The organism is Vibrio sp. 10N.222.49.C12 (assembly GCF_041475025.1).
GTDB lineage: Bacteria > Pseudomonadota > Gammaproteobacteria > Enterobacterales > Vibrionaceae > Vibrio > Vibrio crassostreae_C.
The window spans coordinates 11,961-69,631 of the sequence record NZ_JBFRVF010000019.1; the positions used below are offsets into that span (position 1 = coordinate 11,961).

Annotated in this window: 55 protein-coding genes and 2 tRNA genes (1 of these 57 only partly in view); 39 read left to right on the forward strand and 18 right to left on the reverse strand. The window is 44.6% G+C overall.

Translation table 11 applies throughout. From position 1 onward, the window contains the following. Positions 1-22: 22 nt before the first annotated feature. Positions 23-1,756, reverse strand: coding sequence for an arginine--tRNA ligase (argS, locus tag AB4583_RS05790; RefSeq protein WP_017070297.1), 1,734 nt, complete (start codon positions 1,754-1,756; stop codon positions 23-25). A gap of 347 nt (positions 1,757-2,103) precedes the next feature. Between argS and AB4583_RS05795 the strand changes: the two genes are divergently transcribed. Further along, positions 2,104-2,700 carry a VOC family protein gene (locus AB4583_RS05795; RefSeq protein ID WP_017070298.1) on the forward strand — a complete coding sequence of 199 codons (597 nt, stop codon included), beginning with the start codon at positions 2,104-2,106 and terminating at the stop codon, positions 2,698-2,700. Positions 2,701-3,015: 315 nt separating this feature from the next. Here the strand turns inward: AB4583_RS05795 and purU are convergent, their stop codons facing one another. Continuing rightward, entirely contained in the window at positions 3,016-3,849 is an 834-nt protein-coding gene (gene purU / locus AB4583_RS05800; RefSeq protein ID WP_029235131.1) for a formyltetrahydrofolate deformylase, read from the reverse strand. Positions 3,850-4,150: 301 nt separating this feature from the next. Here purU and AB4583_RS05805 point away from each other — a divergent pair, with 301 nt between their 5' ends. From AB4583_RS05805 to rnd, 8 genes are all read left to right on the forward strand, one after another. Continuing rightward, positions 4,151-4,351, forward strand: coding sequence for a hypothetical protein (locus AB4583_RS05805; RefSeq protein WP_017062381.1), 201 nt, complete (start codon positions 4,151-4,153; stop codon positions 4,349-4,351). Positions 4,352-4,511: 160 nt separating this feature from the next. Further along, positions 4,512-6,440, forward strand: a complete 1,929-nt coding sequence (locus tag AB4583_RS05810) for an ATP-dependent DNA helicase (protein ID WP_017063417.1) — start codon at positions 4,512-4,514, stop codon at positions 6,438-6,440. A gap of 59 nt (positions 6,441-6,499) precedes the next feature. Then, on the forward strand, positions 6,500-7,201 hold the full coding sequence (gene tsaB, locus AB4583_RS05815) for a tRNA (adenosine(37)-N6)-threonylcarbamoyltransferase complex dimerization subunit type 1 TsaB (RefSeq protein WP_372116751.1): 702 nt from the start codon (positions 6,500-6,502) through the stop codon (positions 7,199-7,201). Positions 7,202-7,273: 72 nt separating this feature from the next. Beyond that, positions 7,274-7,579 (forward strand): hypothetical protein, encoded by a 306-nt coding sequence (locus tag AB4583_RS05820; protein ID WP_017062378.1) that lies wholly within the window; start codon positions 7,274-7,276, stop codon positions 7,577-7,579. Positions 7,580-7,614: 35 nt separating this feature from the next. After that, entirely contained in the window at positions 7,615-8,175 is a 561-nt protein-coding gene (locus AB4583_RS05825; protein ID WP_017070299.1) for a Slp family lipoprotein, read from the forward strand. A 48-nt stretch (positions 8,176-8,223) separates the two neighbouring features. Further along, positions 8,224-9,075, forward strand: a complete 852-nt coding sequence (locus AB4583_RS05830) for an alpha/beta fold hydrolase (protein ID WP_372116798.1) — start codon at positions 8,224-8,226, stop codon at positions 9,073-9,075. 106 nt (positions 9,076-9,181) lie between these two features. Further along, positions 9,182-10,876 (forward strand): long-chain-fatty-acid--CoA ligase FadD, encoded by a 1,695-nt coding sequence (gene fadD, locus AB4583_RS05835; RefSeq protein ID WP_017062375.1) that lies wholly within the window; start codon positions 9,182-9,184, stop codon positions 10,874-10,876. A gap of 143 nt (positions 10,877-11,019) precedes the next feature. Beyond that, positions 11,020-12,138: a ribonuclease D gene (rnd, locus tag AB4583_RS05840; protein WP_017062374.1), complete on the forward strand. Its 1,119-nt coding sequence runs from the start codon at positions 11,020-11,022 to the stop codon at positions 12,136-12,138. 129 nt (positions 12,139-12,267) lie between these two features. Here the strand turns inward: rnd and minE are convergent, their stop codons facing one another. The 3 genes from minE to minC are packed head-to-tail and all read right to left on the reverse strand — an operon-like array spanning position 12,268 to position 14,034. Next, positions 12,268-12,531: a cell division topological specificity factor MinE gene (gene minE, locus AB4583_RS05845; protein ID WP_010436847.1), complete on the reverse strand. Its 264-nt coding sequence runs from the start codon at positions 12,529-12,531 to the stop codon at positions 12,268-12,270. Between the two features lie 6 nt (positions 12,532-12,537). Further along, entirely contained in the window at positions 12,538-13,350 is an 813-nt protein-coding gene (gene minD, locus AB4583_RS05850; protein ID WP_009848498.1) for a septum site-determining protein MinD, read from the reverse strand. 21 nt (positions 13,351-13,371) lie between these two features. Continuing rightward, positions 13,372-14,034 (reverse strand): septum site-determining protein MinC, encoded by a 663-nt coding sequence (gene minC, locus AB4583_RS05855; protein WP_017063419.1) that lies wholly within the window; start codon positions 14,032-14,034, stop codon positions 13,372-13,374. A gap of 219 nt (positions 14,035-14,253) precedes the next feature. Between minC and AB4583_RS05860 the strand changes: the two genes are divergently transcribed. From AB4583_RS05860 to AB4583_RS05880, 5 genes are all read left to right on the forward strand, one after another. Next, complete coding sequence (locus AB4583_RS05860) at positions 14,254-14,544, forward strand: YcgL domain-containing protein (protein ID WP_017062372.1); 291 nt, start codon at positions 14,254-14,256, stop codon at positions 14,542-14,544. A gap of 30 nt (positions 14,545-14,574) precedes the next feature. Continuing rightward, positions 14,575-15,573: a lytic transglycosylase domain-containing protein gene (locus tag AB4583_RS05865; RefSeq protein ID WP_372116753.1), complete on the forward strand. Its 999-nt coding sequence runs from the start codon at positions 14,575-14,577 to the stop codon at positions 15,571-15,573. 135 nt (positions 15,574-15,708) lie between these two features. Continuing rightward, complete coding sequence (locus tag AB4583_RS05870) at positions 15,709-16,629, forward strand: LysR family transcriptional regulator (protein WP_017063421.1); 921 nt, start codon at positions 15,709-15,711, stop codon at positions 16,627-16,629. A gap of 205 nt (positions 16,630-16,834) precedes the next feature. Continuing rightward, a complete protein-coding gene (locus tag AB4583_RS05875) occupies positions 16,835-18,034 on the forward strand; it encodes a NupC/NupG family nucleoside CNT transporter (protein ID WP_017070735.1) in 1,200 nt (399 codons plus the stop codon). A gap of 164 nt (positions 18,035-18,198) precedes the next feature. Next, complete coding sequence (locus AB4583_RS05880) at positions 18,199-20,013, forward strand: cation:proton antiporter (protein ID WP_372116755.1); 1,815 nt, start codon at positions 18,199-18,201, stop codon at positions 20,011-20,013. 117 nt (positions 20,014-20,130) lie between these two features. Here the strand turns inward: AB4583_RS05880 and folD are convergent, their stop codons facing one another. Further along, the gene (folD, locus tag AB4583_RS05885; RefSeq protein ID WP_017062367.1) at positions 20,131-20,988 is read right to left on the reverse strand and encodes a bifunctional methylenetetrahydrofolate dehydrogenase/methenyltetrahydrofolate cyclohydrolase FolD; all 858 of its coding nucleotides are present in this window, start codon (positions 20,986-20,988) and stop codon (positions 20,131-20,133) included. Positions 20,989-21,199: 211 nt separating this feature from the next. On the opposite strand from folD, the gene AB4583_RS05890 reads away from it, so the two are divergent. Together AB4583_RS05890 and AB4583_RS05895 are read left to right on the forward strand one after the other, a co-directional pair. Further along, positions 21,200-21,276: transfer RNA gene (locus AB4583_RS05890), tRNA-Arg, on the forward strand. Between the two features lie 93 nt (positions 21,277-21,369). Further along, the gene (locus AB4583_RS05895; RefSeq protein ID WP_137001194.1) at positions 21,370-22,221 is read left to right on the forward strand and encodes a site-specific integrase; all 852 of its coding nucleotides are present in this window, start codon (positions 21,370-21,372) and stop codon (positions 22,219-22,221) included. A gap of 70 nt (positions 22,222-22,291) precedes the next feature. Here the strand turns inward: AB4583_RS05895 and AB4583_RS05900 are convergent, their stop codons facing one another. The 6 genes from AB4583_RS05900 to AB4583_RS05925 all read right to left on the reverse strand — a co-directional run bounded on the left by AB4583_RS05900 (position 22,292) and on the right by AB4583_RS05925 (position 25,963). After that, positions 22,292-23,044, reverse strand: coding sequence for a hypothetical protein (locus tag AB4583_RS05900; RefSeq protein ID WP_137001193.1), 753 nt, complete (start codon positions 23,042-23,044; stop codon positions 22,292-22,294). 147 nt (positions 23,045-23,191) lie between these two features. Next, the gene (locus AB4583_RS05905; protein WP_372116757.1) at positions 23,192-23,503 is read right to left on the reverse strand and encodes a hypothetical protein; all 312 of its coding nucleotides are present in this window, start codon (positions 23,501-23,503) and stop codon (positions 23,192-23,194) included. Between the two features lie 128 nt (positions 23,504-23,631). Continuing rightward, on the reverse strand, positions 23,632-23,928 hold the full coding sequence (locus AB4583_RS05910; protein ID WP_136982989.1) for a hypothetical protein: 297 nt from the start codon (positions 23,926-23,928) through the stop codon (positions 23,632-23,634). Further along, on the reverse strand, positions 23,921-24,448 hold the full coding sequence (locus AB4583_RS05915; RefSeq protein WP_136982988.1) for a hypothetical protein: 528 nt from the start codon (positions 24,446-24,448) through the stop codon (positions 23,921-23,923). The genes AB4583_RS05910 and AB4583_RS05915 overlap by 8 nt, the downstream gene beginning before the upstream one ends. Before the next feature lie 260 nt (positions 24,449-24,708). Beyond that, positions 24,709-25,317 carry a recombinase family protein gene (locus tag AB4583_RS05920; protein ID WP_372116759.1) on the reverse strand — a complete coding sequence of 203 codons (609 nt, stop codon included), beginning with the start codon at positions 25,315-25,317 and terminating at the stop codon, positions 24,709-24,711. A 334-nt stretch (positions 25,318-25,651) separates the two neighbouring features. Next, entirely contained in the window at positions 25,652-25,963 is a 312-nt protein-coding gene (locus AB4583_RS05925; RefSeq protein WP_372116760.1) for a hypothetical protein, read from the reverse strand. Between the two features lie 468 nt (positions 25,964-26,431). Here AB4583_RS05925 and AB4583_RS05930 point away from each other — a divergent pair, with 468 nt between their 5' ends. The 3 genes from AB4583_RS05930 (at position 26,432) to aroC (ending at position 28,328) form a co-directional block, all read left to right on the forward strand. Beyond that, positions 26,432-26,815: a hypothetical protein gene (locus AB4583_RS05930; RefSeq protein WP_372116762.1), complete on the forward strand. Its 384-nt coding sequence runs from the start codon at positions 26,432-26,434 to the stop codon at positions 26,813-26,815. Positions 26,816-26,895: 80 nt separating this feature from the next. Continuing rightward, positions 26,896-26,973 (forward strand) — tRNA-Ser (locus AB4583_RS05935). A 269-nt stretch (positions 26,974-27,242) separates the two neighbouring features. Beyond that, positions 27,243-28,328, forward strand: coding sequence for a chorismate synthase (gene aroC / locus AB4583_RS05940; RefSeq protein WP_029235357.1), 1,086 nt, complete (start codon positions 27,243-27,245; stop codon positions 28,326-28,328). A gap of 150 nt (positions 28,329-28,478) precedes the next feature. Here the strand turns inward: aroC and AB4583_RS05945 are convergent, their stop codons facing one another. Then, positions 28,479-29,102 (reverse strand): trimeric intracellular cation channel family protein, encoded by a 624-nt coding sequence (locus tag AB4583_RS05945; protein WP_372116764.1) that lies wholly within the window; start codon positions 29,100-29,102, stop codon positions 28,479-28,481. Positions 29,103-29,400: 298 nt separating this feature from the next. On the opposite strand from AB4583_RS05945, the gene AB4583_RS05950 reads away from it, so the two are divergent. From AB4583_RS05950 to AB4583_RS05960, 3 genes are all read left to right on the forward strand, one after another. Further along, positions 29,401-29,931 (forward strand): elongation factor P hydroxylase, encoded by a 531-nt coding sequence (locus AB4583_RS05950; RefSeq protein ID WP_372116766.1) that lies wholly within the window; start codon positions 29,401-29,403, stop codon positions 29,929-29,931. Positions 29,932-29,940: 9 nt separating this feature from the next. Then, positions 29,941-30,204 carry a YfcL family protein gene (locus AB4583_RS05955; protein WP_017063425.1) on the forward strand — a complete coding sequence of 88 codons (264 nt, stop codon included), beginning with the start codon at positions 29,941-29,943 and terminating at the stop codon, positions 30,202-30,204. A 176-nt stretch (positions 30,205-30,380) separates the two neighbouring features. After that, positions 30,381-30,902, forward strand: a complete 522-nt coding sequence (locus AB4583_RS05960; protein WP_017062355.1) for an NADPH-dependent FMN reductase — start codon at positions 30,381-30,383, stop codon at positions 30,900-30,902. Between the two features lie 145 nt (positions 30,903-31,047). Here AB4583_RS05960 and mnmC read toward each other — a convergent pair whose 3' ends face one another. Then, on the reverse strand, positions 31,048-33,126 hold the full coding sequence (gene mnmC, locus AB4583_RS05965) for a bifunctional tRNA (5-methylaminomethyl-2-thiouridine)(34)-methyltransferase MnmD/FAD-dependent 5-carboxymethylaminomethyl-2-thiouridine(34) oxidoreductase MnmC (RefSeq protein WP_372116768.1): 2,079 nt from the start codon (positions 33,124-33,126) through the stop codon (positions 31,048-31,050). Positions 33,127-33,254: 128 nt separating this feature from the next. On the opposite strand from mnmC, the gene fabB reads away from it, so the two are divergent. From fabB to purF, 10 genes are all read left to right on the forward strand, one after another. After that, positions 33,255-34,466: a beta-ketoacyl-ACP synthase I gene (gene fabB, locus AB4583_RS05970; RefSeq protein ID WP_017062353.1), complete on the forward strand. Its 1,212-nt coding sequence runs from the start codon at positions 33,255-33,257 to the stop codon at positions 34,464-34,466. A gap of 485 nt (positions 34,467-34,951) precedes the next feature. After that, positions 34,952-36,085, forward strand: coding sequence for a 4-phosphoerythronate dehydrogenase (locus AB4583_RS05975; protein WP_372116770.1), 1,134 nt, complete (start codon positions 34,952-34,954; stop codon positions 36,083-36,085). Positions 36,086-36,097: 12 nt separating this feature from the next. Beyond that, positions 36,098-37,111, forward strand: a complete 1,014-nt coding sequence (locus AB4583_RS05980; RefSeq protein ID WP_017062350.1) for an aspartate-semialdehyde dehydrogenase — start codon at positions 36,098-36,100, stop codon at positions 37,109-37,111. 207 nt (positions 37,112-37,318) lie between these two features. Then, complete coding sequence (locus AB4583_RS05985; RefSeq protein ID WP_372116772.1) at positions 37,319-42,169, forward strand: FimV/HubP family polar landmark protein; 4,851 nt, start codon at positions 37,319-37,321, stop codon at positions 42,167-42,169. 194 nt (positions 42,170-42,363) lie between these two features. Beyond that, a complete protein-coding gene (gene truA, locus AB4583_RS05990) occupies positions 42,364-43,158 on the forward strand; it encodes a tRNA pseudouridine(38-40) synthase TruA (RefSeq protein WP_004734161.1) in 795 nt (264 codons plus the stop codon). Positions 43,159-43,334: 176 nt separating this feature from the next. Further along, positions 43,335-44,261 carry an acetyl-CoA carboxylase, carboxyltransferase subunit beta gene (gene accD, locus AB4583_RS05995; protein WP_017062348.1) on the forward strand — a complete coding sequence of 309 codons (927 nt, stop codon included), beginning with the start codon at positions 43,335-43,337 and terminating at the stop codon, positions 44,259-44,261. A 42-nt stretch (positions 44,262-44,303) separates the two neighbouring features. Beyond that, a complete protein-coding gene (gene folC, locus AB4583_RS06000) occupies positions 44,304-45,566 on the forward strand; it encodes a bifunctional tetrahydrofolate synthase/dihydrofolate synthase (RefSeq protein ID WP_017062347.1) in 1,263 nt (420 codons plus the stop codon). Continuing rightward, the gene (locus AB4583_RS06005; protein ID WP_017063432.1) at positions 45,567-46,142 is read left to right on the forward strand and encodes an SPOR domain-containing protein; all 576 of its coding nucleotides are present in this window, start codon (positions 45,567-45,569) and stop codon (positions 46,140-46,142) included. A 61-nt stretch (positions 46,143-46,203) separates the two neighbouring features. Continuing rightward, positions 46,204-46,695 (forward strand): CvpA family protein, encoded by a 492-nt coding sequence (locus AB4583_RS06010; RefSeq protein ID WP_009848678.1) that lies wholly within the window; start codon positions 46,204-46,206, stop codon positions 46,693-46,695. Positions 46,696-46,729: 34 nt separating this feature from the next. Then, positions 46,730-48,244, forward strand: coding sequence for an amidophosphoribosyltransferase (gene purF, locus AB4583_RS06015; protein WP_017062345.1), 1,515 nt, complete (start codon positions 46,730-46,732; stop codon positions 48,242-48,244). 100 nt (positions 48,245-48,344) lie between these two features. Here the strand turns inward: purF and AB4583_RS06020 are convergent, their stop codons facing one another. Further along, positions 48,345-49,220, reverse strand: coding sequence for a LysR family transcriptional regulator (locus AB4583_RS06020; protein WP_017062344.1), 876 nt, complete (start codon positions 49,218-49,220; stop codon positions 48,345-48,347). Positions 49,221-49,448: 228 nt separating this feature from the next. Here AB4583_RS06020 and AB4583_RS06025 point away from each other — a divergent pair, with 228 nt between their 5' ends. The 7 genes from AB4583_RS06025 (at position 49,449) to recR (ending at position 55,386) form a co-directional block, all read left to right on the forward strand. Further along, complete coding sequence (locus tag AB4583_RS06025) at positions 49,449-50,552, forward strand: response regulator (protein WP_102332530.1); 1,104 nt, start codon at positions 49,449-49,451, stop codon at positions 50,550-50,552. A gap of 148 nt (positions 50,553-50,700) precedes the next feature. Next, positions 50,701-50,838, forward strand: a complete 138-nt coding sequence (locus AB4583_RS06030) for a hypothetical protein (RefSeq protein WP_017067606.1) — start codon at positions 50,701-50,703, stop codon at positions 50,836-50,838. Positions 50,839-50,912: 74 nt separating this feature from the next. Then, positions 50,913-51,284, forward strand: coding sequence for a YbaN family protein (locus AB4583_RS06035; RefSeq protein ID WP_029225617.1), 372 nt, complete (start codon positions 50,913-50,915; stop codon positions 51,282-51,284). A 161-nt stretch (positions 51,285-51,445) separates the two neighbouring features. Next, positions 51,446-51,991 (forward strand): adenine phosphoribosyltransferase, encoded by a 546-nt coding sequence (gene apt / locus AB4583_RS06040; RefSeq protein ID WP_017062340.1) that lies wholly within the window; start codon positions 51,446-51,448, stop codon positions 51,989-51,991. An 18-nt stretch (positions 51,992-52,009) separates the two neighbouring features. Continuing rightward, a complete protein-coding gene (gene dnaX, locus AB4583_RS06045; protein ID WP_372116774.1) occupies positions 52,010-54,226 on the forward strand; it encodes a DNA polymerase III subunit gamma/tau in 2,217 nt (738 codons plus the stop codon). Between the two features lie 153 nt (positions 54,227-54,379). Next, positions 54,380-54,709, forward strand: a complete 330-nt coding sequence (locus tag AB4583_RS06050) for a YbaB/EbfC family nucleoid-associated protein (protein WP_017062338.1) — start codon at positions 54,380-54,382, stop codon at positions 54,707-54,709. Positions 54,710-54,786: 77 nt separating this feature from the next. Continuing rightward, positions 54,787-55,386: a recombination mediator RecR gene (recR, locus tag AB4583_RS06055; RefSeq protein ID WP_019823189.1), complete on the forward strand. Its 600-nt coding sequence runs from the start codon at positions 54,787-54,789 to the stop codon at positions 55,384-55,386. A gap of 66 nt (positions 55,387-55,452) precedes the next feature. Here recR and aqpZ read toward each other — a convergent pair whose 3' ends face one another. From aqpZ to AB4583_RS06070, 3 genes are all read right to left on the reverse strand, one after another. Next, complete coding sequence (gene aqpZ / locus AB4583_RS06060) at positions 55,453-56,142, reverse strand: aquaporin Z (protein WP_017070317.1); 690 nt, start codon at positions 56,140-56,142, stop codon at positions 55,453-55,455. A gap of 242 nt (positions 56,143-56,384) precedes the next feature. Beyond that, complete coding sequence (locus AB4583_RS06065) at positions 56,385-57,191, reverse strand: endonuclease/exonuclease/phosphatase family protein (RefSeq protein WP_372116776.1); 807 nt, start codon at positions 57,189-57,191, stop codon at positions 56,385-56,387. A 79-nt stretch (positions 57,192-57,270) separates the two neighbouring features. Then, positions 57,271-57,671, reverse strand: partial view of a PTS transporter subunit IIBC gene (locus AB4583_RS06070; RefSeq protein ID WP_017070319.1) — the 3' end only. The gene runs 1,228 nt beyond the window's last position; 401 of the gene's 1,629 nt are visible here — the last part of the coding sequence; its start codon lies off the right edge, out of view — the gene reads right to left on this strand; the stop codon is at positions 57,271-57,273.

The following is a 57,671-nucleotide window of genomic DNA, read 5'->3' on the forward strand; positions in this document are numbered from 1 at the left end:
CGAATCTCGAATCTCGAATCGCTTACATGCGCTCTAGAGTGTCGATACCTAGAAGCGATAGACCTTGCTTGATCGTCTTCGCTGTTAGTGCAGCAAGCTTCAGACGGCTCTGCTTAACAGCTTTGTCTTCAGCAACTAGGATAGGGCAAGCTTCGTAGAAGCTAGAGAATTGACCAGCTAGTTCGAATAGGTAGCTACACATGATGTGTGGTTGACCTTCACGAGCAACAGACTGTACTGCTTCTTCAAACTGTAGAAGTTTCGCGATAAGCGCTTTCTCTTTCTCTTCAGTGATTTTGATTTCACCTTCAAGCGAGTCCATAGAAATGCCAGCTTTAGCAAATACAGAAGCAACACGAGTGTATGCGTACTGCATGTATGGTGCTGTGTTGCCTTCGAATGCAAGCATGTTGTCCCAATCGAACACGTAGTCAGTAGTGCGGTGCTTAGAAAGGTCTGCGTACTTAACCGCTGCCATAGCAACAGTGTTCGCGATCGCTTTCTTCTCGTCTTCTGCTAGTTCTGGGTTCTTAGATTCGATTAGCTGCGCTGCACGAACTTCGGCTTCATCAAGAAGATCAGCAAGACGAACAGTACCGCCTGCACGAGTCTTGAATGGTTTACCGTCTTTACCTAGCATCATGCCGAATGCGTGGTGCTCAAGAGAAACAGATTCTGGGATGTAACCTGCTTTACGAACGATAGTCCAAGCTTGCATTAGGTGCTGGTGTTGACGTGAGTCGATGAAGTAAAGAACGCGGTCTGCGCCTAGTTCTTCAAAACGGTATTTTGCACAAGCAATGTCGGTTGTTGTGTAAAGGAAGCCGCCGTCGCGTTTCTGGATGATAACGCCCATTGGGTCACCATCTTTGTTTTTGTATTCGTCTAGGAATACAACTTGTGCGCCGTCATCTTCTTTAGCAAGACCTTGCTCTTTCAGATCCGCAACAATAGTTGGAAGCATGTGGTTGTACATGCTTTCGCCCATTACGTCATCACGTGTTAGAGACACGTTTAGACGATCGTAGTTGCGTTGGTTTTGAATCATTGTTACGTCAACAAGCTTCTTCCACATCTCTGCGCAGAACTCGTCGCCGCTTTGCAGTTTAACAACGTAGCCACGTGCTTTAACTGCGAACTCTTCGTCTTCATCGTAGAGCTTTTTAGATTCACGGTAGAAGCCTTCAAGGTCAGCAAGTTCCATTGAAACTTCACCAGACTCAGCCTGAACGCGCTCAAGGTTTGCGATAAGCATACCGAATTGAGTACCCCAGTCACCGATGTGGTTAGCGCGGATAACGTTGTGGCCTAGAAATTCTAGAGTACGAACTACTGCATCACCGATGATAGTTGAACGTAGGTGACCAACGTGCATTTCTTTAGCAACGTTTGGCGCAGAGTAATCCGCAACAATAGTTTGCGTTTCAGCAACGGCAACACCAAGGCGAGAGTCAGCCAATGCTGCGTCTGCTTGTTTGGCTAGGAAAGCTTCATCTAGGAAGATGTTTAGGAAACCCGGACCTGCGATTTCAACTTTAGACGCGATACCGTCTAGGTTTAGAACGTCCAATACTTTTTGAGCAAATTCTCGTGGGTTAGTGCCTAGTCGTTTAGCAACGCCCATAACGCCGTTTGCTTGGTAGTCACCAAACTGTGGTTTTGCAGATTGACGAACAGCAGCAGGAGAGCCTGCAGGTGCGCCAGCGGCTTCTAGAGCCTGAGATACTTTGTCATTAATAAGTGCTTGGATATTCACACGCGTTTCCTTCAATTCAAGGATGATAAGAGTGGCCGTTAATTCTTGGTCATTAAATTGGTTAATTATGCTTCTAGTTAACGATTTAATGCCAAAATCAGCAGCAGACTCTGTTTAAGTTCACAGAAATGGCGGTAATCATACCAATTTTGTGCGGTTTCTTATAGGTCGAATTGATAGAAAATTAACATTTCCTGAGTGGTTTTTGACAATCGACTTTTAGCAAGACGCGTTTGCATGTTTAAGGAGCGAAAAGAACATAGTTATTGAGTGTTTTTTGTAAAAGCAACGCTTGTTGCAAAAGGCAAAACTGATAACATGCAGCCATTATTTGGAGAACACAGACAATGATGATGAGCCTGAAGCAAGCTGAACTAGAACCACAACAAATGATCGCCCGCCTTGATACTTTTATGGCAAAAATCGAGAGCCTAGGAAATACATTAGGTTTGGATTTAAGCTTTGCTCAAGCGGATCATATTGCGCTGCGAATCAATGACACTGAGCTAGCGAAATCTGCCCATCAAGCGTGGTCTGAGTACGGCTCTATGATTTCTGAGGCGATGATTAATGGTCGTCCAATTGTGGTGTTGGCTTTCGATGAACCCTTGCAAAGCCTTGGCTGGAAAATTGAATGTTTGGAGCTGCCATATCCAGCAGAAGGTAAGATTTACCCAAGCCAAGATTGGGAACATGTAGAGTTTGTGATTCCTTCTCATGCCCAAACAGCTGATGAGTATCTAGCGGATCTTAAAGAAACTTACCCGCAGTTCGCTGCTAACTTTGAAACGCTGGGTGAGCAAGGCGTTAAGATCAAACTCTCTAGCCCGAAAGGCGAGGGTGAACGCTTGAATAACCCAACAGTGGCTTTTAAACATCAAGGGATTTGCATCAAGCTGCATCCACACTCTTTGAAGAAGATTGTGGAATCAGAACAGGCTTAATTTGAATAGAGAGTTGCTAGGAAAGAGATTCCTGATCTCGCCTTGGCTCGTCGGAATGACGGGGTGTTCGATGAAATTTTCCAGAGTCTATCTTTGGATAGTGACAGACTGAGCGTTCGAGAGCGTATGTTAGAGCCTATAGCTCGAAGGTTCATCACCGAGTTCGTCATTCCCGATAGCGACGAAGGAGCGTAGTCGGGAATCTCTCAAAGCGAGTCTGATCATCAGATACAAAAAACGCGCGATGGGCTTTCCCTATTGCGCGTTTTTTATTGGGTTCTAACTGGAAGTCTTACCGGAAATCGAATATCCGATTTACAGAATTACAGTCTTGTTGCCGTAAACAAACACATGATCATTGATCACCTTGTTTAACGCCTTACTTAATACATTCTTCTCTACGTCACGACCGGCTTGTGCCATGTCTTTCGCGCTGAAGTTGTGATCCACAGGGATAACATCTTGCTTGATGATTGGACCTTCATCCAAATCATTCGTCACAAAGTGTGCCGTTGCGCCAATGATCTTCACGCCGCGCTCATACGCTTGTTGGTATGGCTTCGCGCCAATAAATGCTGGCAAGAAGCTGTGGTGGATATTGATGATCTTGTGGTGGTATTTTTCAACAAAACCTGGTGTCAGCACTCGCATGTACTTAGCCAAAACAAGGTAATCCGCCTCGTACTGGTCAATCACTTCTAGCATCTTTTTCTCATGTTCTTCACGGTTTAGCCCTTCGTGAGAAACATGGTGGTAAGGGATGTCAAAACGCTCGGTTAGGCTTTGTAGAATGTCGTAGTTACCGACAACGGCCGCAATTTCAACGTCTAAGCTGCCATCGAAGTTCTTCATTAGAATGTCGCCAAGGCAGTGTGCTTCCTTGGTCACGAGTATCACAACACGCTTGCGAGACGAATCAACAAGCTTACGTTTCGTATTTGGTGGCAGGGCTTGGTCTAAATCGGCAAGCAAGGTTTCATCATTGAAATAGCCTTCCAGCTCGGTGCGCATAAAGAAGTGGCCACTTGTGTTATCTACGAACTCATTGTTGTGAATAATATTGAGTTGGTGCTTATAACAAATATTGGTGATCTTAGAGATGAGGCCCGGGGCATCAGTACAATGTGTTAGTAAAGTTTTTCTTTCCATTTGCATCTTACTTCCATGAAATGTTGCACTTATTATATGAAATAGGGATTCTTCAAATTTAATGCAGGCCGTCGAACGGTGAACTGAGCCGCAATATCACCGTTATAATTAATCTATTATCAAGTTGGTTTCAACAAATTCTGCTGCTGATTTATCGCTTTGATAAATTGTTTGATATAGAAATATCAGTTTTTAGATAGAAAAACAGGCAGAAGCTTCATTTTTAAAAGTTTTGACCGTAGTACGCATTTGAACTTCAACCGAGGCATTTACGCCTTGGCCAAAAATAGAGGTGATACTTATGGATAAAGAGTTACTAGCCAAAAAACTGTACTGCAAGCGAGTGAATTCATTGGCGAGAGGTACCGAATTAGATGGTCATGTTCTAGATGAAATGTGGGAAAGTAAGACCTCACCAACCGATGCAGCGAAAGCCATACAGCCTGGTGATAACCATTTTGAAGGTGCTCCTTGGCTATCACGTTATCTCAGTCGAAAATAAAAACGATTCTCTAATTCCTACTTCTTCAATTCTTACCTTCAAGGTAACTTAAGCCACGTCAAGCCAAACCAAACACCTCCGGTGCGAAGTCATTCTTGATTCGCGCCGGCTCACTAAACCTGCCATAATTCTCCTTCTCTTTTTCTAAACTTCGTACTCTATGATATCTAAAACGTTTTCTGCTGATGGCGCTCTGGGCAAAGCTATCCCTGGGTTTCAACCAAGACAAGCTCAGTTAGACATGGCTGAAGCGGTTTCACAAGCTATTGAAAATCAAAGCCAGTTGGTTGTTGAGGCTGGAACAGGTACTGGTAAGACGTTTGCTTACCTAGTGCCTGCGCTGCTTAGTGGCAAGAAAACCATCATTAGTACGGGGTCTAAAAACCTTCAAGAACAGCTGTTTCACCGAGATTTACCCTTGATGGTCGATGCGCTTGGCTTTTATGGTCAAGTTGCGTTGCTCAAAGGACGTTCAAACTACTTGTGTTTGGACAGACTCAGCCGCCAAATGATCGAGAGTCATGGTGCTCATACCGATCCAACGCTGCTGGCTCAGTTAGTCAAAGTTCGTAGTTGGTCGTCATCCACTCAAACGGGTGATTTAGGCGATTGTGATGATATCGCTGAAGACAGCCCGGTTATTCCAACCATTACCTCGACCAATGATAATTGCTTGGGTAAAGAGTGCCCAAGCTATACCGATTGCTTTGTGCTTAAAGCGCGTAAAAAAGCGATGGATTCCGATGTGGTGGTCGTAAACCACCACCTTTTCCTAGCTGATTTGGCGATCAAAGAAACCGGATTTGGCGAATTGATACCTGAAGCTGACGTGTTTATTTTCGATGAAGCACATCAACTTCCTGACATCGCCAGCCAGTACTTCGGACAATCGGTTTCCAGTCGACAGATCCAAGAGTTAGCCAAAGACATTGAAATTGCTTACCGAACTGAAGCCAAAGACATGCGTCAGCTACAGAAAGTAGGGGATAGGCTCGTTCAATCGTCAGCCGATCTGCGTATTGTGCTTGGTGATACCGGCTTTCGTGGTAACTGGCGCGAAGCTTTGAAATCCGAGTCGATTGCACGCGAGTTAGTTCGTTTGCAAGATGCTCTGCAACTTGCTGTTGATGTATTGAAGTTAGCACTTGGGCGAAGCCAGTTGTTAGATACCGCTTTCGAACGCGCAAATATGATTAAGTCGCGTATCGAACGTGTGTGCGATGTGTCGATCACTGGCTATTCGTATTGGTATGACACTACACCGCGCCACTTTGCTCTGCATATCACACCGCTTTCTGTCGCCGATAAATTCCACGAACAGATTGAGCTGAAGCCGGGCGCATGGGTGTTTACCTCAGCAACCTTGGCGGTGTCGGATGATTTCGAACACTTTACTTCTCGATTAGGGTTAAAACCGTCGGCACAGTTTTCACTGCCGAGCCCGTTTGATTATCCGAATCAAGCGCGCTTATGTGTGCCTCGTTATCTTCCAGAACCGAATAGCCCCGGTCTCGCGGATAAGCTAGTAAGAATGCTGACTCCTGTGATTGAGCAAAACCAAGGCCGCTGTTTCTTCTTGTGTACTTCACACAGCATGATGAAAGAGTTGGGGGAGCGATTCCGTGAAACCCTCTCGGTTCCCGTTCTATTGCAAGGTGAGACAAGTAAGCAAAAAACCTTAGCCGAATTCATGGAATTAGGTAACGCATTGCTGGTGGCTACAGGTGCTTTCTGGGAGGGGATAGATGTTAGGGGCGACGCATTAAGCTGTGTTATCATCGATAAATTGCCCTTTACAGCCCCTGATGACCCTTTACTTAAGGCTCGAATCGAGGACTGTAAGCTAAAAGGGGGTGATCCTTTTGCACAAGTACAGTTGCCAGACGCTGTGATTACCTTGAAACAAGGTGTCGGCCGATTGATACGTGACAAGCGCGATAATGGTGCTTTGATTATTTGCGATAACCGATTGGTGACTCGCGATTACGGTGGCATATTTTTGGCGAGTTTACCGCCTATCCCTCGTACACGTGACTTAGGGGTCATTAAAGAATTCTTAGCTAAAGACCATTCAACCGCTGCTGAGTAATTGGCATTGTTGAGTTTAGCCATTATTTTTAGATTAGATAACGAATATTTGAGACACAAATGAGCGCGAAAATTCTTGCAGTAGATACCGCAACTGAAAACTGTTCAGTTGCATTAGTAATTGGTGACCAGGTGTTCGCACGTAGCGAAGAGGCTCCTCGAGACCATACAAAAAAAATTCTACCTATGGTTGATGAAGTACTGAAAGAAGCGAATGTCGCTTTAACCGATATTGATGCTATCGCGTTTGGCCAAGGTCCAGGCAGTTTCACGGGTGTACGTATTGGTATTGGTATTGCTCAAGGCTTGGCTTTTGGTGCGGATTTACCGATGATCGGTGTCTCTACACTGGCTGCGATGGCGCAAGGCAGCTACCGTAAATTTGGTGAAACTCATGTTGCGACAGCGATTGATGCGCGTATGAGTGAAGTGTACTGGGCTCGCTACAGCCGTGAAGAAGATGGTCGTTGGACTGCGGTTGATGCAGAGTGTGTTACACCACCGAGTGAGTTGGCAGCGCAGCTTGAAGCGGACTCTGAAACATGGGCAAAAGTCGGTACAGGTTGGGAAGCGTACGCAGAACATATGGATACTCTAGCGATCAACACCAAAGCATGTGAAGTGCTATTCCCAGAAGCTCAAGATATGGCGTTCCTTGCTCAATTTGCTTACGCAGAAGGTAAAGCGGTTGCAGCAGAAGAATCTGAGCCAGTTTATCTTCGTGACAAAGTGACTTGGAAGAAACTGCCAGGTCGCGAATAATTTTTACAAGGTTCTGATGCAAATTAGGTCTAAATGCGTATTATTTAGATTTGAGAGGGCAGATATTTAGTCATGGTATCAATTAACAACTTACCTCCTTCTTCGATAGGCAGCACGTCTAAGCCGAATCGAATTAAAAAGAAGGAGCAGGCAAAAAAATCTGATGCTAGCACTGCGGTTGGGCAACCGACTAAGGTCGCTAATGCTGTTTCTCACTCTATTCGTCAAGTTAAAGAGTCTGAACTACACAAGGCTCAAATCCAGTATGATCTTCCAGAAGGCCGAGGACGTAAGGCTATGGAAGAGTATATGGATGTAATGAATCAGGCGAAGAAAGAAGAACTTGCAAAGCTTATCGGTGTCGATATCTACATCTAGAGCTTCTTATTAATGCCTGTTTAAGGACCAGAACCATGTCAAATTATCTCTCTAAATTACGCTTAATAGCCCTTTCTCTTGGTGTCTTGGTACTTGCCGGGTGTTCATCACTTCCTAGCGAACTTGAAGCAAAATCAGAGCCTGTAATTAGTGATTACCAACAGTGGGTCGACCAACTACCGGAGGCGAAAAGTGTTCGATTGGGTGGCGTCATCTCTAAAGTAACCAACTTGAAAGATAAGACTCGAATCGAAGTTGCTAATATGCCGATTTCGAGTAGCGGTAAGCCAGATCTAGACGCAGAGCCAAGCGGACGTTTTGTTGGTTATATTGAAGGGTACGTTGAGCCTCTAAGCTTTGCAGAAGGTCGTCTGATTACTTTGGTTGGTCAGTCAAGCGGGAGTGAAGATGGAAAAATAGGGGAATACCCTTACACCTTCCCTGTAATGAAAGTGGACAACCAACGACTGTGGAACATCACTGAGCGTGTTGTTGTTAACGATTTTGCACCAACCTACTACTCGTGCAGAAGTTTACATTGTCGCAGTTTTCAAACGATGCCAAGACAAGGTCGAGTGATACAGGACGTAGAGTAATTAACTTTTTAGACGTTGATTGCGCAAACAGATGGAACTAAGTGTTTGATGATTGAAAAGTCATACTCCCTTGCGAGCGGGACGCTTGCAACACAACAGATTGGCAACCCACAAACGACCGCAACGACGGTCGTTTTTATTCATGGGTGGTTGGATAATTCGTCCAGCTTTAATCCGGTTATGCAGCAAGTCGCCAAGTTTGCGCCCAATGCTCACCTTGTTGCTATCGATCTCTTCGGACACGGCTTCTCGTCGCACAAATCGGGAAGTTACTACCCATTTCATGATTATATTGATGACTTGCATCAGTTGGTGACTAAATTATCGCCAAACAGACTGGTACTGGTAGGACATTCACTTGGTGCATTGATCGCAAGTTGCTATAGTGCCGCCTTTCCTGAAAAGGTGTCAGGATTAATTCAAATTGAAGGTCACGGACCTCTTTCAGAAGCTCCCCAAGAAACGGTTTCTCGCTTGAGAGATGGGGTACTCAGTCGTCTTCGACAGCGAAGAAAGCCTTCACGTCCTCTGGCAAGCCTTGAGGATGCTATTAAGCTGAGAGCTCACGCCAATCAAATCAATGCTGAATTAATTGCTCCTATTGTCGAGCGAGGAATTGTCGAGTTAGATAACTCTTGGCAATGGCGATGCGACCCTAACCTAAAATGTGACTCGTTATATCGAATGTCACAGGCGCACGCTGAAGCGATCATGGCGGCTATTGAATGCCCTCAATTAATAGTTTTAGGAAATGATGGATTCCGACATTTGCAGCATAATCGCTACAAATCAGCCCATAGTCCTCTAAATATAGAGACTGTTCCTGGTGGACATCATTGTCATTTAGAGAGCCCAGAGCTAGTTTCAGAGCTAATTCTTGGTGTAGTTAACAAAATTTAAACAAGTGTTTGAGCCTTTTAGTGCTCATGCACTAAAGCTGTGCTGTAATACCGCAATGATAAAAAGCGGCGAAGCAGTCGTCAGCTGATAAACGAGGAGTAACATCGTGGATAAACCTTGGCTTTCACGTTATCCAAGTGACGTACCAGAAACGATCAACCCAGATCAGTACCCATCTCTTGTAGAAATGTTTGAACAGTCGGTACAGAAGTACGCGGACCAACCTGCATTCGAGAACATGGGCTCGATTATGACATTCCGTAAGCTTGAAGAGCGCAGCCGTGCTTTTGCCGCTTACCTACAGAATGACTTGAAACTGAAGAAGGGCGATCGCGTCGCGCTAATGATGCCAAACCTACTGCAATACCCAATTGCACTATTTGGTGTATTGCGTGCAGGTATGATTGCAGTGAACGTCAACCCACTGTACACACCTCGTGAGCTTGAACATCAACTGAACGATTCTGGTGCAAAGGCGATTGTTATCGTATCTAACTTTGCGAGCACGCTAGAGAAAGTCGTTGATAACACGCCGGTTAAACACGTTGTTCTAACTAGCCTAGGGCAAATGCTGCCACGCGCGAAAGGGACAATTGTCGACTTTGTAGTGAAATACGTAAAAGGCATGGTGCCTAAGTATGATCTGCCGGGTGCTATCTCATTCAGAAAAGCGCTGCACAAAGGTCGTCGTCTTCAATATGTGAAACCGTTCATGGCGGGTGATGACATCGCGTTCCTACAGTACACTGGTGGTACAACAGGTGTAGCGAAGGGCGCAATCCTAACGCACCGCAATATGATTGCGAACGTACTTCAAGCGAAAGGGGCTTACGGTCCTGTTCTGCAAGAAGGCCGCGAGTTGGTTGTAACGGCATTACCGCTTTACCACGTATTTGCACTGACGGTGAACTGCTTACTGTTTGTTGAGATGGGTGGTCGTAACCTTCTAATTACTAACCCTCGTGACATTCCTGGCTTTATTAAAGAGCTGCAAAAGGTTCCGTTTACCGCAATTACCGGCGTAAACACCTTGTTTAATGCGCTAGTTAATAACGAAGATTTCCACGAGTTGGATTTCAGTAACCTACGCCTATCTGTTGGCGGCGGCATGGCGGTTCAACGCGCTGTTGCTGAGCAATGGAAGAAAGCGACAGGCATTCACCTATTGGAAGGCTATGGCTTAACTGAGTGTTCACCACTGGTAACGGGTAACCCATACGACCTGAAAGACTACACAGGTGCTATCGGCCTACCAGTACCATCGACAGAAGTTCGTATTGTTGATGATGAAGGTAAGGTTATTGCTAATGACCAAGTAGGCGAGCTACAAGTTCGTGGCCCTCAAGTGATGCAAGGTTACTGGCAGCGCCCTGAAGCGACCAAAGAAGTGATCGATCAAGACGGTTGGTTATCGACAGGTGACATCGTTAAGTTTGATGACGAAGGCTTGTTGTACATCGTTGACCGTAAGAAGGACATGATTCTTGTATCAGGCTTCAACGTCTACCCGAACGAGATTGAAGACGTTGTGGCTCTGCATGGTAAAGTGCTTGAAGTAGCAGCTATCGGTCAACCTCATGAAGTGTCTGGTGAATTGGTTAAGATCTACGTTGTGAAGCGTGACCCTAGCCTGACCAAAGAAGACATTATCGCGCACTGTCGTGAGCACTTAACGGGTTACAAAATCCCTAAATTAGTCGAGTTCAGAGATGATCTTCCAAAGACTAACGTAGGTAAGATCTTACGCCGCGTACTGCGTGAAGAAAACGATGCAGAACTTGCGAAACGCGCTAGCGAATAATTAGCCCGTTTGCGCGAAAGTACTGCACCAAAACCATTGAGGCGCTTAATCTAAGCGAGCGCTGAAAAATGGTGTTAGAATGCCGACAGTTAATGTCGGCATTTTTGTATCCGGCGATCAAATAGAAACCTGTGAGAGTTTTTGTGGATTATCAAATCATTACCCAATTGAAAGACCTTGAGCGAGTTTGCCAACAAGCACGTGAAGCCGATGTCGTTATGCTTGATACGGAGTTCGTTCGTACTAGAACCTATTACCCTCAATTAGGCTTGATTCAGTTATTTGATGGTGAAACGCTGTCACTGATTGACCCTATTGCTCTTGATGACATGACACCGTTCGTTACCTTGTTGAAAGACGCATCAGTATTGAAAGTGCTGCACGCGTGCGGTGAAGATTTGGAAGTGTTCCAAAACGCATTTGGCTGTACACCAACACCAATGGTTGATACACAGATCATGGCGGCTTTCTTAGGTCATGGTTTATCAACGGGCTTTGCTGCTCTGGTTTCAGAGTTTGTCGGTGTCGATCTCGATAAGAGTGAATCTCGCACAGACTGGCTAGCGCGTCCGCTTTCTCAAAAACAATTGGACTACGCAGCAGCAGACGTGCATTACCTAATGCCAATGTACAACAAGCTTCTAGAAAAAGTGATGGAAGCTGGCTGGTGGGAAGCGGCTCAGCAAGAGTCTGATTTACAAGTTGCCAAGCGCATTCGTAAAGTAAACCCAGATACAGCCTACCTTGATATTAAAGGGGCGTGGCAGCTTAAACCTAAGCAATTAGCGATCTTACGACCTCTAGCAACTTGGCGTCTAAAAGAAGCAATCAAGCGCGATTTAGCGCTGAACTTTGTCTTCAAAGAACAAGACCTATGGGCTGTGGCGCGTTTTGCGATGAAAGATCCCAAGCACATGGAGCAAGAGGGTTTTGATTACCGCTCTGTGCGTCGCCATGGTGCGAAGATCAGCTCAATCGTAAAGTTAGCGGAACATACACCAGAAGAAGAGTACCCAGCACCAGTAGAACGTCTAATGGACTTCCCTGGCTACAAGCAACTCTTCAAAGTGCTGAAAGATGAAGTGAAAACAGCATCACAACACAGTGGTTTGGCGACGGAATTCTTGGCATCGAAGAAGCAACTTAACCAAATGTTAAGCTGGGTGTGGAAGCACGATCGTAACCCAGAAAAGCTGCCTGATGTTATGCAAGGCTGGCGTTTAGATGTGGTTGGCGAAAAGCTGAGTAAAGCGATCAAATAACCGCTTGCTGCTTTAAAGCCTAACTTAGTTACAGTTATAAACTGCACATACAAAAAAGAGAGCCTAGGCTCTCTTTTTTATTCAATCAATACAAGCAAGTGTATTACCTGCCAATCTTGTTCAGAAAGATTATCGATCTTCTTCTGGAAGCTTAACATTCAACTCTAACACTGAGATGTCGTCATCTTTGTGTTCAAAAGTCAGATCAACCATTGATGGATCGACCTCAACGTACTTGGCAATACACTTCAAGATGTCTTCTTTTAGTTGCGGCAGGTAAGACGGCGCTGGGTCGTCATGGCTGCGTCGTTCGGCAACAATGATCTGCAAACGTTCTTTGGCTAGGTTTGCGGTTGTCTTTTTCTGTGGTCTAAAAAACTCTAATAATGACATTGTGCATTAGCCCCCGAACAGTCGTTTGAAGATGCCTTTCTTCTGTTCCGTTAAGAAGCGGAAGTCAACTTGGCTACCCAGTAGTCGCTCTACAGTATCATTGTAAGCCATACCTGCGTCGGTTGCTTCGTCAAAGATAACTGGAACACCCTTGTTCGATGCGTTCAGTACCGCTTGGCTCTCTGGAATTACACCCAGTAGAGAGATGTGCAGGATTTCTTCAACGTCTTCAACACTGAGCATCTCACCTTGAGTTACACGTGCTGGGTTGTAGCGAGTCAATAGAAGGTGTGTTTTCACTGGCTCTAAGCCGTCTTCAGAACGACGAGATTTAGAGTCAAGAATACCTAGAATACGGTCTGAATCGCGTACTGAAGAGACTTCTGGGTTGGTGGTTACAATCGCTTCATCAGCGAAGTACAACGCCATAAGAGCGCCTTGTTCGATACCCGCAGGAGAATCACAGATGATGAAATCAAAGCCCATTTCATCCAGTTCATCAAATACACGACGAACACCATCTTTTGTTAGTGCGTCTTTATCACGAGTTTGAGAAGCAGGAAGAATGAACAGGTTCTCTGTGCGCTTGTCTTTGATCATCGCTTGGTTCAGCGTCGCTTCACCATTGATAACATTAACGAAGTCGTACACAACACGACGCTCACAACCCATGATTAAATCTAGGTTACGCAGACCGATATCAAAGTCGATAACTGCGGTTTTCTTTCCTTTTAAAGCCAGACCCGAGGCAATAGCTGCACTGGAGGTCGTTTTGCCTACCCCGCCTTTACCTGACGTTACAACGATAATGCGTGCCATTCTGTTTTCCTTTTATTTCTCTTATATTGCGAGGACATCAACGTGTAATACATCGTTTGCCATACTGAACATGGTTTTCTTCTGCCAGTACTCGCTTTCAATTTGATCGCTGAGCCAGTAATTTCCAGCAATGGAAACCAGCTCGGCTTGTAAGTCATTACAAATTATTTTTGCTTCAGTTTGACCACTTGCACCTGCAATCGCACGGCCGCGTAAAGTGCCATGAATATGGATGCTGCCATCGGCAATCACTTCCGCGCCTGCACTCACATGGCTGAGTATCAATAGATCGCCATCTTTCGCATAAACCTGCTGACCAGAACGAATAGGGGTTCTAATCACTTTGATTGGTGCCATTTTCGCTGGAGCTTGAGATGGCGACTTGCTTGCCGTCATCACTGCAAAACCGGCTTCTTTAGCGAGGTTTTGCATTCGCTTATCAGAACAGCCTGCCACACCAACCGGGATCATACCCGCTTGAGATATACCATTTTTAAGTTGCACAAAATCGATATCGCCCGCGACTTTACTGATGTTGATAACAACAGGTGCGGCAGCGAAAAACGTAGGTGCTTGGTCTACTTTCTCTTGAAGAAAAGAGACTGCATTTTCGACTTGATCATCGGATAAGTGCAAAACAGATAGCGTAAAGCTGCTACCTTTTAGATCTGGGTTACTAGACATCGAAAAACTACAGGACCTCAATAGCGGATTAGTACAATTTCTTTATCAATAAAATAAAGGGCATTGCCTGAAACTAGGTTTATCATGTTATATTCCCAAACCAAGCACAGCAAGTAATCTTGTTGTCAAATGGACGTTTTGTTCCCAATATTTCCCTAACATAAACTATTGATCTCGCAAGTGAGAGTTTTGTAGTCATAATCAATTAAAAGGTTTGTCATGCTGTGTTCTATATATAAAAGCTCAAAGAAAGAAGGAACATACCTTTATATCCCTAAGAAGGATGATTTTTCACAAGTTCCTGACGCATTGATGCAAATGTTTGGTAAACCTAGTTTTGTAATGGTAATTAAAATGGATGGCCGTAAACTGGCTCAAGTAAACATCGAAAAAGTGAAAGAATCACTGAATACCGATGGTTTCTTTTTACAGGTTCCGCCACCACCAGTTAACGAACTTGAGCTTCATAAAGAGCGTAAAGCTCAACAGAAATCTCAAGACGAAGAGTGATAGCCACCTCAATTCAAGGAGGAATGATCGTTGAGTAAATTTTCGAAAACCATATTGGCTGTGTCGGCATTACTATTGGTTAATAGCTTGACCATTAGCTCAGTGCACGCTGAAGAATTGAGCTTCGAACAATATGTAGAAAAACTAAAGCAACAAGGCCGTGAAGAAGGCATCTCTGAAACGATCATTGATGAAGCCTTTGATGGTGTAACGTTTAAGCCAAGAGCGGTGAAAGCCGACAAGAATCAACCTGAGAAAAAACTGACTCTGGATGAATACATTCCACGAGCAGTGCCTGATTGGAAAGTGAAGCAAGCCAGATCACTTTATAAGAAGCATTACACAGCGCTAAAGCGTATTGGTGATGAATATGGTGTTCAACCAAGATTCATTGTCGCGCTATGGGGTGTTGAGAGTAACTTTGGTAAGTTCACTGGTAACTACAGTGTTATCGATGCGCTAACGACCATGGCTTACGAAGGACGCAGAGAAGCGTTTTTCCGCAGCGAAGCGATGGCGGCGTTGAAGATTCTTGATCAAGGCCATATTGCACCAAAAGAGATGAAAGGCTCTTGGGCGGGCGCAATGGGTCAGCCTCAATTTATGCCAAGCTCATTCTTAGCATATGCGGCTGATGGTAATGGCGACGGTAAGAAAGACATTTGGGGCACTGAAGAAGACGTATTTGCTTCAGCGGCAAATTATCTCAGCCAATCAGGATGGGATGACAAATATACTTGGGGTCGTCAGGTTCATGTTCCGTCAACTGTGTCGATCGATTTACAAGGTCGAGACGAAGACAAAGCGAAATACTTAAAAGAGTGGTCTGAACTCGGTATTAAACGCTATGACGATCGCCCACTGCCAACACTTGATGAAGACATTAAAGCTTGGTTAATCATGCCGGATGATGAAACCGGACGTTCGTACCTCATTTATAACAACTACAATGTGTTAATGAAGTGGAATCGTTCTTACTACTTTGCTTTGGCAGTAAGCCACCTAGCCGACAGAATTAAGTTTGATTAACAGACCTAAGTCGCTTTGAATAGCATTTGGCCTATCATAGGCAGAACGAACTAAAGGACTCTTCGGAGTCCTTTTTGATTTTATATTTCAGAGATTTAATAAGGTGATCTTGTGCTAACAGATAGGGCTGCACAGATGGTGATATTCCATGCGCTGATCAAGCACGAAGGCTTTACCAGTGCTGCAAAAAGCTTGAACGTTTCGGTGTCTCATATCAGTAAGCAAGTCGCTTTGCTTGAAGACTCAATCGGCATCAAGTTGGTACAACGAACCACACGAAGCCTCACGCTGACTGAAGCGGGAGACGTGTTCTATCAACATTGTGAGCAGCTGTTTAACACAGTGAAAGCAGCTCAGATGGATATGGATAGCCAGCGCGATGATATCTCTGGAATACTACGCGTCGGTTTGTCGCAGTCATTTGGTACACTCCATATCATTCCGGCGATTGATCAACTCAGACAGCTTTATCCTCAGTTGAGAATCGAGGTCCACTTGTTCGACTATAAGGTGGACATGATTGAAGAGCGCTTGGATCTCTGGATCACCAACAATGAAGATTTGCCTGAAGGTTACATTGCGCAGCGATTAGCCGACAGTCAGTTTGTGGTGGCTGCGTCACCGGATTATCTGATTAAGGCTGGGACGCCACATGTACCTTCCGATTTGATTGACCATAACTGTCTTATCTATCGCAGCCGTGAACGAGATTACACATCGTGGGCGTTTGACAACGGGCAAGAAAACCTCAGCGTCAAAGTCGCGGGCGATTACTCAGTCGATTTGGCTGAGGCAGTACGAGACGCGGCAGTATCAGGGTGGGGCGTTGCTTATTTGGCGACTTACTTAGTGAAAGAAGAGTTTAGAACGGGCAAGCTCATTCAAGTATTGCCAGAGTGGAGAGCCAGTCAGCTGATGCCATTCTATGCCGTTTACCCGAGCCGAAAGAATATGCCGAAGAAGCTTTCAGCAGTGATTGAGTTCATTAAAGATCATATCGGGTCGCCGACGTATTGGGACAAAAACCTCAAAACTTGCGTTGAACTGCATCGCTAACTGTTTCCTAATCTATAAATATAATTTCCATATGGAAAAAGTACGCTTTTTAATCAAAGTTAATTATTAAAATTCAATAACTTAATTATACTCATAGTTAAATCGTGATTACCCCAACATCACATTAACAACCTCAGCTTGCCGCAAACGATTTCCTCTATAGAATGCGTCGCCTTTCCTATCTACAACTTTTAGGTTGACGCACATGGCTTCGCTACTTGGAATTATCACTATTTTAGTTGCCGCTTGGTTACTATCTACGGACAGAAAAAATATTCCACTAAGAACAGTCTCTTTGGCTTTCTTATTACAAATCTCATTCGCGCTGTTGGTTCTGTATGTACCAATGGGTAAAGAAGCGTTGAATGCAGCCACAGGTGCGGTATCTAGCTTGATCAACTACGGTCAAGAGGGGATTAACTTCCTATTTGGTGGCCTAACGAATAACGGATTTGTTTTCGCGATTAACGTTCTAGGCATCATTATCTTTTTCTCTGCACTGATCTCTGGTTTGTACCACATCGGCTTTATGCCAAAGGTGATCAACCTTATCGGTGGCGCACTACAAAAGTTCTTGGGCACAGGTCGTGCGGAGTCACTGTCTGCGACTGCAAACATTTTCGTTGGCATGATTGAAGCTCCATTGGTGGTTAAGCCTTACTTGAAGCACATGACGGATTCACAACTGTTTGCTGTGATGGTGTGTGGTTTGGCTTCTGTCGCTGGTGGTACGCTAGTGGGTTACGCATCGCTTGGCGTTGATCTAAATTACCTGATCGCAGCTGCATTTATGTCTGCACCTGCTGGCCTATTGATGGCTAAGATCTTAGTACCAGGTAGCGCAGATGACGCTCAAGAAAATATTGAGTCTGACGTTGAAATTCCACGAGCAACAAACGTAGTTGAGGCAATGGCAGATGGGGCTATGTCTGGACTTCGTATTGCCGTTGCGGTGGGTGCGACACTACTTGCCTTTATCAGTGTGATTGCAATGCTGAATGGCTTGCTAGGTATTGTTGGTGGTTGGTTTGGCGTAAACCTAAGCTTCGAACTTCTACTAGGTTATGTGTTCGCACCCGTTGCATGGCTGATCGGTGTGCCGTGGTCTGAGGCTGTGGTTGCGGGCTCATTGATCGGTAACAAGATTGTCGTGAACGAGTTCGTGGCTTTCATCCAACTAATGGATGCTAAAGAGGCGCTAAGTGAGCACTCACAAGCGATCGTAACTTTCGCTCTATGCGGCTTTGCTAACATCTCTACCATGGCGATTCTTATCGGTGGTTTGGGCAGCTTAGTTCCAGAGCGTCGCTCTTTCATCTCACAATATGGCTTCAAAGCAATTTGTGCAGGTGTGTTTGCTAACCTAATGAGTGCTGCTATTGCTGGTGTTGTACTTTCTCTATAGTTAACTGATCATGACTTTACTCCCCCTATAGTAAAGTGACTGATTAATCACAATAATATTCGGTTAGCGTGAAAAAGAGAACCTATAGTGTAAGAACGTAGGCTTTCTTATTTCATTGAATAGTTTGTACCACAGGGTGTGGTGCAAACCTTTTAGGGGCACAAATGGATTTGTCGATTACTTCTTCTTTGGCGTTAATTGGACTCTTGTCTTTAGCTTGTCAGCAGCTCGGCTGGCGTTTACGTCTTCCCGCCATTCTCCCTCTCCTTATCGTTGGCCTATTGTTAGGTCCCGGCCTGAATATTCTAAATCCCGATGCCATTTTCGGTGATGTGCTGTTTCCTATGATCTCCTTAGGGGTTGCCATCATCTTGTTTGAAGGAGCATTGACCCTAAATTTCAAAGAAATCAGAGGCCATGGCCGGATGGTGACTCACCTCGTGAGTTTCGGCATGTTGATTACATGGGCGTGTATCGTGGTGGGGGCATACTACTTTGTGGACTTCAGTTGGCCGTTAGCCGCACTGTTTGGTGCATTAGTTGTGGTAACTGGCCCTACGGTAATCGTGCCCATGCTTCGCAGTATTCAGCCTAAATCTTCGTTAGGCAGTATCTTGCGATGGGAAGGGATAGTAATTGATCCGATTGGCGCTCTGTTTGCGGTTCTCGTCTACGAGTACATTGTTTCTTCTGCCGACCCTACCGGACACGTTCTGTCAGCTCTGGGCCTGACGTTAGTCATAGGTTTAGGCTTAGGGATCATCGGTGGCCATTTGATTGCCAAGATGCTGCAAGGGCATTGGGTACCGCACTATTTACGTAATGTGGCTGTGCTGACGCTAATGTTGGCGGCGTTCTCGTTTTCTAATGATCTGAGTGAAGAATCGGGTTTATTAACCGTGACCATCATGGGGATCTGGCTTGCCAACGTGAAGGGCTTGGACATCGAAGACATCATCGAATTCAAAGAAACCCTGACCGTGTTACTTATTTCTGCGTTGTTTATTCTGTTAGCCAGTCGACTCGATTCGGGGGCTTTCCTTTCGATAGGTTGGGGCGGTATTGGGTTGCTAGCGGTGGTTATGTTGGTGGCTCGCCCGTTAAGCGTGTGGATCAGCGGGATCGGTACGGATCTTAATTCGGCGGATAAATGGTTTTTGAGTTGGATGGCACCTCGCGGGATCGTAGCAGCCGCGGTTTCTTCTCTGTTTGCGATAAAACTGCAAGAGAAGCAATTGATTGAAGGCGCAGATCTGCTCGTGCCCATGGTGTTCTTAGTCATTATTGGTACGGTTGTGATTCAGAGCTTAACCGCGAGCTGGTGGGCGAGAAGGCTAGGGGTCACTCAAGAGAAAGCGCAAGGGGTTATCTTCTTTGGCGCCACTCACTTTGCAAGACAATTTGCCAAGGTGCTAGCCACACACAACATCAACAGTGTGCTTGCCGATACGAACTGGGAGAGCATTCGTTTAGCGCGTATGGAAAACTTGAATGTTTATTTTGGTAACCCAGCTTCGAGCCACGCTGAAAATAATCTGGAATTGGATGGAATAGGGCGTGCGATGATCGTGTCGCCTTATCGTCAAACCAACCCGTTAGTTAGCATGCACTATCAAGACGAGTTTGGTGGAAATAAGGTGTTTGAGCTTGAATCCTCAGAGAATAAACATGAAAGGCACCAGGTGAGACGCGATGGCAATAGAAGTCTGTTTTCGGAAGGGATTACCTATTCTAAGCTTAACTCACTGATGGCTCAGGGTAGCCAAATTAAAAGTACAGGTTTGACCGAGGCATTTGATTTAAACGAGTTTAACGCGCTGTACCCTAAAGCCATTCCTCTTGGGGTGATTACTGGCGGTGATTTCCGTTTAATTACACAAGGATCTGAGTTGGAAAAACTCATATCAACGGAGTGTGAGCTTATTAGCTTATTACCGCCTTCTGAACAGACGGAAAAAGTCGAGAATCCAGATAAGTAGCGAATCGCAGTGCATCAAAAACGAGTTGCCCTGTTTCAAAACGAATGTCTAAGTATCAAAAAAGCCGCAGCGTTCATCACGTTGCGGCTTTCTAATTTTATTTATATGCGCTGCGGATTACTTCGAGTGAAATTGCTCACAAGCGATCATGGTGTTCTCGATTAGGCTCGCAACTGTCATTGGACCAACACCACCCGGTACAGGCGTGATGAAGCTTGCGCTTTCTTTCGCTACGTCGTATTCAACGTCACCCACTAGTTTGCCAGATTCCAAACGGTTGATACCCACATCGACCACAACAGCGCCTTTCTTGATCCAAGCACCAGGAATGAAGTTTGGCTTACCTACGGCAACTACAACAACGTCTGCTTGACGCACGTGGCCTTCAAGGTCTTTGGTGAAGCGGTGACATGTTGTCGTTGTACAACCTGCTAGAAGAAGCTCTAGCGTCATTGGGCGACCTACGATGTTTGATGCGCCAACCACAACCGCGTGCTTACCACGTAAATCGATGTTGTAACGGTCAAGCAGCGTGATGATGCCTTTTGGCGTGCAAGAGCGAAGCTTAGGCATGCGCTGAGCCAAACGGCCGACATTGTAGGGGTGGAAGCCATCAACGTCTTTTTCTGGCGTGATACGCTCAAGAACGTGAGTGCTATCAATGCCTGCTGGTAGAGGCAGTTGAACAAGAATACCGTCGATCTCTGGATCGTCGTTCAGTTGGTCTACAAGTGTTAACAATTCGTCTTCTGTCGCAGTGGCTGGCAAGTCGTAAGATTTAGATACGAAGCCAACTTCTTCACACGCTTTACGCTTACTTCCAACGTAAACCTGAGAAGCAGGGTCTTCACCCACTAAAACAACCGCTAGGCCCGGAGCGCGTAATCCAGCTTCAGTACGAGCTTTTACACGTGCAGCAACTTCGGAGCGAACCGTTTGAGAAATTAGCTTTCCATCAATATTTTGAGCAGTCATGAATTTCCTTAGTATTGATATTCAAGTTAGTGGCTGATGTTTTTGGCGCATTATTCCAGAAAATCTTTTTGATTACCATCAAGCAAACGTTTGCTTTGGTCTATTTTCCAACACTTATATGTTTGTTGGCCTTTTTTTACCCACTTAGATCAGAATGTTACATAAAGCCGTTGCTTTACTGATTCGAATTCGTATAATTCGTTCCTGTAGCGCGCCCTTAGCTCAGCTGGATAGAGCACCTCCCTTCTAAGGAGGTGGTCGAAGGTTCGAATCCTTCAGGGCGTGCCATTTATTTAGAAAGTCCCGATAATTCAATGAGTTGTCGGGATTTTTGCTTTTTAGCGTCACTGTCCCTTTTCATACCCTTGAGAGGACAGATACTTGAATTTTGATACCCACGTCACACTTTCTCTGCACACACCTATCCCTGTACTGATAGAACAGTACTCAATTCAGAAAGCTCAATACTTCAAAAGCTACCTCTGCACTATCCAATATCGCCTAAAGCGTTTAGCTGAATGGTTCTCAGATAGCTGTGTAAAAGACATTTCTCCAGAGGTTGTGTCTAAGTTTCTACGAGAGCGACAGACACAGGTTAAATCTGGCTCAGTTAGAAAAGATGCCTCGGTGTTACGAGCGATGCTTAACTGGCTGAGAAAGGACATAGGTTTGCAGATACCTGATGTGTTTAAGCACGTTCGCATCCCAAAAGACTACACAGTGCGACAGTTCACACCTACAGATGAACAACTACATAAAGTGATAGGGAATCTCAAAACTCTGGAACTCAAAGACATTTGCTTGCTGCTATCTGAAACAGCTTGTCGGCGCAGCGAAATACTAGGATTAAAGCTCGGTGATGTGTGCCTTGCGGGGCGTTATCTTCAGCTTAGAGATACGAAAAACGGTGAGGATAGGCGAGTTCCATTATCACGACCTGCAATGGCAACTCTTGAGCGCAGATTGCATGAGTTAGACGGATACTCAGAATCAAAACTTTTATTTAGTACTCAACCTATGTACTTGAGTAAAGCCTTTAGAGTTGCTGCTGATGAAGAAGGGTTAAATGATTTTGTGCTTCACTCACTGCGACACTACCGCCTATCTAAGCTCATACAAGCAGGGCATGACCATATGCTCGTAGCGAAGCTATCAGGCCACAAGGATATTCGAGTGCTGAACCGCTATGTGAAAGTTGACGTATCTCAGTTGGCAGTGACACTATTTGACTAAAGAAAACAGATACCTGTTGATGGGTATCTGCTTGTTCTATTTTAGGTTGTACTGAGTCTATGTAGGGCTATCACTTCAGATTGGCTTTTTTCAATTGGTTGCGCACTGTATTAACGTGGCAGCTACATGCTCTAGCTATATCAGTCATTGTGTAACCATCTTTGAATAGGCTGATAATTTTCTTGTTACGTTCTGATTTCGTGATGCTTTTGACTTCTTTGTTTGACAGCGAAGTTTGAGGAATAATCTCTGTTATTTTGTCAACCGTAGCACTGGTTATTCCTGTCTTCACCTTTAGTTCTAGCAATTCAGATTGCATTGCATTAAAACGGTCTTGAATTGCTGTAGTCATTGATACTTTCTCAAGCAAGTGGTTTATTCCATTATTAATTGTCCTATCACGGTAAGAGGCAGGGTCGAGTTCCATTCCGAGGTTCTTCATTTCGAGAGCCTTGCTGTGGCTCTTGTGCTCCTTGCACCCTTTTGAAAATCCTCGTTTGGATTTCTTGTGCATACTACGTTCAACATACTTTCTCTGCTTTTTCCCTTTCAGCCCAAGGGAGCGAGCATATATTGCGACTAACGTTAAAGCATTGACTTTTGGCTTATATTCCTCATCCAGTTCCACCTCTAATCCCGCTTTCATTAGCTTTACAATGTCTTCTGCAAAGACTTGAGGTTTTGCTTTGTAGCCAGATTCTTTGAAAGCGGCTACAACGATATCATTAGCTTCTTCTCTCATCTCTCTTGCTGTTTGTAGTGCTGCTGCAACTTGTGCCTTGGGGCTTAAAGCTTGTTCATCCCATCTATTGGATTTTTCCATTGCTGTACTCCTGTAAGTGATGTTTACCAGAAACGGGGTGGTTTTTTTGTAGGTTTTTTGTAGGTTTTGTTTGTGCTTTGACTGCTGAAGTCCAACTCCAGTTTGGTGGATTAGCCCTTTAGAGCTAAAGGAGGTACACGTTTTCTTTTATTTCAGAAAGTTAGAGAAGATGAATATCGCCAATTGTTTTTGATGATACTTGTATGCTGTCTTCCCATTGCTTTGGCGCTTCATCTTGAACTTTACTTCTTTGCTTTTCCTTGCTGCTTTTAGTGCTTCACGGCTCCAACAGGTAGACACGCCTTTAGGATTAAACCCTTGCGCCTTAAGCCAGTCCTTGAAGTTGGTCTGTCTAAAGCTCAGGTACTTCTTTTGATTTGACGGAATATGAAGTTTGTTGGGTGATTTGTACTTTTTACTTTTTCGATAATGGCAATCTAGTTTGATTAATTTACTCATAGGGGTTCCTTAATGCCGATACGCACATCATGGTGCATGTTTTAGATGAGGTAGGTTGATTCCAAAGGGAATCAAGAGGGCTTTAGATTGGGGTTCCACCCCAATCACCGGAACTATGTTCCTCCGTCTTATCGGTGCATTTTCAGTTTGTTTCGTTGTTCAATTCGGATGCGCTCAAGCTCATTGCCTAGCTTCTTATCTTTCTTGGTAGGTTCTTCTCTTGCAGTGGTCTTGTTGAGGCGTAGCAGTTTGATAGCGTTATCAATAGTGTCCTTTTGGACGCACATTGTGAGATTGTCGTCTTTGTCAGTGCTGTTTTCTGCTTCCGCTTTTTGCTCCTGAATCTGCTTAAGGAGTACATCAGCTACAACATCATGCAGCTCTTGCACTTGTGATATTGTTCCTACTTTGTTCTTCTTAGCCATTGGTCTTTCCCTTTTTCTTATTTCGATTTTTCAGTAGCTTTGCTTGTTGTACTCGCTCCACGTTCCAACCCTTAAACTTGACGTACATCAGCTTGAGCTTCCGCTTTCGAGCTAGTGACTGTCGCGTACTACCGTTCATGTCTCTAAGGTCATGCTGTAGTTCACAACGTTTACGGTTGTACTCCTTGCGGGTTATAGCCTTCATTCGCTTGCGCCATTTGTATTCGTTGAGTGCGCACTTTTTGAAATGAATAGGTGTGCCGTGAACTGTCATTCTCAGCTTCCACGCATTAGGTTTGATACCGTCCTCTCGAAGCCATTCCCAATGGCTTGAGCTCATATCTGCTAAACTCTTTACAAATGATTCGGATAATCCACATGTTTGGCTTACTTGTTTAGCGGAGAGTCTAGGCTTTAGCACTAACCGACCATTTTTCTTGATGAGTTCTTCTTCTGGCTGTGAGTACAGCACTTGAATTGCTTTTCTTACTTTGTCTTTATTTACTTTTCGTCTACCCATACCGTTCTACCTTATTGGCTTTCCTGAAGCTTCTATCTTCTGTACCAAGTTTTAATAACTAATCGGTAAGGAAAAGCGAGTAAGGTACGGTGTGAAATATTTCTGAAGCTGTTGATTTTATTGGTCTGTTATTTGGGTGGTGTCTGATATAAAAGTCCGATATATCGTACACATGTACGCTGAAACTAAGCTTCAGATAAAAGAAAGCCCCACCGCAAGTGCAAGGTAGGGCTGTCTGTCGGGATTTTTAGTGATTGTACTTATAAGGACTTTTTGATGTTGTAGATTGAGCTACGAGTAACGCCATGCTTTCTAGCCATCGCCGCAACAGGTTCCCCATTCGCTAATCCCTGAACGATACTCTTGTATGTCTCTGCACCCATCTTCAAAGGTCGCCCACCTTTTACGGCTTTCTCTGCCTCTTCCTTTGTCGCTCCTGCTTCAATACGTTTGGCGACACTGTGAGCTTTGCCTGACTGCATACGGTCTTCAATCATGTCCCTTTCCATCTCAGCAAACAAAGCAAGTAAGTGAACCATTGCTTTGCCCATTGGGTCGTTAGCTCCGGTATCTACTCCTTGCTCAATGCATTTCACAGTTATACCTCTCGCCTTGAAGGTTTCGAGGTTTAGTAGTACCTGCGACAGTGAACGCCCTAGGCGGTCTAGCTTGGTAATTACTACAATGTCTCCTTCTCGTGCGTACTCAAGAAGGTCATTGATTAGCTCTTGGTGTTCTTGGCTCTTACCTGAATGTTTAGCCTTCCATACTTTGCTACAGCCATAGCTCTCAAGTTTGCTTACCTGTGCATCTAAGTCTTGTTCCTTAGTAGATACACGAGCCAATCCAAGTAATGCGCCATTCTTCATCTGTACAATTCTCTGTAGTTTTGTTCTTTAATTGGAATGCATCATATTTCTGTGGACACAACTCTGTCAATTGGTTTTGTACATGTGCAAAAGTGTTTAGGTTAGGTGGGTTAGTGTTTTGTTCACTCAGCTTTGTGCAGTCTTTTACTTTGTTGAGGTTTTGTTTCTTCGGATTTCGGGAGGGTATTGGGGGACATTAGAAAAAGCACCGCAGCGGAAGCTCTCGCACATTTTCGACCCGTGAATTCTAGGTGTGTTAGTTTGATTTTGGTTATCGGCATCAAGAGAAGACGCCGATATTCTTTTGCATTGTTTTCAGTCTATGGTTAGCTTGTTAGTCTGTCGGATTGTTAGTAAAACGGATGTTACCGAAACCGTCTCGGATAACGTACCCTTGGTCATCAAATGAGACGTTGCCTAATTGATTGGCGAATACAGGGTATACCTTCCACTTTTCAAGAGATACATCGTCCCCGATGCTTTGTTTCCATTTGAGGGCGTAGTCCAGAGAATCGAACACCATATAGTCGGCTGTGTTCTCTAACAAACTACATTCTTGCGAGTTTAGTTCGCTGTAATATTCATGCAGTAGTTCGGAATTGAGTTGGTTTGCATGTTGTGCCAATTGATTTGCTTGGTCACGCATAGCCCACATTATTTGATTATAATGGTCCTTACCTACAGCCATAGATGAAATCTTGATACGTTCAATAAACTTCCCTTGAAGAACATTTTTATTCGAGCATCGTCCAAGCTGAGAATACATCCGTGCATACTCTCTTCCCCAGTCGTAGAACTGTGCGTATTTTCCATCTGGAATAGGATTATAAATCGAGATTATTTTCCTTCCAACTATGTAACTTGTTGGCTCTTGGTCGATGACGTGAGAAGTGTTTGCACATGCAGCTATTGATAATGAGAGCAGTGCTAACAAGGTAGGTTTTATCATGTGGATTTCAGTTTTCTGGTTCATATTGAGTATATAATAACACATAAAATTTGGGGTTTGGGCAGTCGTTCTTATGTGTAAAGTAGACCTTGACGACCAGCAACGCTAAAGTGATTCAAAGCACATATAAGTACAATCAGACATTAATAATTTTAGGTAACTCTTATGAAAAAATACTTCACTATCTTCTGCCTGTTACTACCAAGCGTGACTTTAGCGAAAACTTACACTACAGCTCAGATTAGTTGTCAGCTTGATGAGTATTGGGACCCAACGGAGATTCATAATTTCATTTATACGGATGATAGAATGGTAAGTTATGGCAGTACCTTTGAGCTTGAAGTCATCAGGCCAATGACGGAAGGCGAGAACGGCGTCATAACTATGGAGTATAACTTGGCTGACAACGGTGATATGTACTTTTGGTCATATAACCCAAAATACAGAACATTCAAATATAAGTTTTTAAAATACAAAGAAAATGGCGAGGTTATGTGGGTCGGTACAGGTCAAGAGAACTACAAACGCTGTAAGGCAAACTTTAGTTAGTTTTCGAGTGGGATACTCTTTACAGCTACAGTAGCACTGTCTTACAATCACGTCTCACTCGGGAAGTGACAAGCTATTAAACGCATGAACTGTATGATTCCTATCGATACTCCCTTCTAAGGAGGTGGTCGAAGGTTCGAATCCTTCAGGGCGTGCCATTATTTAAAGAAACCCGATAACTCTCCGAGTTGTCGGGTTTTTTGCATTTTACACATCATAAAACACTTCTTTTCAAGCGCGACTCATTTTCTTCTGTTATTCGTTTCATTCGGCTTATGTAATAGAAAGTTAAAATTGTTCGTTTTTTGGGGTTTACATCATTTGGTAATAAAGCCACTATGAATTCACGAAGAATAGACAAGTAAAGCTATTAGCCAGTCGGTTTAGGAATCAAACCTTCTGATTGATGGCTGATTTAGAGGAAGCAATGGCAGGAAACAGTATCGGACAACACTTTCGAGTGACCACATTCGGAGAGAGTCACGGTATCGCACTAGGATGTATCGTAGACGGGTGCCCACCAGGATTAGAAATTACCGAAGAAGATCTGCAGAAAGATCTGGACCGTCGTCGTCCGGGCACTTCTCGCTATACAACGGCTCGTCGTGAAGCGGATGAAGTGAAAATCTTATCAGGTGTATTTGAAGGCCAAACTACGGGTACTTCTATTGGTCTATTGATTGAAAATACAGACCAACGCTCTAAAGACTATTCCGAAATTAAAGACAAGTTCCGCCCTGGCCACGCTGACTATACGTACCATCAAAAGTACGGTGTGCGTGATTACCGAGGTGGTGGTCGTTCTTCAGCTCGTGAAACTGCAATGCGTGTTGCTGCAGGTGCAATTGCGAAGAAATACCTAAAACAAGAATTTGGTGTTGAAATCCAAGCTTACCTTTCTCAAATGGGTGATATCTCGATTGATAAAGTGGATTGGAACGAGATTGAAAACAACGCTTTCTTCTGTCCAGATGCCGATAAAGTACCAGAATTTGATCAACTGATTCGTGACTTGCTAAAAGAAGGCAACTCGATCGGTGCGAAGATTCAAGTGGTTGCGACTAAAGTGCCAGTAGGCCTTGGTGAGCCAATCTTTGATCGTCTAGATGCTGACATCGCGCACGCTCTAATGAGCATTAACGCTGTGAAAGGTGTTGAGATTGGTGATGGCTTCGATGTTGTTAATCAACGCGGTAGTGAACACCGTGACCCATTAACTCCAGAAGGTTTCAGCAGCAATCATGCTGGCGGTATCTTAGGTGGTATCTCTACTGGTCAAGATATTGTGGCAAGCATTGCGCTTAAACCAACATCAAGCATCACTGTACCTGGTGACACAATCACGAAAGATGGTGAAGCAACGCAGCTAATCACGAAAGGTCGTCACGATCCATGTGTTGGCATCCGTGCGGTACCTATTGCAGAAGCAATGCTGGCTATCGTGCTGCTTGACCACTTGCTACGTCATCGTGGTCAAAACTTTGGTGTGACAACTGAAACACCACAAATCTAATTCTGTTTCTTTTTATTTAGAATAGAATTGGTAGAAACAAAAAAGGGTTGCTTCGTAATGAAGTAACCCTTTTTCACATTAGCAGGATTATTCGTCCGGTTAGCGACTATCGTCATTAAAGACAGCTAGCAGCTTAAGGCTCTTAATCCATTAATGCACTGAACTTTCAGGATCAAGCTGGAACGAAGGCAAACTCCATTTGAATCTTACAGCCGCCATGCGCAGCAAGTAACCAACTACAAGCGTCACAATTGTCGCCGTGACGTCGTTGATGCCAAGCTCAAGCAAACATAGGTACAAACCTGAAGCGACAAGTGCGACAGAGGCATACAGCTCTTCATGTAACACCAATGGTGTTTGACGACAGATAAGGTCACGTAACAAACCACCAAAGACACCTGTCACTAATGCCGATACCATGCAAATCATCGGGTGCAGACCCATGGTCATCGCTACTTTGGTACCAATGATACTGAATACGATTAGGCCTAAGGCATCCAAGCGAATAAACAAACCTTTTAGCTTGATAACCCATTTCGCCAACCCGGTTGTAATAACACCTGCTATACAGGTGATGGCCAGATACTGAGGGTTTTCAACCCAACCTAAAGGGTAATGGCCAAGTAAGATATCGCGTACTGTACCGCCGCCAATTGCCGTTGCGCTCGCAACCAACATTACACCAAACCAATCCATTTTTTGTTTGCCTGCACTGAGAGCGCCGGTCATGGCTTCTGCCGTGATGCCAATGATATACAAAACACTTAGTAGCATTGCTGTAGCTCTATAATTTAGGTCTATAAACTCGAGTCTTATAGGCCTTAGGGATATAAAATGAAGCGCGAGTGTAGTAGTAAAAATGCTTGTTGACGAATGAATATTTGTACCGTGAATGGGCGTTTCAGATTAGCTAAACTAATCATTCACCTTAAAGTGGTGTAATCTGGGAATGGCAATCGATTGTCACTGCAAAGTATAATGGCGAACCCGATGTCATTACGCTTGATAGGGCTTTACCGAGCGCTGAAAAAAAAGCAAAATGCCCCAGTTATTTTTACTTAAATTTGATTTTATGACACACCAATACTCAGACATTATCGATATCTTCAATCAGACCTTTTTTGAAAGCTTTAATACCAAACTAGAGCTAGGGGCTGATGAGCCGATCTATTTGCCTGCTGATAATACTATCCCACACCATCGAATCGTGTTCGCACGTGGCTTTTACGCCTCTGCACTCCATGAGATCGCACACTGGTGCGTTGCTGGGCCTGAGCGTCGTTTACTGGAAGATTTTGGCTATTGGTATGAACCTGACGGTCGAACGGAATCGGTTCAAGCTGAGTTTGAAAAAGTAGAAATTCGCCCACAAGCGTATGAATGGATCATTGCGATGAGCGCAGGCTTTCCTTTTAATGTCAGCTGTGACAATCTACACGGCGATTTTGAGCCAGATCGTTTGGCCTTTATGAATAAAGTACATAGCGAAGTTATGGGTATCTTTGAAGTAGGCTTTCCGCCTCGCGTGAAAATGCTCTCTGAAGCATTACGCAGCTTCTACGATGTAGAACCTTTATGTGCTAGCCAATTTATTGTGAAATAAGAGAATATTATGATTATCGAATTTGAAGAAAAACTACTTGAAGTAATTGATGCTCGCATTGAAAACGCATCAGACGATGAACTGTTTGCTGGTGGTTACTTACGTGGTCATATTTCTCTTTCAGTGGCTTCATGTGAAGAAGAAGGCATTGAAGATGTGGCTGAAGTAAAAGCTCGTATTGAACAGAGCCTAGACGACGCTCGCTCTGAACTAACACCAGCAGACCGCACTATCGTTAATGACCTTTGGGTTGAGCTACAAAACCAAGCTTAATCTCGATGTATTAATACTATCCGCTCAGTCCCTTCCTTTCCCATTTTGCTGAGCGAACTGGTTTATTTGAGACTCGTTCGAAATTTTTGAATGAGTCCGTTCATTTCTTGTGATGGTTACATTTTCTTACTACGTTATTCTAATCCCACTTAACGGAATTACAGAAAGGTCACATCATGAAAGTTATCGCATTTGGCGCAAGCACAAGTTCTACCTCAATCAACAAAACACTAGCAACTTACGCAGCAAACTTGATTGAAGGTGCTGAAGTAAAAGTCCTAGACATCAACGATTACAATGTTCCTATGTTCAGTGAAGACACTGAAAAAGAGATTGGCCAAGCGGAAGGTGCTCAAGCATTCCTACGCGACCTAGCTGAAGCTGATGCGTTTGTTATCTCGTTCGCAGAACACAATGGTCACTACCCAGCAGCGTATAAAAACCTATTTGACTGGGCGACACGTATTGAGCGTTCAGTGTTTGGCGAGAAGCCGGCGGTTTACCTAGCGACTTCACCGGGCCCTGGTGGCGCACAAACGGTACTTGGTGCAGCGACAGGTTCTGCACCTTACTTCGGTGGCAACGTGCAAGCGTCAGTTTCAGTACCAAGCTTCTACGATAACTTTGATTTTGAATCTGGTTCTATCAGCAACGAAGAGATCGTTCTACAGATTAAAGACGCGGTTGCTAAGCTGTAAATACAGCTTCGTTTAGAACATCAGTTTAGAGCAACACGAATAACAAAAAGCCCGAGCGACACAATGAACTCGGGCTTTTTAGCTTTTAACTTATTAGTTTCAGATATTCAGAAATTTCAGATGTTCAAAATAGCTGAACTAGAAACTACGGCTTTGATTTAGAATGCTTGTCAGCAACCCATCCAGCCGTTAATGCCTTACCTTTACGCAGTCTGCGTACCCACATTCGACTTGGGTGAATCGCCTCAAGCACATCAACAGGCAAGGGCAGCGGATCGCCACAGATCTGTGATGCTAATACTTCAGCCAATAATGGTGCAGAGCTCAAACCACGTGAACCCAGTCCGATAAAGCAATAAAGGTTAGGGAAGCTTGTTACCGTTTCTACATCCTCAACCGAGTCACGCTGCGGGTTGAAGTTGTGGAGATCTTGGTACTGCTCCTTAATGGCTTCAAAGTCACCAACGTTTCCGACAAACGGAAGGTGGTCACGGCTTACGCTTCGGATACCTTGGCGCGCTAAGTTGTCACTGGTATCGACATCTTTTGTCCATGCTTGGTCTGGTAGTGACCCATGTAGGCGCTCGCCATTGTGCTGCTGAACCTCAATATCAAATTCTTGGTCGATATTGGTTTTGTCGTAGTTCGCACCAATACAGTGATGACCATTGTTGGGGTTCTGTGGCGTCAAATAGCCATCAAAGCACAACACGGTTTTTAGCTGGCTGAGATTTTCCGTGGTCGGAATATGGCTCACTTGGCCTTTAACCGGAGTCAGTGGTACTGGCTGAGTTTGTTCAAACTGAGTGAACTTGTGTCCGTTTGCGACAACTACTTGGTCGTGCTTGGTTTGAATCTCACCTTGAGGTGTATCCATCGTCAGTATCCATTGTTGTTCAGCTTCGAGCCACTCAAGTTGCGTTACTTGATGTTGATAGTGCGCGCTTACTTGGTTGTTCTCTTCTAACTTGCTAATCAAGCCTTGAGTCAGTTGCAGAGGGCTTAGCCAACCACCCAGCGGAAAGTAAACACTCTCTTTATCGACGGGTAAGCCAATCTTTTCGTTGGCTTGCTCTGGCGATAAACGCTGAATCAGGTCGGTGTGGAAGTTGCCTTCCAACATGCGGTTGAGCTTTTTAGTGGAGCCTTGATCCCACATCAAGATGTTCACGCCACACAAGCTGTGATCAAATTGAATAGACTGAGCCGCTTGATTAATAAATTGACGAGCAAACAGTAATCCCGGGCCAAACACGCGAGACACGTTCGAGGTCGCTTCGCTTAATAGCGGGTAAATCGCACCTTGGTTGTTACCTGAGGCATTGCCCGCAGCTTGTGGATGTTCACAATAAAGGGTGATGTTTTTACCACGACGGCTTAGCGTTTTGGCTAATGCAGCACTGGCGACACCACCACCAATGATCGCAATGTCTTGGGATTCAGTGTGTTGAGCGAGGCCATACCAAGGTTTGATGTTGGTGTGAGCGTGCTTTTCGCCAAGTCGGCCGGCGATCATTTCTCGCTTAGTACCAAAGCCTTTGACCTTTTTCATTTCAAAGCCAGCTTCAATTAAGCCACGGCGAACAAAGCCAGCAGCGGTGAAGGTGGCGCAGCTACAATCTTGCTTAGCGAGCTTAGCCATGCCGTTGAATAGGTTTTGATTCCACATCTCTGGGTTCTTGCTCGGAGCAAAACCGTCTAAGAACCAAGCATCAACCAAACCTTCACGCGGGGTTGGTACGTTGGGCATGCAATCTTTAATATCGCCAAACCACAAATCAAGCGTGATTGCACCGTCGCCCAGCACAATGCGGTGACATTCAGGTAGAGCAATGGGGTAGTGTTCTTGGAGTTGCGTCGCATACTCGGCTAATTCTGGCCACGATTGGTGTGCTTTGATGAGATCCTCTTTATTTAAAGGATATTTTTCAAAACTGATGAAATGTAACTCTTTGGTCATCGCTTGTGGGTTATCTTTAAGAAAAGCATCGAACCATTGCCAAACTGCAAGAAAGTTCAAACCTGTGCCAAAGCCGGTTTCAGCAATCACAAAGCGGCGTTGTTCATGTTCAAGCCAACGCTCTGGAAGGTGGTTTTGCTTTAAAAAGACGTAGCGAGTTTCTTCTAAACCGTTAACATTGGAGAAGTAAACGTCGTCAAATTGGTCTGAAACTGGCGTGCCAGACTCATTCCATTCCAGTTCTGCATTAGTAATTGAAGTCATAAAATCTATCATTTTGTGATTTGAAGCGATATGTTGGTAGGGATTGTACGAATTTCTAGGAAAGCTGACCACTTTTGTTAGGCTTCTTAGTTATCATCTAGCTGAATTTAGAATTATAGGAATGTCACATGAAACGAGTCGTAATCACCGGTATGGGTATTGTTTCAAGTATCGGTAACAACGTCGAAGAAGTTTTAGCATCACTGAAAGAGGGTAAATCTGGTATTACCGCTTCAGAGCAGTTCAAGGAAAATGGCTTGCGCTCTCAAGTATGGGGTAACCTAAAAATGAACCCTGCTGACCATATCGATCGCAAAAAAATGCGCTTTATGGGTGATGCAGCGGCATTCGCTTATCTTTCAATGGAGCAAGCAATTGCTGATTCTGGCTTAACTGAAGATCAAGTATCTAATGACCGCACGGGTATCGTTGCGGGTTCAGGTGGTGCTTCATCTCTAAACCAAGTAAACGCGGTAGACATCATCCGTGAGAAAGGCGTGAAGCGCGTTGGTCCATACATGGTTCCACGTACAATGGCTTCTACGGTTTCTGCTTGTCTAGCAACTCCTTTCAAAATCCGTGGTGTGAACTACTCTATGAGCTCTGCATGTGCGACATCTGCACACTGTATTGGTCACGCAATGGAGCTTATCCAACTTGGTAAGCAAGACGTTGTATTCGCTGGTGGCGGTGAAGAACTGGATTGGTCTCTGACTATGATGTTCGACGCAATGGGCGCACTTTCTACTAAGTACAACGACACGCCAGAGCTGGCTTCTCGTACCTACGATGCAGACCGTGATGGTTTCGTTATCTCTGGTGGCGGCGGCATGTTAGTTATCGAAGAACTTGAGCACGCTGTTGCTCGTGGCGCAAAAATCTACGGTGAAATCGTAGGCTACGGCGCAACTTCAGATGGCTACGACATGGTTGCTCCTTCTGGTGAAGGTGCGGTTCGTTGTATGAAGATGGCGATGCAAAACGTTGATGGCGTTGATTACGTGAACACTCACGGTACTTCAACTCCAGTTGGCGACGTTAAAGAGCTAGGCGCTATCCAAGAAGTATTTGGTGGCAACAGCCCAGCAATTTCTGCAACTAAAGCGATGACAGGTCACGCTCTAGGTGCTGCTGGCGTACACGAAGCTATTTACTCAACGCTAATGCTAGATAACGGCTTTATTGCTCCAAGCATTAACGTTTCTAACCTAGACGAAGCTGCTGCTGGCCTAGACATCGTAACTGAAGCTCGTGATCAAGAGCTAACTACAGTTATGTCTAACAGTTTTGGTTTCGGCGGTACGAACGCAACGCTAGTAATCAAAAAGTACCAAGCTTAACTTAAGCTTGAGTTACAGAGACAAGGTTAATCGTTAAAGGGTTGCGCTAGTGCCGATTCAACACGCACAGGTCACCCAGTAATAATGACCATCAGAACAAAGTTTTTAGACGCAGGTTGGTAAACGTGTTTTTTGAACATAGTTTTTAAATCTGGGTTTAGAGATTGAAAGGTTTCCAGAGCTTGACCAGTACTGACTTTGGTTAGTACTGGTTGAACAGACGCAAGACTCTGTCTCCTGGAGAGCGAGATAGGATCCTTTTGTTCTGGATGTTTGCCCGATTGTTTATTCAATCGGGCATTTTTCGTTTTAGCCGTTTGATCTTGGGTGTTCACTCTGGTTTCGGTTCTTGTCTGCCAAGGTTAGGTGATTCAGCCCTTTATTTATAATGTATTCCAATTGCTACTCGACACCGTGTGTGGAATTTTGCACAATCATTTCAATTCACATTTAGGTCGATAGACCCCAACAAAAGTACTCGCCAAATGAAAATCTTAATCGACGAAAATATGCCTTACGCTGAAGCGCTTTTTAGCCAGCTAGGGGAAGTGACAATGAAGTCTGGTCGCACATTAACAGCTGACGACCTAGTTGACGTAGACGCATTGATGATTCGCTCTGTTACCAAGGTAAACGAGTCATTGATCAGCAAAGCCAATAAGCTGAAGTTTGTTGGTACTGCGACGGCTGGCATGGATCACGTTGACCAAGAGTTGATGAAAGAGCGTGGCATTTTCTTTACTGCGGCACCTGGTTGTAACAAGGTGGGTGTTGCTGAGTACGCGTTCAGTGCGATGATGGTGCTTGCGCAGCAACAAGGCTTTTCTGTTTTTGATAAAACGGTTGGTATTATCGGCTGTGGTCAAGTGGGCAGTTACTTAGCGAAGTGCCTTGAAGGTATTGGTATCAAAGTTCTGCTGAACGACCCTCTAAAACAGCAAGAGGGTGATACGCGCGAATTTACTGAGTTAGATACTTTGCTTGAACAATCAGACGTTATTACATTACACACGCCAATCACTAAGACGGGTGAGTATCCAACGCATCACTTGATCAGTGAGCAAGTGCTGAACAACTTACGTGCTGATCAAATCCTGATTAATGCAGCTCGCGGTCCTGTGGTTGATAACCAAGCGCTAAAAGCTCGCCTGCAAAAAGCCGATGGTTTCACTGCAGTGCTTGATGTGTTTGAGTTTGAACCTGAAGTCGACTTTGAGCTTCTTCCGTTACTCGCTTTTGCAACGCCTCACGTAGCGGGCTACGGTTTAGAAGGTAAAGCGCGTGGTACCACGATGATCTTCAACAGTTATTGTGAATTTTTAGGTACTGAACAGCGTGCGTATGCAAGCGACTTATTGCCGACAGCGCCTGTACCTCAAATGAAATTAGATAGAGCTTGGGATGAAGCAACACTGCACAATTTGACTCAGTTGATCTATGATGTGCGCAAAGACGACGCCTTATTCCGTCGCAATATCGTTACGCCGGGTTCTTTTGACAAGATGCGTAAAGAATATTGGGACCGCAGAGAGTACAGTGCAGTCGAGTTAACGGGCGACGAATCTTGTAATTTAACGCCGTTATCTAAACTCGGTTTTATGGTAAAGCCAACTTTATAAAAGAGAGAAACAATGAGCCAAGAATTTAATATTGCTATTTTAGGTGCGACTGGTGCGGTTGGTGAAACCATTCTTGAAGTACTTAAAGAGCGTAAATTCCCTGTCGGTGAAATGCACTTACTAGCAAGTGAACGTAGTGAAGGCAAAACTTCCCGTTTTAACGGCAAAACAATACAAGTACAAAACGTAGAAGACTTCGATTGGTCTCAAGTACATATTGCGTTTTTCTCTGCAGGTAGCGAGCTTTCAGAGCGTTGGGCTCCAATTGCGGCTGATGAAGGTGTGGTTGTCATCGATAACACATCACGCTTCCGTTACGAATACGATGTTCCTCTGGTTGTGCCTGAAGTGAACCCTGAAGCGATTGCTGAGTTCCGTAACCGTAACATCATCGCGAACCCTAACTGCTCGACTATCCAAATGGTAGTAGCGCTAAAACCAATTCACGATGAAGTGGGCCTTGAGCGTATTAACGTTTCAACTTACCAATCTGTGTCTGGTGCAGGTAAGCCAGGTATCGATGAGCTAGCGGGTCAAACGGCTAAGCTTCTTAACGGTATGCCAGCTGAAAACTCAGCGTTCTCACAACAAATCGCTTTCAACTGTATTCCTCAAATCGATGAATTTACAGAGAACGGCTACACGCGTGAAGAGATGAAGATGGTTTGGGAAACTCAAAAAATCTTTGCTGACTCTTCAATCACAGTGAACCCGACTTGTGTCCGCGTACCAGTATTTTACGGTCACGCAGAATCTCTACACATTGAAACTCGCGCACCAATCGGTGCAGAGCAAGTGGTTCAGCTTCTAGAGAACACAGAAGGTGTTGAAGTATTCCAAGCGCTAGACTTCCCAACTCAAGTTCGTGATGCAGGTGGTAAAGACCACGTAATGGTTGGTCGTATTCGTAACGACATCAGCCATCACAGTGGCGTAAACATGTGGGTTGTCGCTGATAACGTTCGTAAAGGCGCAGCAACAAACGCAGTTCAAATCGCTGAAGTTCTGATTCGCGATTACTTCTAAGCTTTATTGCTTTGATAAAAAAGCCTCACTCTTTAGTGGGGCTTTTTTAATCGATTAAAAATATTGTTAGTCAAATTGTGTGAAATTGCTGCGAATATTGTTGCTGCAACACATTTTTTGTTTTCATCTCTATAGTTTTACGTCATTTATCCGATATATTTAATAGATCATCACTTTTCCGAATTTAAGCACCTAGCTGAGCCTTTTATGTTTCAAATTTTCAAGCCGTGGTTAATGCCTTTTGCCTTTATCATTGCGACTCAGATTTCCGTTGTTCGTGCAGATTCCATTCGAGTTGTAGGGCCTAATGGCCAGATACAATCAGCGCCTACGTTTTCAGAACCACTTCAAAGAGCGCAATCAAATAGCGCTGAGCCTTCACGTTTCTATGGTCCAACTCGCGGCTCAGAAACATTGTGGTCTATTGCCTCAAAGTTACGCCCTGATAACTCCGTTTCAGTCCAACAAACTCTGTTGGCTATTTATCGCTTAAACCCACAAGCGTTTGAAAACCAGAATATCCATAGCCTGCTGCCTGCGAGCAATCTACGCGTGCCTTCTTTAGAGCAAGCACGTGCAAGCTCGACGCAGCAAGCTATCAACATCATGAACTCACATCTTGCTAAGCTTGATGCTCCTGCAAGTAAGCCTGTCGCTTCAAAACCCAAAGCGCCGAGTTCTGATGCAAAAAATGTTACTCCTGCTAAGCAAGTAAGCACTACTGAAACTGCTAAAAAGCCATTGTCTCCAACTCAATCATCTCTAGCTCAATCTGCACCAACCCAAGAGATGAACAAGCTAGAGAAGCAGCTAGAGCTTTCAGAAACTGAACTGCTGTCACTTGAAGAGAAAAATCACCAACTTCGTTTGATGTTATCGAATGTTCAATCGGAAGTGGATGAGCTAAAAACAGAGCTCAGTGATGAAGACCGCATTCGTAGCGAAGTGGAAAAGCTGCTTGATGAAGAGCGCAGAAAGAACGCCGAAATTGAAAAGATGGCACCAAGTGTCATGGACGAACTGTTATCGAATGGTTGGTTAGTGGCGGCTCTTGCGATTATTCCAGGTCTGCTCATTGGTTTGATCGTTGTGATGCTGTTAGGCCGTCGTTCTAAAAATGATGAGCAACAGCAGACGACTCAAGAACAACCGCTCCAGCCAGAACCAAGTACCGTTGCACCTATTACATTGGGCGACGAGATGGACGACCTTAACGAGCTGTCTTTAGATGATGACTTGTTTGGTACGGAAGATGACGCCAACAAGCTGTTTGACGATCAAGCGCTAGCCGAAGAGGATGATGTCTTTGCTGGTTTAGATGAATCTGATCTCGATTTCAATCTAGATGGTGAAGACGATGACCCATTTGCTAGCATTGGCGAAAACGGTGATTTAGACACCAACTTCGACGATCTAGATTTAGACAGCAGCAACGGCATTAGTGTTAATGGCGAAGAGAAAGCGCTTGGCCTTGAAGAGATGGAACGTGCGCTAGACAAAACAGCGGAAAGCGCCGTCGATACTGATGATGTCGACTTTGATCTTTCTGATGATAACGCAATGTCTGCTGATGACATTGAAGCTTTACTATCTCAAGAGTCTGAAACTGAAGATCTCGGTTCCAACGAGTTAGACCAATCTTTATTAGATGATCTGTTTGCTCTTGATGACGAAGATGACGACAGCTTCGATATTGATGCTCTGATTTCGGAAGAGCAAAGTGATTCGCCTTCTAGCACTGAAACACCAGCAAGCGATGATTTTGACATCGATGCGCTTATCTCTGAGCAACAAAGTGAGACTAAGCCTGTTGATTTGAGCAATGACGATTTTGATATTGATGCTCTAATCTCTGAACAACAGTCCCCTGAGCCAGCTTCCCCGACAGCGAATGATGATATTGATGACATCTTTGCCCAAGTTGCTGCTCAGAACGATCAAGCGAATGACCCTTTCAACCTCGATAGCGACGATGAGATTGCCACTAACCTAAACAGTGGTTTGGCGTCTGATGATGATATCGAAAACATTCTGTCTCAGTTCGATAAGCCCATCGTAAATGAAGAACCTCAAGACAGCGTTGATCTGCTTGATGAGCAACTGGCAGGCGATGACGTAGACCTAAGTAACTCGACAGACCTTCTTGATGAGATGCTAGGGGACGATTCGGATGATGAGTCTGAAAGCGAACCTCTTGGCTTTGATTCTCTGTCTGAGCTTGAAGAGCTTTCTGGTTTATCGACCGATGATGACCTCAACATCGCAGAAGACAGCACGGAAACCTTGGATGAATTAATAGGTGACTCTGACGACGATGATTTCGAACTCGACGCTGAAAGTACCGACTTATTGGATGATTTCCTTGATAGTGAATTGTCAGATGATGAGCTTTTAGCGGATGCATCAAAATCAGAATCTCTAGACCCATTTGATGACTTACTGACAAGTGGCATTGAAGACGAGCTTGAATCTGAAGATAAGACGTTTGATAAAGAGTTAGACGCAGCCTTTGATTTGGACAACGCCAATGAGGAGCCTGAAAAGGACTCAGACGTTGAGCTTACTCCGTTAACCTCTGAAGGTGAGCCTGAGCAAGATCCGGACATTAGTGAAACACCACAACCTGAAGTCGTTACTGATGAATCGTTAGATTCTGAAATGACTCAAGAAAGTTCTGACATTAAGCCAGAAAATGATGAAGCCTTTAATCGTGATGGTTTTATCGATGATTTGTTCGGTGTCGCACCGGCAACGGATGCTTTGCTTGATGACTCGCTAGAAACAACAGACGAAGCGTTGATTGATGAGTTAATGACTTCTGATGACAATGATTTGTTGCCAGCAATAGAAGAGCCTGTTGAACCATCAATTGAAAATATGGTTGAACCAGAGCAAGCGTCTCTTTTAGACAGCGACGAAGTATCAGCGCAAGAAACCGCATCATCGGTTGAAGATGATGAACTGGATATCGACTCGCTGTTATCTGAGAATTCTGATTTTGACAAACCAGATTTTGAAGTGCGAGTTAAAGAAGAAACCGCACAACAAGAACCAGAGCCGAAAGAAGCCGACGTACAAGAGCAAGCTTCGCCATCGTCTTTGAACGATATCTCTGAAGATGAAGAAGAAACGGTTGAAGACTGGTTAGCTGAAGCCATCGACGATGTAGAGTCGCCAGCGAACATTGACTCTGATTTTGACTTTGAACCGAAAATCCAAGGTAGCGATCAGCTTGAAGATGTCGTTGAATCCTTGCCAGAGCCAGAGCCAGAGCCAGAGCCAGAGCCAGAGCCAGAGCCAGAGCCAGAGCCAGAGCCAGAGCCAGTTCGTGCTGCAAACATGCCAGAGATCATTCCAAATGAATTTGGTGTGCCAGAAGACGATGATTGGCTGATTGAAGATGAGGCGTCTGAACCAGAAGTATTAGCGGAAACTGACGTAACACCAGAGCTAGTGACACCTGTCGCTGAACCGAAAGTTGAAGCTACACCACAAGCGGAAGTAGCAGAACAAGCTGAAGTTCTAGGACAAGAAGGCGAAGAAGAATTCTCGTTTGATGACTTCGAATTGCCAGAGTTTAATGAAGAAGATGCACTAGCGGAAGCTGATGCTGAATCAACACCAGAACCAGTAACGCCAGCTATTGATGCTCAACCAAGTGTTGAGCCTCAAACTGAAGCCCAAGTTATAGCTCAGGCGCAAGACGACGAAGAGTTTTCGTTTGATGATTTCGACTTACCAGAGTTTAGTGAAGAAGACGCACTAGCGGAAGCTGATGCTGAATCAACAACAGAGCCAGCAACGCCTGCTATAGACTCTCAATCAAGTGTTGAATCGCAACCTACCGCTGAGCCTCAGTTAGATGCTGCACCACAAGTTGAAACTGCGAAACCAGAAAGCGAAGAAGAATTCTCGCTTGATGACTTCGAACTACCAGAGTTTGGTGAAGACGATGCGTTAGCGGAAGTGGTGAGTGAACCAGATGAAGCACAGTTAGAGCAAGACTTAGCGCCTGACACAGAGAAGTTCGAGTTCGATGACCTTGATCTTCCGGAGTACGATGAAGAAAGCGCAAAAGCAGACTCTGTTTTAGATGATATTGAGCAAAGCAATGCCGAGCCGGTGGCGGAAGCCCAAGGCGTAGAGTTCGATGAGTTTGATTTACCGGAATATGGTGAAGATGAAGCCATCTCTGATGCGTTTGCTGAGAAGCCAAAACCACTGACTTCTTTCAGCCCACAAGGCGAAGAGCAAGATGCGTTGCATGATCTGTTCTCAAATCCGCAGAGCTATAGTCAGGCTGATGATTTCTCGAATGCTGAAGACTCTGAACCGGCTGGTTTTGCACAGCCAGAACAATCACTGAGCGCGGCTTCAGAGCCAAACTCAACGCCTGCAGCGGTTCAAGACGAGCCACTAGAAGGCTTTGATGACTTTGATGAGACAGCATTAGCTGAGTTGCTTTCTGAAGATGTTCAAGACTCTGTCGACAACATGTTCGATAAGCCATTGGACGCAACTTCGATTGATAGCGCAGGGTTAGATATTGACGCCATGCTTGAAGTCGGCGGCGAAGACTGGAAAGGCTTTAACCTAGCGCCAGAACAACAATCGAGCATGCATAATGATGTGCCTGATGACCAACAAGAGATTTGGGCATCGGCTGAACAGCAAGCTGAACCGAAAATCAAAGAAGAGAATTGGGCTGAACAAGACAATCTAACCGAATCAGGCAACAGTCGTGATAAGCAGTACATGACGATTGATGAGCTAATGGCTCAAGTCGAGCAAGAAGGTGAAGAAGTCATTAATCCAGACGATGAAGAGCTTAAACTGGATGTGGGTCTTAACGAATTCCCTGATGTTATCGGTGATATTGGCAATTATGATGTCGACAGCAATGCAGAAGCTGCGGGTAAGCTTGATTTGGCCAAAATCTACATCGAGATGAGTGACTCGCAAGGGGCAATTAAGCTTCTAGAAGAGGCAATCGTTGACGGCAGCGATGATATTCGTCGAGAGGCAAAAAATCTTATCGATACGTTAAACGGTCGATAAATTTACAAATCAGAAAGGGTAGCGTTGGCTACCCTTTATTTTAAGGCGATACAGAGCGCTATCGTTTCATTTGGTTTTTCAACAGCATCGTCTCGGTCGATGCTGATTGTTTATTGAAGTTTTAGCCCCATCCTATTTGGGCTAGCACTGATTTCCGTATATAATTCTCGCCCATTTTCAAAGAGAACAAGAACATGAAAATTGCTTTAGGTATTGAATATAACGGTACCCACTACTTTGGTTGGCAGCGCCAACGAGACGTGAAAAGTGTCCAAGAAGAATTGGAAAAGGCTCTTTCAGTTGTCGCGAATCACCCTGTAGAAGTTATGTGCGCAGGTCGTACAGATGCCGGTGTTCACGGTACGGGACAAGTCGTTCACTTTGAAACTAATGTCGATCGTAAAATGGTGGCATGGACAATGGGCGCGAATGCCAACATGCCAAAAGATATTGCGGTTCGTTGGGCGACAGAAGTGAATGAGGATTTCCATGCTCGTTTCTCGGCTACTGCCCGCCGTTATCGCTACATTATCTTTAACCATGCACTACGCCCAGGCATTTTGAATTCAGGTGTGAGCCATTATCATGGTCATCTTGATGAGAAAAAAATGCATGAAGCGGGTCAGTACTTACTTGGTGAGAATGACTTCACTTCGTTCAGGGCAACACACTGTCAATCTCGTAGCCCATGGAGAAACATGATTCACTTGAACGTGACTCGTCATGGACACTACATTGTGATCGATATTAAAGCGAATGCGTTTGTTCACCACATGGTGAGGAATATTACGGGTAGCCTTATTGCCGTAGGTAAAGGTGAGCAGAAACCAGAGTGGATCCAGTGGCTTTTAGAAGCTAAAGATCGAAAAGTAGCCGGCGCAACTGCAAAAGCGGAAGGTTTGTATCTGGTGGATGTTGATTATCCTGAACATTTTGAGCTACCACGAGAGCCAATTGGTCCTCTATTTTTACCGGATAATTTGAACTAAATGTGAGACTTAGGTTCAAAAATTATTACAGTTTAGTGCGTAAGATAGTCCCAGAAAATAGGTACAACCAGTTTTTTATCTACAGTCGCTGTTTTATGTGCTTTAATTCCCACGCATAATTCCCAAATTTATTTCTTTCGCAATCAAGCGGAAGAATCGAAACAAAAAGGTCTTCCATGAGTTGGCTTGAAAAGATTTTAGAAAAAAGCAACATCGTAACATCTCGTAAAGCGTCTATCCCTGAGGGTGTTTGGACGAAATGTACTTCTTGTGAGCAGGTTCTGTACCATGCTGAACTAGAGCGTAACCTAGAAGTATGTCCAAAATGTGACCATCACATGCGCATGAAAGCACGTCGTCGTCTGGATACATTCCTAGACAAAGGTGAGCGTGTTGAACTAGGTGCTGATCTTGAGCCACAAGACAAGCTGAAGTTTAAAGACTCTAAGCGTTACAAAGAACGTATCTCTGCTGCTCAAAAGAACAGTGGTGAAACAGACGCATTAGTTGCAATGAAAGGCGAACTATTGGGTTTACCTATCGTAGCGTGTGCTTTTGAATTCTCATTCATGGGCGGCTCAATGGGTTCTGTTGTTGGTGCTCGTTTCGTGAAAGCGGTAGATGCTGCTATCGAGAACAACTGTGGTTTAGTGTGTTTCTCTGCAAGTGGTGGTGCTCGTATGCAAGAGGCATTGATGTCTCTAATGCAAATGGCGAAAACCAGTGCTGCGCTTGAGCGTTTATCTGCGAAAGGCCTACCGTTTGTTTCAGTTATGACTGATCCAACAATGGGTGGTGTTTCTGCAAGTTTGGCAATGCTTGGCGATATCAATATTGGTGAACCAAAAGCACTGATCGGTTTTGCTGGACGTCGTGTAATCGAACAAACGGTACGTGAAGACCTTCCTGAAGGTTTCCAACGCAGTGAGTTCCTACTAGACCACGGTGCTATCGACATGATTGTTGACCGTCGTGAGATGCGTCAGCGCGTTGCAAGCCTTGTTGCTAAAATGACCAACCAGCCTTCACCATTAGTAGTTTCTGTGAACGATTCACCGAATGAAGCTACTTATGAAGTACCAGAAGCGCCAGAAAAAGGGTAAAGTACCTTCTAACAAACCAACTTAATTATGGTTATGAGTTAGATGAGTCAACAACCTATTCCTCAAGCCACATCCTCTTTGGAGATGTGGCTTGATTATTTATCAAACATCCACACAAGCGCTATTGATCTTGGATTAGACCGAGTTCAGGCCGTCGCCTCTAAGGCAAACCTCACCAAACCTGCTCAACATGTTATTACTGTTGCCGGAACCAATGGCAAAGGCTCAACATGTGCACTGATGGAAGCGATTCTATTGGACGCTGGTTACTCAGTTGGTGTCTACAGCTCTCCTCACTTAATTCGCTATAACGAACGTGTTCGTATCAACGGCCAAGATCTATCTGATGAAAAGATGGTTCAGTCTTTCGATTTCATTGAGAAAGAGCGTGGCGAAATCAGCCTGAGTTTTTTCGAATATGGCACTTTAGCGGCGTTACGTGCATTTCAAACTGAAGCGGTTGATGTTGTGCTTTTAGAAGTGGGTTTAGGCGGGCGTTTAGACGCGACCAATATCGTTGAGCATGATGTTTCTGTGATTACTAGTTTGGCTGTCGACCATGTTGACTGGCTAGGTGATGACATCAATGTGATTGGTTTTGAGAAAGCGGGCATTTATCGTAGCGGTAAACCCGCTATCTGTGGTCAACCCAAGCCACCGGCTACGGTTGCAGCGCACGCTGATGACATTAAGGCTGAGTTCTACCAAGTCGGTATTCAATACACTTATGATGTTGACGGTGATACGTGGAACTGGCGCAGTGGTGCATTCCAACTAGAATCGCTACCTATTCCAAGCCTGCCGTTACCTAACGCTGCAACAGCGTTGATGGCATTGGGAACGTCAGAGCTTAGTATTAGCGACGTGAACGTGGTTAACGGCATGAAGAATGCGCAGCTTCCTGGGCGTATGCAGCAAATTAGCGAACAACCGGTGATTGTGCTTGATGTAGCACACAACCCGCATTCTGCTGAGTACTTTGCGCAGCAAGTCGCGAAGAAGTATGCAGGCAAAAATTTACACGTTGTAGTCGCCATGCTTCATGACAAAGATATCCCCGCGACATTGGAAGTATTAGCTCCAATAACAACACATTGGTACCCAGCTTCGCTGAACGGCCCACGAGCCGCAACAGCCGCTGAATTGTGTCAAAGCTTACCTGAAGGTGTAGAGCGGTATTCAAACCCTGTTGTAGCGTTTGAAGCGGCTTTAGCTTCTGTTAAAGGTGACGATGTTGTGTTGGTTGTCGGTTCTTTCCATACAGTGGGTGAAGTGTTGGAGCATTGGCAGAAAAAAGGAAACTAAATGGCAAGTAAATTCCAAAGCCGGTTAGTCGGCACCATCATTTTAGTGGCCATTGGCGTGATTGTATTGCCCGATGTACTAGATGGTAAGAAGCTCCACTACAAAGAAGAGTTTGCAAGCATTCCAATTAAGCCTGAGCTTGATAGTAATGTTGAAGTGTTTGAAGTACTCGATCCCGTTGAAGATCAGATAGCGCTACCGGATTCTCCGGTTGAGCAAGTGGTTGAAAGTGGTCGTACTGATAATTCAAACACGCAAACCGCGTCTTCTTCTAATGATAAAGAAGCAGACAAAGTGGCAGTTGTGGTTAAGCCGGTACCTGAAAAAAATGAATACCAAGACAGTGCTTGGATTATTCAATTGATGGCTTTGAAGAATGCTGACAACGCAAAAAACGTTGTTAAGGATCTGCAAAAGCGCGGTTATCAGGCTCACACCAAGCAAGAAAAAACTTTTACGCGAGTAATTATTGGCCCGGATGTCTCTAAATCCAAACTTGAGCGACAAATTAAGGAATTAGAAAAAATTACGGGTTCAAAAGGCCAGTTGCTCAAATTTAAACCGTTAAATCCATAAGAAAACGTTTGCGTCAGCATTTTTTCTGTTAAAATGCGCGCCAACTTAAGATGAAGAATTCATGAATTGGTTAGATTTTGTCATTTTAGGCGTGATCGGCTTCTCTGCCGTGATCAGTTTAGTTCGTGGTTTCGCTAAAGAAGCCTTGTCACTCGTTATTTGGTTTGGAGCATTTTTTATTGCTAGCCAGTACTACGCTAAATTAGCGATGTACTTCACCAATATCGAAGATGAGATGTTTCGAAACGGAACTGCGATAGCAGCATTGTTTGTTGCAACGTTAGTTGTGGGTGCCTTAGTTAACTATGTCATCGGTCAACTAGTTCAGAAAACAGGCCTGTCAGGTACAGACAGAATCCTCGGTGTCGTCTTTGGTGGCTTACGTGGTGTTTTGATTGTTTCTGCAGTGTTGTTTTTCATGGATGCGTTTACTGCATTCCCAAGTTCTGAGTGGTGGAAGAATTCGCAATTGGTTCCAGAATTTAGTCGAATCATTGCGCCGTTCTTCGAGCATTTACAAGCAACATCTAGTTTCTTATCTGGCGCGCTCTAGCGCCAGTTAATGTCGAAAAATCGAGGATTAGGACATGTGTGGTATTGTTGGAATCGTGGGTTCAACACCTGTAAACCAGTCTATTTATGACGCTTTAACGGTATTGCAGCATCGTGGCCAAGATGCCGCTGGTATTTGTACCATAGAAAGCAATCGTTTCCGTCTGCGTAAGGCGAACGGTTTAGTAAAAGATGTTTTTGAAGCAAAACACATGCAGCGCCTACAAGGTGAAGTTGGTATTGGCCATGTTCGTTATCCTACTGCGGGTAGTTCAAGTGCGTCTGAAGCTCAGCCTTTCTACGTAAACTCTCCTTTTGGCATTACGTTGGCGCACAACGGTAACCTGACGAACGCAAACGAAGTTCGTGAGAAGTTGTTCGAAAAAGACCGTCGTCATGTAAACACAACCTCTGACTCTGAAGTTCTACTGAACGTATTAGCTCATGAGATCGATACTGTTAAAGGTAACGTAACTTCAGATGACGTTTTCCGCGCTGTGGCAAATGTGCATCGTACAATTCGTGGTGCTTACGCCGTAACGGCGATGATCATCGGCCACGGTATGATCGCATTCCGTGACCCACATGGTATTCGTCCATTGTGTCTTGGTAAGCGTGAAGTTCAAGGTAAAACAGAGTACATGGTTGCGTCTGAATCGGTAGCACTCGATGCTGTTGGTTTCGACTTCATGCGCGACGTAGCACCAGGTGAAGCTATCTACGCAACGTTTGACGGTGAGCTTTTCACTAAGCAATGTGCAGACAACCCACAACTAAACCCATGTATCTTTGAGTTTGTATACTTTGCACGCCCAGATTCATTCATCGACAAAATCTCGGTTTACAGCGCACGCGTTGAGATGGGTGAGATGCTTGGTATGCGTATTAAAGAAGAGTACGCAGACTTAGACATTGATGTAGTTATTCCAATCCCTGAAACATCAAACGATATTGCGCTACGAATCGCTCAAGCGATCAATAAGCCATACCGTCAAGGTTTCGTGAAAAACCGCTATGTTGGCCGCACATTCATCATGCCAGGTCAGCAACAACGTAAGAAGTCGGTTCGCCGTAAGCTCAACGCAATTCGCTCTGAGTTTAAAGGTAAGAACGTTCTTCTGGTTGACGATTCTATCGTTCGCGGCACAACATCAGAGCAGATCATTGAGATGGCTCGTGATTCTGGCGCAAATAAGGTCTTCATGGTTTCAGCTGCTCCAGAGGTTCGCTTCCCTAACGTTTACGGCATTGATATGCCGAGCGCGACAGAGTTGATTGCTCATGGTCGTGATAACGAAACGATTTGTAAGCAGATTGGCGCAGACGCCTTGATTTTCCAAACGCTACCAGATCTGATTTCTGCAGTGGGCATGGGCAATCAAGACATCTCTCGTTTTGATACTTCTGTATTTAACGGCGAGTATGTAACGGGCGATATCGACCAAGTGTACCTAGATTTCCTAGACTCTTTGCGTAATGACGACTCAAAGGTTCAGCGTGAGATTCAACAAGATCTTGCTAACTTAGAGTTACACAACGAAGGCGCTTAACTAGCGTTTCGTTAGTCATACAGAGTTTCGCTAGCGATACAGAAAATAAATAACCAGAGCATCGGCTCTGGTTTTTTGTTTATAGAGAAGGGGATTGACCTTAATGAATGTGGTATGCGATCACAAAATCAATAAACAATCTCACTTTCTCTGGTAGATGGTCTTTGTGGTTATAAAGCATGTAAATATCACGAGGGTTAGCGCTCCAGTCTTCTAAGACTTGCACTAAGCTGCCATCTTCAATGTATTCACGAATCATCACGTCAGGCATCAGGGTGATACCTAGGCCTTCTGAGCACGCTTGTCTTACGACATTAAGCGCATTGGCGTTGAAACGGCCTTTCTCGCTATTCACCACCGTCTCTTCATTCGAATTACTCAGCTGCCACTTAATCAGCGGGTAGCCTTTGAGTAGCGAATGGTTCGCTAGCTCTTCAGCATGGCTTGGAGCTGGGTTCTTCGCTAAGTACTCAGGGCTCGCGATAAGAATATCTTTGACTTCACTGATTTTTCGAGCGATTAGGCTTGAATCACGCTGAGGGCCGACTCGGAAAATTACGTCCCACTCCGTTGGATCCAGCTGATCCGCTTGGTTGTTCATCATCAGCTCAATATTGATATCAGGGTATTGAATCATGAATTCACTGAACATTGGCATCATCATGCGCTTGGTCAGGTTTGAGGGTGCCGTAATACGAATCTTACCGGAAGCGCCTTTGCACACGTCAGTTAACTCTTCTGCAGTAGAAGAGAGACGTTGCAACAGCGGAGAGCATTCATTGAAGAAACGTTCGCCTGCCTCTGTTAAAGAAAGTTTACGCGCGTGTCTATTGAGAAGCCTAAGGTTCAAAGAATCTTCTAAGGCTTGGATGCGTCGTGTGATGGTCGCAACCGGAATCATAGTCTTGCGCGATGTTGCGGTGTAGCTCCCATTTTCAACGACGAGTCGAAAGAGGTTTAAATCATCTAATTTCATAAATCCAGACACATTTGTTTACAATCTCATCTAATTTATACGTAACAGTGAGATCAATGTTTGCGTTACGTCAACTCGTTGCACTATTTACAAGTATTCCAACCCTCGTCACGAATTACCAGTAAAGAGTGCAAATTTGTGTATTTAGCATTTTATTACTAAGTTTTATATTAGTTCTTAGAACAGATAACAATAATAATTCGACTTAGTTTTGTGAGGTTATAGATTATGTACAAAACTCACAGTCAGCCAGTAATGACCTCGGCTCAGGAAGTAATTAACCAAAAATGCGTGATGTTGGTTGATGATGATCCTATTTTTCGCCGTATAACCAGCGCGTACCTAGACAAGGTAGGTTATAAAGTGGTTGAGGCTGAAAATGGACTGGACGCTTTGCAGAAACTTAGAGACTCAGCGCCAGATTTAATTGTGTGTGACTTATCAATGCCAATACTTGATGGCATAGAGCTTGTGGAAGAGCTCAGTTTAGAGTACCCGTCACTGCCTATGATCGTTGTGTCTGGCACTGATGATATGTCTGACGTGGCGAAAGCCTTGCGATTTGGTATTAAAGACTTCTTGGCGAAGCCGTTAGAGGATCACCGTCACCTAGGAAGTGCGATTGCGAATACATTGACAGATTCGTTCGATAACATTTCAGACCAACGAGATTTTTCGAGCCAATGGTTCTGTGTGGATGATGGGGGAGAGATCCCTGAAGACCAAGAACTGCATTGGCACCTGAATTACCTTCAAGATAACCCAAGCGCAGCAAAAGACTTACTGCATGCGCTGCTTCCAGAGAAAGATACGCGACAAGGCTCATGGCGTTGCAGTTACCGGTTACTGCAATCAACAGAGATGATGCCACTTGTGTTTGACTATGCGTGGATGATGAACGGGCAGTTTGCTTTTTACCTCGTCGATTCATCGTCGTCTGATAATGGCGGCTCCGCGACAACATTGTTAGTGAGAGCGCTGTTCCACGATTACATAAGAAACAGAAAAGATTTTAATGTTGATCTCAAAGATATTGCTGAAATCTTAGAGAAGGGGATTCGTTGCTCTAAATGCTCCACCCCAGTGAATGCCTTGTTTGGTGTTGCTGACCTTGCCGAGGGAACCATCTCCATTTTGCCTGCGGGTCTAGACGGGCAATGGTCGAATGGTGAATTGAATCAATATATTGCAGCAGGTGAGCGCTTGGGTGAGAACTGCAAGAAGAACTTTATTACGCGGGACCTTCCGATCGAACAGGGCTGCCAACTGTCGTTGAGCCTACTTGGAGCGGCAAGTTTTAGTTTAGACATACACCAAGGGTCTACTGATTAACCCTATATTTCCTCGGTTTTTGTGAATAATTGATTGAGGTATAGTTGCGCAAATGGTGTGGCTATGCCTTTTTTGTTAAATGTCGATTTAGCAAAGTGGGTTTGGTTCGCCGGATACTTACCTTCACTAACAAAAACAAGAAGCAATCATGGCAGATAACAAAGACTTTCAAGACCCGTTTAATGTATTCTACTTTTTAGGATTTTTAGCCGCATTTTTAATGATTCCATTGCTACCAGCAACACTTACGTTGATCCGCGTATTCAATGGTTACGCAACATTCTAGTTAAGCTGTCGTCGCCGATTGGTGATAGCTAACTCAAGGAGGCCACAATTAGCGTTCGAGTTTTAAGCCTCAATATTGCTGGTGGCCTTTGTATATTTCTCGCAGTTCTAGGGATAGTTTTGCCCGTTCTGCCAACCACTCCTTTTCTCCTTCTTGCCAGCGCATGCTTCATGCGAAGCAATCCGAAAGTTCATAAATGGATGCATGAGCACAAAACGCTGGGTCCTTTGCTGAACAATTGGTATCAACACGGTGCCGTCACCAAACAAGTTAAAACGCGTGGCGTATTCTTTATCTTGTTGAGTTTTGCGTTATCCATCTACTTTGCCCCTATCATTTGGGTCAAGGCTTTCCTAATTTGTGTACTTGTTATTCTTCTCACATGGTTTATGCGACTTCCAACCCATGAGTTGGTTGCTGACAGCAAAGAAAATCACTACCATTAAGCCAGTGTGCCTGCTTGTATAGCGGGCGTTTATTATTTCAGCAATCAGAGTTATGACTCTCGTTGCAATTAATACCAATCGTACCTTTCCTTAATTCCGAGCGTTGATGTTTGATTCGTTAACGAGAGTTTGGAAAGCGGCCTAATGAAGTGCATAAGATTATGAACACAGAAAAAATCTCTCTGATCAAAGCAAGCATCAAAAGCATTCCTGATTACCCTAAAGCGGGTATTTTGTTCCGTGACGTAACAAGCTTGATGGAAGATCCAGTAGCTTACAAAGCGACTATCGACCTGCTAGCGGAAACATACAAGGACATGGGCTTTACTAAGATCGTTGGTACTGAAGCTCGTGGTTTCCTATTTGGTGCGCCTTTGGCACTTGAGCTAGGTGTTGGCTTCATTCCTGTTCGTAAGCCGGGCAAGCTGCCTCGTCAAACTGTGGCACAATCTTATGAGCTTGAGTACGGCACCGATACTCTAGAAATCCATACTGATGCTATCGTTGAAGGCGATAAAGTGTTGATGGTTGATGATTTGCTAGCAACGGGCGGTACGATTGAAGCAACAACAAAGTTGATTCGTCAGCTTGGTGGTGTGGTAGAACACGCTGCATTTGTTATTAACCTTCCAGAAATCGGTGGTGACAAGCGCTTACAAGGCTTAGGTCTAGAAGTGTTTAGCATCTGCGAATTCGACGGTCATTAATCCTTTTCGGAATTATTCATGAGCTATCTTGCGTTAGCGCGAAAATGGCGACCAACCAAATTCAAAGAAGTGGTTGGTCAAGCCCATGTTTTAACAGCATTAGAGAATGCCCTTAGCCAGAATAGGTTGCACCACGCATACCTGTTCAGCGGTACACGAGGTGTTGGTAAAACAACCATCGGTCGTTTGTTTGCTAAGGGACTCAACTGTGAAACAGGCATTACCTCAACACCTTGTGGTGAATGTGCAACCTGTAAAGAAATCGATGAAGGTCGCTTTGTTGACCTGCTCGAGATCGATGCTGCCTCACGTACTAAGGTAGAAGATACCCGCGAGCTTCTGGACAATGTTCAGTACAAGCCTGCACGTGGTCGCTTCAAGGTTTACCTAATCGATGAAGTCCACATGCTTTCCAGGCACAGCTTTAACGCGCTTCTAAAGACCTTAGAAGAGCCGCCTGAGTATGTGAAATTCTTGCTCGCAACAACGGATCCACAGAAGCTTCCAGTAACGATCTTGTCGCGTTGTTTGCAGTTCCATCTTAAGCCGATCAGCGTTGATAATATTCACGAGCAGCTCGATCATATTCTTGAACAAGAAGATGTGACGTCTGAATCTCGTGCGCTTGGAATGATTGCTCATGCTGCTGATGGCAGTATGCGTGATGCGCTAAGCCTTACAGACCAAGCTATCGCATTGGGTAATGGCAATGTCGTAACAGATACTGTTGCTCACATGCTCGGAACACTGGATACCGACCAAGCTATCCACTTGCTTGAAGCGATTAGCAGTAAGCAGCCACAGCAAGCGATGGCGTGTATCCAAAGCCTTGCTGAGAACGGTGTTGAGTGGGATGGTTTGCTGAATCAGCTTGCGGCCCAACTGCATCGTCTTGCGATGTTCCAAGCTTTGCCATCTACATTAGATAAGGCACAGCCTGACGCTGAGAAGCTTGAACTACTGAGCAAAGCGCTTAGCCCACAAGACATTCAACTCTACTACCAGATCGTATTGAAAGGTCGTGAAGACTTACCATTGTCGCCAACCGCTCGCGTTGGTATTGAGATGGTGGTTTTACGCATGTTGGCATTTAGACCAGCTGAACAAGCGGTTGCTACGGCAATCTCGACTCAGTCGGCAAGCCCAGCGCCAGTTCCAGCAGCTCAAGCTCAGAACGTTGCTCAGTCAGTGAGTCAACCTGCGCCAATGGCAGCTCCGAGACAGCCTCAGATGCAACAACAGGCGCCTCAACAGCAAGCTATGCAGCAGCCACCCGTGCAACAGACTCCAGCACAGTATTCAGATTCGCAAGGTTACGCTGAACATTCAGGCAACCAAGGTTATCCTGAGCAGGATTACCCGCATAGCCAGTATGACGCGCCTCCTGCTTATGATGAGCGTCCAAGCTACGGTGCAGAGCAGCCTCAGCAGCAACAAACGAATTATCAAAACCAGAGTCCGGTTCAACAGCCAAGCGCTGCACCTTCTGCTCCGCAAGAGCAGCCAGCGCGTGCAACTTCGCCTGTGAGTGGTTTACGCCACCAATTACGTTCTCAACGTAGAGGCAGTTCGGCAACAGAAAACAAAGGCTCGGCGCCAAAAAAGGCTAAAGCGACACCAGCTAAAACTTCAGTTCTTGATCGAGTTGCTCAGCAACACGGTGGTTCTGAGCGGGTGTCGCCAGCTTCTTTATCATCCTCTTCGACAGAAAATGTGACCAACGATAATGAACCTTATCGCTGGAAACCGTCTAAACCTGTAGTGAAAGAGGTGAGCAAAGAGCTTACACCTACTCAGATCAAGCGTGCGTTGGAGCATATTAAGACACCAGAAATGGTCGATAAATTGCTTCAAGAGTCGATTGCTCAAGATGAATGGTCAGCCACGATTCAAAAGCTAGAGACAGCCAAGCTTGTTGAACAGTTAGCATTGAACTCAGTGTTTGCTAAAAACGACACATCAATCACTTTAACGTTAAGAGCGAGCCAAGCTCATTTGAATACCGACCGTGCGCAGAGTGAGCTATTGCAGTCTCTCAATACTGTGCTTGGAGAAGAGTGTCATTTGAGTGTTGAAATCGGTGATGGTGGAGAAACGCCGCTAGAATTACGAGAACGACTGTATCAAGGTAAGTTGAAAGACGCGTTTACCGCTTTAGAAAACGATGCCAACGTACAGTTCATTGAAAGACGTTTTGACGCTGAACTCGACAGAGACAGCGTTCGTCCTATCTAGAACGTTTTCTTGTTTAGTGACCGGCATATCATCCCAGATAAGCAAATCTGAGAACTGAACATCGAGGGGTTGAATCACACTGTTTTAACCCCCATTTAAGCTCGTATAGCTTAATTAATTTTTAATAAACCAATTAGACCAGAGAGTATTAACATGTTTGGTAAAGGCGGTATGGGCAACATGATGAAGCAAGCCCAGCAAATGCAAGAGCGCATGCAAAAGCTTCAAGAAGAAATCGCAAATATGGAAGTTACAGGTGAGTCAGGTGCTGGCCTTGTAAAAGTAACGATCACTGGTAGCCACAGCGTTCGCCGTGTTGATATCGATGAAAGCCTAATGGAAGACGATAAAGAGATGCTTGAAGATCTTATCGCTGCTGCTTTCAACGATGCGGCTCGTCGCGTTGAAGAAACTCAAAAAGAGAAAATGGCTAGCGTAACTGGCGGAATGCAACTTCCACCAGGTATGAAGATGCCTTTCTAAGAAACTATTTCTAAAGGTTTATTCAGGCTGCGGTTTATCTTGAGTAAATCGTTACTTGAAAATTAGAACGGTTAAATATGCGTACCAGTCATATGCTGGAGCATTTGATGGAGGCCTTACGTTGTCTACCTGGGGTTGGCCCCAAGTCGGCGCAGCGTATGGCCTTTCATTTGTTACAGCGCGATAGAAAAGGCGGCCTACAGTTGGCTGAAGCTCTTAGCCAAGCAATGACCGAAATTGGTCACTGTAATGAGTGCCGTACTTTTACTGAAGAAGATACCTGCCACATTTGTACCAATCCTAAACGTCAGGAAAATGGTCAAATCTGTGTAGTAGAGAGCCCTGCAGACATTGCAGCTATCGAAGCAACTGGCCAATATTCAGGTCGTTACTTTGTATTGATGGGTCATCTTTCACCACTTGATGGTATTGGTCCAAGTGACATCGGTCTCGATGTTTTGGACTACCGCCTGCGTCGTGGTGATATCTCGGAAGTAATCCTAGCGACTAACCCAACAGTTGAAGGGGAAGCGACAGCGCACTACATTGCTGAGCTATGTAATGCCCATGAAGTGAACGCTAGCCGTATCGCTCATGGTGTTCCCGTTGGTGGTGAGCTAGAGCTGGTGGATGGCACCACGCTTTCGCACTCCTTACTCGGTCGTCATAAGATCTAAAAAAGCCGCTTGGTGAAGCATCACTAAGCGGCTTTTTCTTTTATTGCTTTAGACGTTTTTCAGCGCTTAATCTGAACCTCTTACCGCTTTGTATATCATCGCGCCAATCACGGCACCAATAATCGGTGCAACCCAGAATAGCCACAATTGCGAAACGGCCCAATCACCGACAAATACAGCCACGCCGGTACTTCGAGCAGGGTTCACAGAGGTGTTGGTTACAGGAATACTGATAAGGTGAATCAAGGTCAAACAGAGACCAATCGCGATAGGTGCAAATCCAGCCGGTGCTTTCGAATCAGTCGCGCCCATAATCACGAATAGGAAAACCATGGTCATGACCACTTCACAGACCAGTGCAGCGGTAAGTGAATAGCCGCCCGGTGAGTGTTCACCGTAACCATTTGAAGCAAAGCCAGAGGCAGCTGCATCAAAGCCAGCTTGGCCTGAAGCAATCACAAATAGCACGCCGCCCGCGATAATACCGCCAATCACTTGGGCAATAATATAAGGCGCAACATCCTTGCCATCAAAGCGACCACCACTCCATAGACCGATGGTGACAGCAGGGTTGAGGTGGCAACCGGATATATGACCAATAGCGAAAGCCATAGTGAGTACGGTTAAACCAAAGGCAAGGGAAACTCCGAGTAGACCAATTCCCACATCAGGGAAAGCTGCGGCTAAGACGGCACTACCACAACCGCCTAACACCAACCAAAACGTACCGAACATTTCTGCGATATACTTATTCATAACTATCCTTATTAATCTTTACCAGTATCAATAAGATAGTTTAGATTTCGCAGAAGTGTGAAATCTTGTGTATATAGTTGAAAGAAAGAACAGAGAATCTTATGTAATCACTTCGAACTCGCACTAAAGATCGTTAAGGTCAATCGTATTCTATCGCTATTTTAGCAAGTAAGAGTGACCTGATAATTAGCCGTATTTGTGTCAGTATTCTTTTTATTTAAACTACGATGAGTTGATAAAAATTAAGTAAGTTCTACTTCTACCAACACCCCAAAGTGATCTGATACAACCGGATAAAAATCGTGATTAAAAATTACCTTATGCTGCTTTACCACTACAGGTTGATTACTAAGTACTAAATCAATGCGTAGCGCTTGGCTATTTTGCTCCCAACCATCAATGTTTTTAATGACAGTGGTTCCATCATCTTTGATTTCTGCTCTTTCATAACAATCCATCAAACCGCTTTGTAATACGTAATCATAGCCTTCATTACGTATATGAGCTGGGTTGTTGAAATCGCCTAATAGAAAGCTCAACTCTGTTGGTAAAGTTGCCTTGATTCGGTCGAACTGATCCTCAAATGAGTTCTCTGAGTCATTCCACCAGCCACAATGACAATTATAAAGATTAAAATCACCCTGTTGAGAGGTCACTTTAATACGCACTGCTCGCCGATGTTTCCAAAAGCTCATATCATAGTTATCACTTAAATCAATGACCTCATGTTCGACAATCGGTAGTCGCGTTAAAAATGAGAGCCCCTCTTGATATACTTCATAACTTTGATGAACGAAATCCCACGTAAGTTGGTAGTGATGACCGTATTCCATGAGTTTTTTCTGTAATAAATAACCATAGTTATTCGCCAACACAGTGTGATTGGTTAATATATTGGCATCAACGGCCGGGCTATCTTGATGTTGATTCACTTCCTGTAATGCAACCACATCGCACCCTTGCTCGATAATGGCTTGCGCGACCACATCTAACTTTTCTAGCTGTTTTTCTTCTTGCCAACTGTGGGTATTTAGTGTCATTAACTTCATTATTATTCACTCATTTATTCTAGTGAGATAAAACGCAGCGCAAGGCTGCGTTTCTCGAGGTTATTTGATCTAAAAAGAATTACGCAGGTTGTGCTGAATATTTCTCTATTAACTTAGATTTAATAACATCCACCCCAGGGCCATAAATAACTTGTACACCCTGTTCTTTAATCACAGCACCAAGAGCCCCTGTCGGCTTCCATGACGCATATTCAGCAACCAACTTCGGATCATTAACTGTAATACGCAAGCGAGTCATACAAGCATCAATCTCAGCAATATTGGCACGGCCACCTAAATTCTGAATAATAATGTTCATCTTCTCATCTTCTGACATCGATTCTGAGCTTTCATCCAGGTAGTTACCCATACGACCCGGTGTTGGTAACTTCAATTTCACGATTAGGAAGCGGAACAATCCATAGTTAACCACAAAGAAAACAATAGAAACTAATGCAAAGCGAACCAGATCACCACCGA

Bases quoted from the DNA above. Each gene is read 5' to 3' on its own strand.
- purU (WP_029235131.1), bottom strand. From the start codon at position 3,849: ATGGAAAGAAAAACTTTACTAACACATTGTACTGATGCCCCGGGCCTC.
- AB4583_RS05930 (WP_372116762.1), top strand. From the start codon at position 26,432: ATGAAAAAATACTTCACTATCTTCTGCCTGTTACTACCAAGCGTGACT.
- AB4583_RS05795 (WP_017070298.1), top strand. From the start codon at position 2,104: ATGATGATGAGCCTGAAGCAAGCTGAACTAGAACCACAACAAATGATC.
- AB4583_RS05860 (WP_017062372.1), top strand. From the start codon at position 14,254: ATGCTGTGTTCTATATATAAAAGCTCAAAGAAAGAAGGAACATACCTT.
- AB4583_RS05875 (WP_017070735.1), top strand. From the start codon at position 16,835: ATGGCTTCGCTACTTGGAATTATCACTATTTTAGTTGCCGCTTGGTTA.
- AB4583_RS05985 (WP_372116772.1), top strand. From the start codon at position 37,319: ATGTTTCAAATTTTCAAGCCGTGGTTAATGCCTTTTGCCTTTATCATT.
- recR (WP_019823189.1), top strand. From the start codon at position 54,787: ATGCGTACCAGTCATATGCTGGAGCATTTGATGGAGGCCTTACGTTGT.
- AB4583_RS05955 (WP_017063425.1), top strand. From the start codon at position 29,941: ATGATTATCGAATTTGAAGAAAAACTACTTGAAGTAATTGATGCTCGC.
- folC (WP_017062347.1), top strand. From the start codon at position 44,304: ATGAGTCAACAACCTATTCCTCAAGCCACATCCTCTTTGGAGATGTGG.
- AB4583_RS05960 (WP_017062355.1), top strand. From the start codon at position 30,381: ATGAAAGTTATCGCATTTGGCGCAAGCACAAGTTCTACCTCAATCAAC.
- truA (WP_004734161.1), top strand. From the start codon at position 42,364: ATGAAAATTGCTTTAGGTATTGAATATAACGGTACCCACTACTTTGGT.
- purF (WP_017062345.1), top strand. From the start codon at position 46,730: ATGTGTGGTATTGTTGGAATCGTGGGTTCAACACCTGTAAACCAGTCT.
- minD (WP_009848498.1), bottom strand. From the start codon at position 13,350: ATGGCACGCATTATCGTTGTAACGTCAGGTAAAGGCGGGGTAGGCAAA.
- AB4583_RS05910 (WP_136982989.1), bottom strand. From the start codon at position 23,928: ATGGCTAAGAAGAACAAAGTAGGAACAATATCACAAGTGCAAGAGCTG.
- AB4583_RS05870 (WP_017063421.1), top strand. From the start codon at position 15,709: ATGGTGATATTCCATGCGCTGATCAAGCACGAAGGCTTTACCAGTGCT.
- AB4583_RS05810 (WP_017063417.1), top strand. From the start codon at position 4,512: ATGATATCTAAAACGTTTTCTGCTGATGGCGCTCTGGGCAAAGCTATC.
- aqpZ (WP_017070317.1), bottom strand. From the start codon at position 56,142: ATGAATAAGTATATCGCAGAAATGTTCGGTACGTTTTGGTTGGTGTTA.
- apt (WP_017062340.1), top strand. From the start codon at position 51,446: ATGAACACAGAAAAAATCTCTCTGATCAAAGCAAGCATCAAAAGCATT.
- AB4583_RS06050 (WP_017062338.1), top strand. From the start codon at position 54,380: ATGTTTGGTAAAGGCGGTATGGGCAACATGATGAAGCAAGCCCAGCAA.
- AB4583_RS05975 (WP_372116770.1), top strand. From the start codon at position 34,952: ATGAAAATCTTAATCGACGAAAATATGCCTTACGCTGAAGCGCTTTTT.
- AB4583_RS05900 (WP_137001193.1), bottom strand. From the start codon at position 23,044: ATGGAAAAATCCAATAGATGGGATGAACAAGCTTTAAGCCCCAAGGCA.
- AB4583_RS05825 (WP_017070299.1), top strand. From the start codon at position 7,615: ATGTCAAATTATCTCTCTAAATTACGCTTAATAGCCCTTTCTCTTGGT.
- accD (WP_017062348.1), top strand. From the start codon at position 43,335: ATGAGTTGGCTTGAAAAGATTTTAGAAAAAAGCAACATCGTAACATCT.
- AB4583_RS05880 (WP_372116755.1), top strand. From the start codon at position 18,199: ATGGATTTGTCGATTACTTCTTCTTTGGCGTTAATTGGACTCTTGTCT.
- folD (WP_017062367.1), bottom strand. From the start codon at position 20,988: ATGACTGCTCAAAATATTGATGGAAAGCTAATTTCTCAAACGGTTCGC.
- AB4583_RS05980 (WP_017062350.1), top strand. From the start codon at position 36,098: ATGAGCCAAGAATTTAATATTGCTATTTTAGGTGCGACTGGTGCGGTT.
- AB4583_RS05925 (WP_372116760.1), bottom strand. From the start codon at position 25,963: ATGCGTGACCAAGCAAATCAATTGGCACAACATGCAAACCAACTCAAT.
- AB4583_RS05905 (WP_372116757.1), bottom strand. From the start codon at position 23,503: ATGAGTAAATTAATCAAACTAGATTGCCATTATCGAAAAAGTAAAAAG.
- AB4583_RS06010 (WP_009848678.1), top strand. From the start codon at position 46,204: ATGAATTGGTTAGATTTTGTCATTTTAGGCGTGATCGGCTTCTCTGCC.
- tsaB (WP_372116751.1), top strand. From the start codon at position 6,500: ATGAGCGCGAAAATTCTTGCAGTAGATACCGCAACTGAAAACTGTTCA.
- AB4583_RS05820 (WP_017062378.1), top strand. From the start codon at position 7,274: ATGGTATCAATTAACAACTTACCTCCTTCTTCGATAGGCAGCACGTCT.
- fabB (WP_017062353.1), top strand. From the start codon at position 33,255: ATGAAACGAGTCGTAATCACCGGTATGGGTATTGTTTCAAGTATCGGT.
- AB4583_RS06020 (WP_017062344.1), bottom strand. From the start codon at position 49,220: ATGAAATTAGATGATTTAAACCTCTTTCGACTCGTCGTTGAAAATGGG.
- mnmC (WP_372116768.1), bottom strand. From the start codon at position 33,126: ATGACTTCAATTACTAATGCAGAACTGGAATGGAATGAGTCTGGCACG.
- AB4583_RS06030 (WP_017067606.1), top strand. From the start codon at position 50,701: ATGGCAGATAACAAAGACTTTCAAGACCCGTTTAATGTATTCTACTTT.
- aroC (WP_029235357.1), top strand. From the start codon at position 27,243: ATGGCAGGAAACAGTATCGGACAACACTTTCGAGTGACCACATTCGGA.
- AB4583_RS05830 (WP_372116798.1), top strand. From the start codon at position 8,224: ATGATTGAAAAGTCATACTCCCTTGCGAGCGGGACGCTTGCAACACAA.
- minE (WP_010436847.1), bottom strand. From the start codon at position 12,531: ATGTCATTATTAGAGTTTTTTAGACCACAGAAAAAGACAACCGCAAAC.
- AB4583_RS05915 (WP_136982988.1), bottom strand. From the start codon at position 24,448: ATGGGTAGACGAAAAGTAAATAAAGACAAAGTAAGAAAAGCAATTCAA.
- minC (WP_017063419.1), bottom strand. From the start codon at position 14,034: ATGTCTAGTAACCCAGATCTAAAAGGTAGCAGCTTTACGCTATCTGTT.
- AB4583_RS05950 (WP_372116766.1), top strand. From the start codon at position 29,401: ATGACACACCAATACTCAGACATTATCGATATCTTCAATCAGACCTTT.
- AB4583_RS06025 (WP_102332530.1), top strand. From the start codon at position 49,449: ATGTACAAAACTCACAGTCAGCCAGTAATGACCTCGGCTCAGGAAGTA.
- AB4583_RS05945 (WP_372116764.1), bottom strand. From the start codon at position 29,102: ATGCTACTAAGTGTTTTGTATATCATTGGCATCACGGCAGAAGCCATG.
- AB4583_RS06005 (WP_017063432.1), top strand. From the start codon at position 45,567: ATGGCAAGTAAATTCCAAAGCCGGTTAGTCGGCACCATCATTTTAGTG.
- AB4583_RS05805 (WP_017062381.1), top strand. From the start codon at position 4,151: ATGGATAAAGAGTTACTAGCCAAAAAACTGTACTGCAAGCGAGTGAAT.
- AB4583_RS06065 (WP_372116776.1), bottom strand. From the start codon at position 57,191: ATGAAGTTAATGACACTAAATACCCACAGTTGGCAAGAAGAAAAACAG.
- dnaX (WP_372116774.1), top strand. From the start codon at position 52,010: ATGAGCTATCTTGCGTTAGCGCGAAAATGGCGACCAACCAAATTCAAA.
- AB4583_RS05920 (WP_372116759.1), bottom strand. From the start codon at position 25,317: ATGAAGAATGGCGCATTACTTGGATTGGCTCGTGTATCTACTAAGGAA.